Below are 57671 nucleotides of genomic sequence, written 5' to 3' on the forward strand. Positions count from 1 at the left end.
ACCGACCCGTGTCCTCGATGACCGGCGCGGTCAATGCATGCAGGACGACACGGATTTCGACCCTTTGTCCTCGGTCCTTGAGCTTTAGGATGCCTAGGATTGTCTCGTCGAACGCACCCTTGGCCTGCACCACGTGATCATGGATGTGATCGACGGCGGCATAGACCGGAATGGCCGCCATCAAGCTCGGGTGGCCGATCTCTTTCCAGGCGTCGACGATCCGCGAGTCGGCGAACGCCCGGCCGTTGGTCAACACCTGTATGGCCGTTCCCGGCAGCTGATCGCGGCACTCCTTCAGGACGGCGATGAAGTCTTCCCAATCCGACAGGGTCTCTCCGCCGGTGAACGTCAACGCGCGGGTCGCCCGGTCGACGAGAGGCAGGCTTTCTTTAATTTCGTTGAGGATCCACCGGTCATCGACATCTTTCGGTGGTTGCGAGCACATCAGGCAATAATTGTTGCACCGTTCGGTGACCAGAAACGAGTTGTGTGCCGAATTCCGGCGATACAGCGTACGGAATCTCCTCGACAAATGATCGAACCCGATGATGTCCCCGTCGGCAAGATAGTCGTATTTCGGGGGAACCGTGACGAGCCGCCCTTTGAATGTGCCGGTTAGATCGATCGGGCTGTCGGAGATGACAAGGATGGATGGCCAATCGGCTTCTATCGCGCGCTGGACTTCGTCCGGCGTTCTGGCGAGCGCGAAATCAGCCACGTGACGTTCGGCGTTGCTGTTGATCGACCGGAGTCTGAGCGCTGATCGGGCCTTGTTCGATGAAAATCCATCACTCCGCGAGGCTGTGCCATAGAGAGGGAGGGTCATGCAGTGGCCCATCGTCGCAAGATGGCAGCATCTTCCGGACAGTTCTCCATAATGTCCAAGAGCAGCCCCATGATGCCTTTTTGTCGAGCGCAAAATGCCGACAGCGGCTTGATCCCCAGGGCGTCACCCTGGGTCGCGTGATGATAGACGGGGTCCGCCCCGCAGTGGCTCTCATACACGCAGGTCGAGCATTCAGGCGCGCACTGAGTAAGCGACGACGAAATCGCGCCAATCAGCTTGTCCGACAGGATGAGAGAACTGTAACTGTCGCGTTCGACGTGACCGAGCCGGAAAGCGTCGTCACCAGTCTCGGCCAGCATCCGGCCTTCATCCGAAGCGAAAACACTGCCGTCATAGTTGTAGACCAGCGCCCCAAGGCCGGCACCCGCGGGGCTGCGCAAATCAACATAGCCGATGGGTCGATCCGAGAGCATCCGTGTGAGAAGCAGTGCCGCATAGAACTCCCGGAACGGGGTGCCCTGTCGGTTGATTTCCAGAGTGCGGCGTAATCCTCGCTCATAGAACGCAAGCCACTTCTGCGCGTCGTACTTCGCGAACTGCTTCGTTTTGATCGCAAATCCGAACGGAGAAAGCGGGCGCAGGAAGATGCCATCCAGCCCCAGTTGGAGATATTCGTCGATGATTTCATCGACGCGGTCGAGGCTCGCCTCTGTGGTAGTCATCAAGGCCCCGATCATGTCGGGACCTAGAATCTCCCTGGCTCGCCGGATTCCAGCGACAGCTAGTTCATGACTGTTTGCACCGGGTCGGGGACGGTTCTTGTTGTGCAGGTCGGCGGGACCGTCGAGGGAAGTGGAGAGCAGGACGTTGTTCGCTTTGCAAAACTCGAGAACGGCGTCATCCAATAAGGCCAAGTTCGACGCGATCACGAAGTCGAGCTTCTTGCCGGGCCGTTGCTTCGCAGCGGCAACAATCTTCCTGATCAGCGGAAAATTGAGAAGTGGCTCCCCACCCTGGAACTCGATCTTGATCCGTGCCGTCGGGCTGGCGAACGCGATGTCGAGCGCCCGCATCGCGGTTTCTTCGCTCATATCGAAGCGTGAGCGGTCAGTACTTTGACGCGAGACCTGGCAATATGGACAAGAGTGTTCGCACCGCAGGGTCACGACGAAAATATGAAGCGGGGTCGTCTGCTGCAGGAACGACATCCGGCTTCTCAGCCGGGCGGCCAAAAGCTGCCGTTGCGCCTTCTGGTTCGCTCCGGTGACAAGATGAGCGGCATAGGCCTTTTCGTAGAGGCCGTCGCCGGGGCGGACCCGAAGGTCGACGAGCCTGCTCAGTTCATCCTCCGTCAGGCGGATGAAATCGCCGAGCATGTTGGCGACAAGATACTGGTTCGCGCCGGTGCGCTCAAAATTGAACGGCAACAACGATAGATCTTCGGTTGCCGCTCTGAAGGTCTCAGGAGATAAAAACCGCGCCATGGTTCTCCGGCAGGACTCTATCCGCCATTATTTTGGTTAGTGGCCAGGGCCCCGAAGGCAAGTGCGAGGATGACGTTCCGAACGCCTTCAGTTTTTTCAGCGACGCGAATCCGCAAGTTTTCGTCGGCGACAAGGTACAGAAACCGCTCCTTCAGTTCGTCTGAACTGAGCACGGCTCCTTTTTGCGGATTGCCAGAAGAAACTAAGCGGCAAATATAGCGGTTGCCTACCCGGTCAACCTGACAGGTCGCCGATCCGATCAGACGATAGGCTGCCGCATCCAAAGCGCTCAGGCTTTGAATGCTTGGATCGAAATCGACAGCTACCTCGACCTGAGACGCCGCAGGAAGCTTAGCGACTGGAGGCATGAGAGGCATGTGAAGCATGCGACGCGTGGGAGCTATGTCCCGCAACGATGGTCCCGTCGGCCTGCTTCGTCATGACGAACCCGAGAAGGTCTTCCCCCGCCTGATAGTAGGCATTTGCCTTTGGCTTAGTGCCGATGCTTTCGGCCGCTACCGCGGTCGTATCGTTGGCAGCTACGGCCTTGGCCTCAGCGCCCTGAACCGACATTCCAGTGAGCGATGCGAGCGCTGCGCCAAGCGAAAGCACAACTTTTGATTTCTGAGTCATGTAGCCCCCAAACTCTCGATTTGCCCAAAGAATGTGCTGTCTACAACTTCCAAGGGAGATACGTCCATAGTTCTATTGTTGAAGCGCCGGTATGTCGTTACCTTGCGAGGGCAAAACAAAGGGCGCCTGCCACCAGTGCCTTTGGGCGCCCCGGTTTGCTGGACAGCGGCCGTTCAATCAGGTGAACCCCAGAGGGGCGGCCTTCCTGACCACATCGGAGGCCGTTCCGGGCACATCCCAAGGTTGCTTAGGCTTATCTGACTTATCTGGCTGATCTGGCAGGATTCCTCGTCTGAGCCTGGGAAATAATGATTCCCAAACAGGTCATTCAAAGGCCCAGAAATTCCCGCTGGCAAACCACCGTTTTCGGGTCAGATAATTCTTGACGGTTTGCGGACAGATTATTCGACAAGTAGCTGTCGTAACTCCCGCATCGTTCAGGTGACGCGCAATCTCGGTGTAAGAACGCTGCGATACATCCGCATCCAATCTCGCCCTGAGTTGGGATGCAAACTCGTCAGCGGCCTTCCGAGATAGCCAGGACATGACCTCTTTCGTCCACCCGGAATATCCAGAGAAATTCATCCAGAAGGTCAGCGGAAGCTCCAGGGTTCGAGGCGGTTTCAGCTGATGGCACCGTGGTTCAGTTGCGTCCGATGAGCTGACCACACTGGTGACGGGAATGAAGATCCGGCCATTGGCAAAAACAAGGGAGCTCGTTGGTGCATGTGGCACCCTGACAGTTAGACCTTCGTTCTCTGGAGATCATTTGCGTAACTAATAGCGCGAACAAACCACAACTGTGAACTGGCTCGCACAAGCAAAGCGCCGTTTAGCGTAGCGTACGGATAGGAAGCTAGTGATGTAGCATCGCTATTCGTCGAAAAGGCCAATCTGCTGCATGGGTAGTGCTTTTCACCCTAAATGTTTCATTTGCAGGAGCATCCGCGATGCAAACGCTTGGACAGACCGCGCATTTTAACATCCAGTACGACGAAACCCTAGTCGGCTCCGACGGCAGTCCGAACGCGATCTCGCGCGCTCAGCGAGTCCTGGGAATCTGTGAAGCTGAGTTCGGTCTGCTGGCTAGCTGGTACAAAATCACCGATGGATTTGGACCCGACAATCGCGTCACCATTCAAATGGTTGCGGACTTTGCAGCGGGTGGGGCAAGCAACAACGGGTACAAGGGAAGCAACACGATCATCAAGATCGGAAACCAGACGACAAACGCGAACGCGATTGCTGCGGGTCAGAGCAGCTGCATGTCTTTTGTGGCTGAATTGGTCGAGGTTTTTGCCAGCTATCGCAACCAGCACGGAAACGCCGCCTGGAACGCGAGTAAGAGCGATGGCGAGGGCATGTCCTTGCTTTGCGCCCGCGAGCGCTTCGGTACAGGGTATTCACTGTTTTTCGCAACGCCATGGGTGAACAGGTGGTTGCAGTCCAGCCGCGACACACAGTGGATCAACGCCTCCGAGAACACCGACAAAAATCCACTCAGCTTCGGATTATCCCTGCTGTTTCTCTACTATCTCAAGAGCCAACTGAACCACTCCATTCCAGACATCATTGCGGCGGGAGGGGGCAGCCTTGCGCAAACCTATCAAAACCTCACAGGCAAGAACGACGCAGCCGCAGCCTTCTCGCAATTGATCAATAAATATTTCCGGCCGGGGAGCACGCCCCAGCTCGCCACTGAAAATCCATTTCCACTTCTGGAGGGATTGCGGCGGGAGGTAAAGCTCTCGCTCGACTCCGAGCCCGAGGGAAAGCCGTTCCAAGTGGACGAAGGCGTGGCGCTGACGTCACCCTTCTTCACCTGCCCAAAGGACCTCTATAAGTGGCATGTCGACAGCGCTCCGAAGAAAGTGACTTGCGTTGCCACTGTGCGTGGATTTGGGCTTCCCATATACCGCTGGCGAATCAATGGAGTTGACCTTAATCCACCGGCGCAGCTGGACCAGCCAAATGTGCAGGGTTCGATCACGGTCCAGGCGACAGTGGCGACCGACCATGCGGCCCTGCCATCTACGTCCGACCTGCAGGACGTCCTCATTAACTATGGCGTCGGAGAGGACGATTTCAGTTCGAACCTGGTCTTTGACTTACCGGGAGTAGTTGGCCACGTCGATTTGTCAATCGAGGCGAGCGCAAGCGAGCGCTTTGCGTCCACCGATGTTAGTTGGACGGCTCAAAGCATAACGGTTGATAACGAAAGTCTTCTCTGGGAGGCACGTTACTACGCAGACCGAGAGCGCTGCATGAAGCCCTTCCTTGATGTTGCGGCGCGGTACATTCGGTCGGATCCGTTCTTTAGCTTGGTCAAATCGCTGCCGGATCCTCCTCAGGAATATACTCGAGTGATTAGAGAGGTAACACAGGCCTCCGCTCAAATTGCTACTCTAGCGCAGCACGCGCCCGACCAGGCACGAGAGTTGCGCCACGCGATGTCGTCGGCCCTGGGCATAACTCCTGCCGTTTTGGACGAACTCGGCAAAGCGAACATCAAAGCGGTTAGGGCAGCCGACTGATGTAATTCTTGACCGTCTGCGGATAGAACTTCCGCCCAGTCACGGTTGTAACTCCCGCCTCGTTCAGGTGTCGCGCAATCTCGCTGTAAGAACGCCGCAATAGATCCGCATCCAATTTCGCCCTGAGTTGTGATGCGAATTCGTCAGCCGCCCTGCGGTTCTTCGCGGCCAATATTCTTTCCATTTGACCCAAGAATCTTGCCTCGGCGTTTCGCTTCGGCCAATGCGGCCTTCGTTCGTTCGGAGATCAGCCGGCGTTCCTCCTGGGCGAGTGCAGCAAAGATATGAAGCTGGAAGTCGGTTGCGTTAGGCATTTCTGCACAGACCAGACCGATCCCTTGCTCGAGAATGCTCGCGATAAAACTGACGCGGCGGGAGAAGCGGTCGAGGCGAGCGATCGCAATTTTGGCGTTCTCACGCTTCGCCAGCTGGATAGCTCGTTGCAGCTCGATGCGCGAATCATCTTTTCCAGACTGGATGTCGCAAAATTCCGCGATCAGTGTGCCGGCGCCTGCGATAAACTCAATTATCTTGCGATGCTGAGCAGCCAGTCCTAGGCCAGACCGGCCTTGACGCTCCGTCGACACGCGATAGTAAGCAACAAATCTCAACACCTTTTAACCTCCGCACCGGAGGCCATCATCGATCCTTGAATGTTAGACAACTGCTGTCTCAGGATGGCAAACGCAGGGCTGTGTCCGCCGCCGCGGGATCAGTGGGACATCACTACGACAATGGTAGTGCTGTGTCAGTCATGCAACCCCATTGCGGTTCTTCAAGTTGGATTCTAGAGTTCGGCGAGAGCTACTCTTGCTCCTTAGCGGGGCCAAAGGGAAGCAAGCATTTCAAGGTACCACAGACCGATTCCATAGCTACGATTCGCGCGAATGGTCGACCTGCGGATCTTGCGCAGCAACAAAGTGAACGTGCCAAAATGGATAAAGTCAAAGCAGAGACTTGGGCTGCCGAACTCAAGGATAAGGACGTTGCCGGGTACACAATCCATTCTCTTATAGACTTTGGTAAGTCAGCCGCCGTCTTTCGTGCGAGCCGGAGTGGCGCAACTGTCGCGCTCAAGATTTTCGATGACGAACTAATTGAACGCTATGGAGACAAAACACAGCTTGCCCGAATCGATCGTGAACTTACGCTTGTTGGCAAGCGCCATCCCAATATGGTGGCGATTCTCGATGGCGGCTTTGATAAGCGCACGGGTAACCACTTCATTGTTATGGAATATCTTGCCGGTAAAAGCTTAGAGAAATGTCTGAGCGCGATACCGGAAGCCAACGTGCCAATGCTCATCGAGCAGTTAGCGTCTTGCTGCGAATACTTGGAGACCCTCTCACTTGTTCATCGCGACATAAAGCCGGCAAACATTGCCATCCTCAACGACTATTCCCGCCTTGTCCTGCTCGATTTCGGCGTGATGAAGCCCGTAGGGGAAGTGGGAGTGACCGACGTTGGAGGAATTCAATCGTTCGTCGGGACTCTCCAATACAGCTCGCCAGAATTTTTGCTCCGCAAGGAAGAGGACACGATCCAGGGCTGGCGCGCCCTTTCGTTGTATCAAATCGGGGGGGTGCTTCACGATCTGGTTATGCGTAGACCCCTCTTTCACGAGTACGCAAACCCTTATGCGCGCCTAGTTATAGCGGTACAGAACGACCAGCCCACTGTCGCGAGCACTACGGTGCCGTCCTATTTGGTGGAAGCTTGTAAGTCAGCTCTAGTGAAGGATTGGCGTACAAGGCTCCAGTTAATCGGATGGAAGTCCTTCAGCCCTCCCGGAAAGACCGGAGTGGGTTTAGATGCGCGGGAGCGAGTCATCAGACGATCTATCCTCAACGACGCGATGGCCGTGCCTCAGGTCGTCATCGGAACCGGAGCAGGAGAGTTAGTGGAGGCGGTTATCAATTTGTTGAAGGTCGAGGTTAGGCGTGTGAGGAATAGTAACGCAGCGGTATTTCCTCCACTTTCCGTTACCAGAATCCCGGCGGACGGAAACATCCTAACCGTCACGCTCCGATCCGAACCTCAACAGGGTTTACCAGTCGGCCTCACTATGGAGGTTGGCGTTAACGTCTTAGACGAGACAGCACAAGCTGTAAGAATTGGCCTCTGCGCTTGGCTGGGCTCTCCTGCATCAAAGCCCGCGACCATGAAAATGACGAGAAGCATTCGAAGGAATTTTTACGCCAGCGACTCTCTCTGGGATGATCGAAGACGCGATGTATCTAGCGCTCGACCGCGCACAAATTGAATGTAGCGGCGATGAAGGTGTAGCAATCAGCCTTAGCGATTTGGAGGCAGGGGTCTAGGATGGAAGCGTCTTGGTGGACTGATCCGAGTGAATTGGATGCAGATCAGCGAAAAGTCTTGGCGCTTGCGACGGATGAAAATCATCTCGTCGTTGGCCCCCCTGGTTGTGGAAAGACAAATCTCCTCCTGCTTCGGGCAGCTTACCTCCATCGTCTAGGCGTCAAGAATATTGTAGTTCTAACATTCGGCAGAGTGCTGCGAGAGTTTCTAGCGAGCGGAACGCAGCATTACCCTTTCGCAAGTGACAAGATTCAAACATATGTCCGCTGGGGAGCAGAGCTACTGCGCACGAATGGTATGGCGTTCGAAGAAAGTGACAACTTTGAAATTACGAGATCCAGACTACACACTGCACTATTAGAACTGGCTGACCACGGCCGACGCGAAGACGTGCATGATGTCGTCTTGATAGATGAAACTCAGGACTACTCCGCCGAAGAGATCGAGCTGATTTGTCGATTTGGCGATCGCATGTTTGCGGTAGGTGACAACAACCAGCGAATTACGGAGAAGCACGGAGCCATTGAGCGGTTGGTTTCTCTCGGTGCTAGGCGATCAATTTTGACTTCGCACTATCGAAATGGACTCAAGATTTGCCGGGCCGCCGACGGGATCAAGAATTTGATCGACCGCCCGGAAGGAATGGAAGCTACGTCAAACTACGATGAAACCACGTTTCCCTCCACGGTCGACGTATTCTCAGATCTTCAAGTCAATGATCAGGTCGAGAGGGCCGTTTCGCGAATCCAGACTCAACTGCAAGCCTATCCCGGCGAGACGATAGGAATATTGTGTCCTCGCCTTGAAGATCTCGACGCCATTCGTGGCTACTTGGAAGGGTCGTCAATTGCGGACGAGGTCCACGTTCAGCGTGCTGGTGCATATTCATCGTTTTCTCCTGATCGGCCGGTGATTTTGACGACAACCATTGGTGCAAAAGGCCTTGAATTTCGGGCCGTGCACATTATCGCAGCAGATCGCCTCAAGCGGTTTCCAACTCAAAGAAATCTGACCTACACTGCAGTTACTCGAACTAAGACATCACTTTCCGTGTACCATGAGGGAAGTCTTGCCGGATACTTCGAGAAAGGGTTGGCAGCCTGTCAGTTCACAAAACCTGCAGCGCCTAACTTGGATGATCTGTTCCGATGACACGCTTTCTTGAAAAGAGCCTATCACGAGAAGAGTTTTTGGAGTGGATGGCACGCGATAGTGCCGAGCAGCTAAACTTGCCCACAGCAGAGTCATTTCGGGACCCGAACAGATATGACGTGACATTGGTCTGGGAGAGTGTCGAGGAGGGATCTCGGAATCACCCTCTGATCGTGGTTCCTGCAAATGCTATGGAAGACTTTTTCGCTTTTACAAGCACCTACATCACCACTCACCGCCCCTATTCAGCGTTCTATAGGGTAGTGCCTCGCGAGTTGCTCAACGAGATTAAGAATCGGCACGCACTTTCCGAAGCGGCAGATCGGTTTGCAAAGGTGGCGGCAGGAGCAGCTCTCAGCGAGCATTATCTTCGCTCCCGCGAGAGAGCGGGCAGTGTCCCCAGCTCGGTGCTTGTATCATTACGGTCTACTTTGTCGGTGATCCTTGGGAAGGGAATTGCTTCCGGCTATTCATCAGTCGTGGTCAATTGGATTGCAGATCAGTGGGACTCCGTTCATCCGTCAGCGCGGTTCGCAGGGCGACCGTCGCGAGACATAGTTGTTTCGATATGGATGCTCCTTCTCGGTGCCGCGAGAGGTGAGATGCATAGGAGTGATAGTTCGTATGTTCAAATCACGCAGTTCCTTTCGACCGCTTTACGCAACGAGGCCGTGAGCGTCGAGATGCTTGCTTCGCTCGGAGCTAAGCTGCCAATTCTGGTTGACCCAGTCCGAGCTTTACGTGCTCCGCGCGAAGAGCGGATCCTTTTGTTCAATAAGTTCGTGAGTGGTATTGACAGAAGCGGATCGGATGAACTGCTTAGCTCGTTCGTCGCGGGACTTTTGCTTGCGATTGCGGGCAATGGGTCATTCGACATGCTACGATCTGCCAGAGATTTGGCGGAGCGAGCTCCATCCGCAATCATTTGGTTTGGTGTTTGCGCAGCGCTATTCCAGGAAAGCAACGTATTAACCGTGGGCAGCAGCGTTGGCAGGCGACTGGTCCGGGACTTTCTGGCACCTCGAGCTATATCTGAAGGGCCTCGCGCTGATCTCAGCCTATTCGAGTACAAGATGTTGCTCAGAGACGCGACGAATTTAGAGCAATTGAACACGGAGAGTGTTGACGCATACTGTCTCGAGGTACTGCCTGACGTCGTCACTTATATTTCGCGCGACGTGAAAGGACCAAATGTACGATCGCGTGATGAACTGCAAAATGTAGCTCTAGGATTGCAAGAAATCCGACACATCATCGATCGAGTTCAGCATCGCCTGGGCTTGTCGGCCGAGCCTTCTCAACAGGAACTATTTCGGCCCGATCGTCGTCCTCGAAACAAACCTCGCTGACTCAGCGCAGCTTCGTTCGGGCTGCGCCGGCAAAAGATCAAGATAACGAGACCGAATTCACTCGAAAACGTCGATCAGCTTGAAAATTTCAAAAGTAAACCAGCGTTTATGTTTGACGGATCTCTTAATCGTCCCTGGACGACGCATCTCGGTAACGTCTGCTGTTCATCCGGCAACGGACTCTCGCGCGTCCGGCTCCGAGGTCGCCAATGGGCCAATAGCAGAAGTGGTCACCGGAATGATTCCATTGAACTTTATCCTGCTCGCGGCAGCGGCGGTCGCTCCCACTTGCCTTCCACCGCTGCTTCTTTCGGCCAATATAGGCGCATGATCATGGAGAACGGCCCCTTGGGGTCAGGCAGCCAGTTGGCTTCCTTTTCCTTGCCGGAGGATTCGTTCCTTGCCGGGGGATTCGTTCTGGATGATCAGCGTCAGCCAGCCGTCGGCATCGCGCTTGAGCTGCGGCGGGACCGATCCGATGCCCCTCGTCACCGGACGCCAACCATGGCCCCTAGAATGATCTTCTCATGGCTCTTCCCGGCAAGGGAAGCCCACGACCGGCAATTCTAGAGCATCACTGGAGGCGCGATTTCACCAGAGTGTCCGAGGGTCGTTCGCCGAACTGAACACGATAACTCCTCGCGAAATCACCTAAGTGCCAAAATCCGAAAGCCAGCGCACACGCCTTTACGCTATCCGCTCCGGCCAGCAGTCGTTGCCGCACGAGCCAAAGGCGCCTCAGGCGCAAGTATCGATGGAGGCTCATTCCTCGGTATCGCTTGACTGCCTCGTGCATGGTCCGCACCGAGGCGCCAACTTCTCGCGCAAGTTCATCGCTGTAGACCGGCCGCCCCAATGTTACCGGACAATACTTCCTGAATATCTCGGAAAATCCTGAAATACCTGAGGTAATTCGCATGAAACGCCCATCTTGCGTCAACAACGTCGGCGAATGCGGCATCAATTCCAGCCAGTAGGGACTCCCGGATTGCGGACGAGGCGTCGCCCACCTCGTAGGTATCGAACGTCGCGGAAGTTGACAGGATCTGCCTCACGAGCTCGCGCAGCGAATGCTGCGCAGCGGTGCTCGTTTCAAACGCTTTCCAGTTGGGACCGGCTTGGGGCCAGCCACGATCCTGTATCGCTGGCGTGAAAATAATTGATGTGAATTGCCGCTCGGCTCGTTCGACCGTGGAATATGCAGCACCGCTGCCGCCGATCGCGATAGCTGAGTGATCTCTTTCGACCCCGTTGAAGCGAATAGGAAAACCGTCATCCATCGAGAACCCGACAGCTGTGCAATTGTCGGCAAGCTGACCATCGGCGATGCGCGGGAAAGACTTGGCAAAATTGATGTCACATCCGGGGAGATTTAGGATGACTTGCTCAGCAGAGATTTTCCGTGCGAGAGGCGTAAATTCGACCTTCAGATTTCGCACGGCTGTTCGATACTGATCGAGATCAGTAAAGCGAAATACCTTTGGCGCCAGCACAGCGAGAACCGTTATTCTCCTATCGAGGACCAAGGCGGTCCTCTAACAATACTAAAGCCGAAAACGGGCTCTAGGGATTCCGGAAGACTACGGATTAAGCGTATAGCGAGCAACACGTCAGGGCTCAATAAGCCATCAGAAGGACGAGCCATTGAACTGCTGCACTGCAGTCTAGATCGCACCTGCTCTGGTGTATTTCTGCCCCCCGCGATAATTTAATGCTCGGCTGGGGGGCCCCACAATGTTCGATGTGTATTTGAACGGCAGGTGCGATCTGCTCGTCGTGCGCAACGGTTCGCCAATTCCACCTCCTGACGTGTCAGGCAAATGGCGTAAGAAGAAGAGAAGAGTAGCTTCCGTTAGCGAGGAAATTAGGCTCGCTGTTCAGGTGAAAGGCTACTACATGCGCAAGCTGCGCTAAGCTAAGCTCGCTTTAAGATATCTAGGCCCACCTTACTCAAGCGCATGCGAATGGTAGTGGGCACAGCCGTGATGATGGCTGTCTGTGGCTCGTCCTCTATCAGGTCGTTCGCGAGTAGCTTCCAGAGCATGCGCGGCGAGACACCATTGCGCTCGCACTTCCAGACGCTACCGTCCGGCCCGAAAACACGAAACACTTTCTGGTCATTGGTCGCGATCATCGCGCGACGTGCCGCAGGCGTAACGTTGAATCTCGTATGCTCTGGCGCGCTCATCAGGCAACAAAAGAGAAGATGCCAAGTGGGCTCTGTTGATCTAAATCAAAGCGTGCGCCTTGGGTCAAAAGCGTCGGTCTCGCGCTCCACTGCAAACTTCCGGTCCACCCCTCTGAGCCGAAATGTAACGGCACCGCCCCACCGGTAGCGATGGGTCAAACGCGTCGCTTTGGCCCTCGGCTGCAAACTTCCGGTTTGCCCCTCTGAACCGACATGTAGCTACACCGCGTCAACGGAAGCGATGGGCCACAAGCGGTCAACGCACCCGTCAGTCATGCTGGCCGGAGGAGTTCGTACCATCACCTATCGGTTCGCTTGGCGGGCTGATGTCCTTTGATCCCGTGTCGCTTAAAGGCTCGGATGGTCGCGACGGTCGAGCCTTCTTCAAGCATTTCAACGCAGCCCGAGCGTGGCGAGCGGCTTCTTCGTTACCTGATTTTTCAATCTCTTCGACAGCCCAAGCCAAATACTGAATGGCGGTGTCATGGTGAGCAGTATTCCGGTCCGACATTGACTGACCTTGTAGGCGTGGTCTTTCAAAACTCCTCTAACGCTCAGTCGCGGCAATCGGATCACATTCGTATCAAACCGTTCAGCGCGGGCACGTCACAAGACGATGCGATACTTGGAACGAGGGTTCGCCGCGTACCAAAAAGCACAAGGAGAGTGCCAGCGCCGCTGTGGGTCAAAAACGGCCGCCCGCACCGGAGACAACGACTTCTGCTCTGCCCTCAACTCCAGACCTGCCGATGCAGTGCGCCAAGCGGCGCGATGGGCCAAAGGCGGAAGTGGCCCACTCTATTCGATCACTTCGTCCGCGGTGGCAACAAGCGAGGCCGGGATTTCGAGACCAAGCGATTTTGCGGTCTTGAGATTAATCACGGTCAGGAATTTGGTGGGTTGCTCGACAGGAAGCTCGCCCGCTTTAGCGCCTTTCAGAATTTGATCGACATAGTGCGCCCCACGTCGAGCCATGTGGAAAAAGTCCGGCCCGTAAGCCAACAATCCGCCCGCCTTAGCAAAGCTGATCTCCAGGCTCATCGACGCCAAGCCCGCTCGCGCCGCGAGATCGGGTACCCGGTTCGGCGGGAAGGAAAAGATCGTGTCAGCGAATAGGTACAAAGCCTCGGCACCCCGAGCTTTGGCGGCGGCAACCGCTGCGGCAACTCCATCGGCTTCGCGCACTTCGAAAAGGTCTATCTCAAAGCCGAGCTTGGCGGCAGGAGCTACTGTCTCCGGGTATAGCCGCCGATGGTTTGGGTTTGCAGGATTGATGATAATGGCGACGCGCCTCACCTGTGGCAAAGCCCCTCGAAGAATTTCAAGCTGCTTTCCAGCGAAATCGCCGGGAACCAGTGCGGTGACACCCGTCATGTTTCCGCCAGGCTTGGCGAGGCTGGCGGCAAAACCCAAACCGACGGGATCGCCGACGAACAGCATGACGACCGGTACGTCCGAAGTGGCGTTCTTTGCTGCCAGCGCAGCCTGAGCAGCGACGACAACGATGAGATCGGGTTTCGATTGCACGAGGTCGGCAGCGAACGCCGAAAGCTGGTCGAGGCGATTATCCGGGTCCTTGCGCTCGACGACTAGGTTAGCCCCCTCGATCCAGCCGAGCTTTCGAAGCTCGTCGAAAAAGGCGGTGTTGTAGACGGTGTCGCACTTGGGGGCACAGAGCATTCCGATCCGCGCCACTTTCGGCACCGCTTGGGTTGCGGCTGCTGACGCGAATACAAGCAGCACAACCAGAAGGACAGGCATGGTAGGGGTAAATCGCTTCATTCGATCACCATGTCGGCGCGCCGAGGAGGATTTCGCAGTGCGGCCGATTTCGGCCTTGGCCCCGAGAGGGCTGAGTTCCTAACAGCTTATAGGCCGACAGGTGGATCACAATGTGACGCGGTGGGTCAAACCTAGAAGTCTGAGTTTGCGCAGTTAGAAGTCCGCTTTAGCAAGAATCGACATCGTCAGCCGCTCTGTCAGGTCCGAAAAGCCAGCAGCCGACATTCGGACTGAAAGAGGACGCCAACTGAGAAGCCTTACCGGATGATCGAAAGGTCGGTGAGGTCCTTCTAGTCGCGGCGACATCTTTGATCTGCATCAATGGAAGGATCGAAGCATGAGCATCTGCTCAATCGCAGTTACGAACTAGGTGTCGGTTTTGCCGTGACCTTGTTTTGCCTACGCGCTTTTGCGAAAGGTTTAGAGCATGCACGAGAACTTTGGCGAGGCCCGCACCGCTGTTCTAGTAGGCCCTGGTAAACGTGACCTGCGGCTTGATCTATTGCGAGGCATCGGCCAGTGGATGGTCTTCCTGGACCATATTCCGTACAACTTCCTGAACTGGTTCACCCTTCGCAACTACGGCTTCAGTGACGCAGCCGAAATATTTGTGTTCATCTCCGGATATTCGATCGGATTTGCCTACGGACCCGCGGTCAAAGCCGGCCAGTTTCTAGCTGGGGCCAAGCGCCTTTGGACGCGCGCATCGCAACTCTATGTCGCCCATATTTTCTTATGCTTGCTTCTCATAGCTCAAATTGCTCGCACCGCAGCTCGGTTTGACAACCCGATGTACAAGGACGAGTTCAATGTCGCGCAGTTTCTTGACCGTACCGATATAATGATCGGGCAGGCCCTATTGCTCAAGTATAAGCCAGTCAACCTAGATGTCCTGCCCCTCTACATCGTGCTGGTGCTTGCGGCGCCTGCAATTCTGTGGGGCCTGTTGCGTCGACCGAACTGGACGCTGCTCTGCTCTGCGGCTCTCTACGTTGCAGCGCGACATTTCGATTGGAATTTGCCTTCGTTTCCCGGCGGCAAATGGTATTTCAATCCTTTCGCATGGCAGTTCTTGTTCGTCCTCGGCATTTGGTGTGGCTTTGGTGGCGGTCTAACAATAAGGACAGCCATATTGTCCCGCCCGGCCGTCACTTTTGTCGCAGGGGCATGGCTCTCCTTTGCGTTCCTGATCGTGATGACGTGGCACGTGCCAAGTTTGGAGCGATTTGTGCCGCAGGCGCTAATTCACGCGATTTATCCGATCGACAAAACCAATCTCGATCCCCTGCGTCTCACGCATTTCGTCGCACTGATGGTCGTACTGCTGCATGTTCTCCCGCCGGATGTGCCGGGGCTAAACTCGAAATGGCTGCGCCCGTTGATCCTGTGTGGTCAACGTTCGCTCCCCGTGTTCTGTTTTGGCGTTTTGCTGTCATTCGCTGCTCACTGGATCCTGGTGCAGGTTGCAGGTGGCATCGTCGCCCAGATGCTCGTGAGCGTCTTGGGCATTGTTCTCCTGGTGGGCATTGCTTGGATCGCTACATTGTACCGCAGCCTTCCGACCTTGTTTGGGACCGAAACGCGTGTGATCCGGATCGGAAAAGACGTTCCGATGATCGAGGGAGAATACCCAGATGCCGACGACCCTTCGGGTCCGAAGCCGAAGTGGGACAAGAGCACGTATCACGTCGGATGTGGGCCAACGCGTGACATTTAAGGGTCAGCTACGGACATGATGCCGCGGTTGTGGCCATTAAGCGGGGCCGTTTTTATATAGCCGCCGCTCGGTCCGTATGTCTAGACTGGGTGGGCGCGGTCCCTCAAAGATCGCGACATCGCGATTGTGCTGCAGGGCTGCGTGATGACGTTCGAGAAAATCTGACCGCTGTCGGGGCCGAACAGAATCTTGGTTTGATTTCCGCCCCCCGCACGATGGAGGACGGCCTGCGCCATGGGGCTGGGGTCATCGATACTGATGAAGAGCCTAGGATAGCCAGTGTACCATGCGCAGGAGACCCATCCCGCTCCTCCAGCAAAAGGAGTTAGACATGTCACAGTCAAAGATCCAACAGGGTAGCTCGGATTCCGCGCAAGAGCTTGGAGACGAGACCTTCATGTCGGCTACCGAGTTGCGCAATTACATGAACCAAACCGAGATGGCCAAGGCGTCGAAAAACGTCGGTTCAGATCAAGCCCACAAGGCGCGCGAGCACCTCATCAAGTCATTGTTGCAACCAGTCGCAGTCACGCCTGAAAAAATTGCCGAGGTAAAGAGGCGGGTGTTCGGCCAACTTAGGTCGGCTGCAGGAAAAGGCGACAAAGAACTTTTGGTCATGCGTTTCCCGAATGCGTTGTGCACGGATAAAGGGCGCGCTCTCAATAATTCTGAAAAAGAATGGCCGAGCACCCTGACTGGGAGGCCTCTTCAGGCCTTCGAATTCTGGCGCGACCACCTGCGGGCCCAAGGCTATGGCCTGAAAGCGATGATCGTGGATTGGCCGGAGGGCCTTCCGGGAGATATCGGCTTTTTCCTTACTTGGGACGACGCGAAGGGCTGACAACTGGTGAGGGAGACTGAATATGGACCAGATAGCCAACAAGGATCGCAAGAGCGACGAAACCAACGTTCCGGGGCTCAAACGCAAGGAATACGAGCAGAAGTTGCGCGAGCTGCACGTTGAACTAGTCAAGCTTCAGGAATGGGTGAAGCGCGAGGGCAAGAAGGTATGCATTATCTTCGAGGGACGAGATGGCGCCGGCAAAGGTGGTGTCATCAAGGCCATGACCGAAAGGGTCAGCCCGCGCGTTTTTCGCGTGGTTGCCATGGCCGCCCCGACGGAACGCGAAAAGTCGCAAATGTATGTTCAGCGATACTTGCCGCATCTTCCTTCGGGCGGAGAGATCGTGATCTTCGACCGCAGTTGGTATAATCGCGCCGGGGTCGAACGGGTCATGGGCTTTTGCACGGTGGATCAGGCCAAGCATTTCCTAGAACTGGTCCCTCCCGTCGAAAAGGGCATAGTCGACTCGGGAGTTATACTTCTCAAGTACTGGCTTGAGGTGAGTCCAGAAGAGCAAACTAATCGGCTGACCGCGCGGATCGACGACAGGCGAAAGATCTGGAAGCTCTCCCAGATGGACCTCGATTCCTATACGCGATGGGATGATTACACGCGAGCACGTGACGACATGTTCCAGGCGACTGATACCGCGTGGGCGCCATGGTTTATCGCTCGATCCGACAACAAGAGGCAGGCACGACTCAATATCATTGCGCACCTACTCTCGAGTATTCCCTACAAGAAAGTACCCCGCGCGAGTGTCAAGTTGCCAAAGCGCAAGGTTGCTCGCGGCAAGCCGCTTCGCGATTCTCTGAGAATCGTTCCGGAGGCGGACTTATGAACGCGCGTCCGGCGGCACGACACCATGACCGCTTTGGGTCACAAGCCGAAGTGAAGCATCGAACCAAACGACGTCCGCTTTACTGCCTGGTGCAGACCGTCATCGCCAGAAGGAACAATCACTTTGCTTTGAGCAGGGATGCTATTTCACCGACTTTTTTTTCGAGATAAGAGCCATGACATGGTGAGTAGCCGCCTGGGTCAACACCCACCCATTCCGCCGGGAGCAAGCACGTCAGCGGTCCTGATCCCGTCCCATACTGTCCGACAGATTCGATCTCGGCCTGAAGCTCCTGGACTTGATAGTTCTCCAGGCCAGTCTTGATTGCTAACTGAACGAGACCTTGGTCAGTCATGTCGTCTACTTTGGATGCAGCGGCCTCCTTCAGCTTGATGCCATTGTTAAGCAGCCTTCCATTGAGGGCGCCCAACTGATCGGCGTAGAATCCGCTTGATGCATTTGCGATCCCTAACGAGGCAACGAACTGCTTAATGCAGGCGACCGTTGCGGCAGTGCCCCTTTTGGACCCAAGGTCATCTTTGGCAGTGCGGATGCGGACCTGATCGCTCTTCGATGTCGCTCCAGCTTCGGCAGCCTGCAACCGGCTTAGTACCTTGTCCTGGTAGAGGCCCACGACGTCGCGACACTGTGCGAATGCCTTGGCGAAGGCCGGCTTGGTCAAGATGGTGACGTTCATCCACTCGGCAAACTCGACAACCGACCTGTCAGGACCACCGAAAGAGGGGCGGGTGACGGAAGCCTCCCCTGCGGGGCTATTGCAAAATTCCCTTATCGTCACAAGCCTTGGATCCGAAGGGCGAACTCCGCCGGCTATGAGCGCTTCGAGGTTTGTACCCTGGTCCTGCTTGAGTTGATTATCTACACAGGTCCGCAATCCGGCCGGCAGCGTGGCCCAGTCGCGAGATGCGAGGCTCTGCTGTTGAGCCTGAGTAGGCGTGGCGCAAAGCAGCAGCGAGGCAAGCGCCAGGACTGAGCATTCTACTTTCATGATATCCTCCAGCTTCCGGCATTTTGTCGATTTAAAGCGGTGGGTCAATAAGCGACAGCCTGATCATTTCGGCCCATGGATTGGCGCCAGGTTGTTGCGGCTAACTTGCGGAGGATCAGGCGGGAACGAGGATTCTCGCAGGAGACGCTTGCCTATGAAGCTGACGTCAACCGCACCTACATCAGCAAGCTGGAGAAGGGGGCCACCTGGGTCGGCTTGGAGGTTCTGGTGAAGATCTCCAAGGTGCTTCAGGCCGAGCCTGCCGATTTCCTCCAGCGTCCCACCCGAAAGGCGGCCAAGAAAGCCTGAGCAGTCTGTCGAGGTCAGTCAGCCTCGTTCTTCGTCCGAACAGCGTCGAGCAGCTCGTTCGTGACGATTGTGTACATTCGCCAAAATTCGAGGTCTTGAGGTCCCTTGCGGCCGAGGCGCCTATCGACCTCAGCAGTCACCCATTCGCAGACGCGGAGATCGTCGAGGACAAGCGAAAGAGCGTGAGCAACAAGTTCATCATCCATAGAAAAACCCTCCGAGGCGTCAAGCCAACGGAGGGTCCAACCAAACCCTGTTGATAAGCAACAGCAATGGTTACCCCTTGCCAGCCTTCTTGTCTTTCGCGGTCTTGAAGTTCGAGCGCACTGCATTGGCGCATGCCGACAGTGCATCATCCAAGCCACCCGCGACGGCCAGAGTTTTGATCTGCTCCAACTGTTCGACCAGATCGTCCCACGCTGCATTGCCCGTGCCGACAGCCTTTAGCGTGCTCTTTCCCTTCTCTAGCTCCAGCGGCTGCTTCCCATAACGCAGCTGAAAGAAAATTCCGCCATTCGCGTCCACCCAGAACTGCTCCCGTGAGATACGCTTTCCCTCACGGAACAGCCCGATCTTCGTAATCTGCTGATCGATGCTCGACGTAAATTTGTTGCGCCGCTGAAGGACCGGAGTGTTGGCGGTCGGCTTCTGTACGGAAACCAGAGAGATAGTCGCTCGTGCCATGAGGGGCTCCTGTTGTTAATGGAGCCGCGGTCTTCTGAATTTGGCACTTCGGCAACAGCAGCTTGGGAGCGGATACCCGAAGTTGGCTATCCGCTTGGTCATGCGCGATTTTTTTCTAGGGTGGGTTATGTTCGAACGGGCGGGCAGCCGTTTTAGAGTCCGCTTTAGGCGGTCAACCGGAAATTTCTATGATGCGGCGCTTACAGCAGCTTTTGACCGAAGCGGACAATCGATGGCACCGACAACAGCCTACGGCGGCGCTACTGTTCGGGAGACAGGGTGAGCTCGTCGCGCTCAAAACGATCCATTCCCGGTCGGATTCTAAGCCGACGTGTCAACGTAGGCCTCGCATTTGCCCAAATAGCCAAGTAGAGAAATCACCTCTTGCAAGAGACCCGTAGCGTTTTGAACACGTCATAACGGCTTTCGACATTCACCGGTGTTCCCCGACAAACGGGCGCCACGAAAAAGCCAGTACACTTCTTTTGAATCAACTCCTGTCTCGTCGCAACCATTGTCGCGGCCATCGTGCAGTAGGTCTTGCCTTTGCACCTCTTTACAGCAAGATCGTAGAAGCCCCGAACGCCGTCTATAGAGCAATAAATCCCAGCGTCTTCAATGTCCTCCATAACTGTCCCTCTGCCGACGGACGGAGAAACGTAAACGAATGAAGCGAGCAACAGAGCGATCGATATCCTAAACATCGGTGCCTCCAACGAAGCCAAGATTGCTACAACATTTTCGCGTAGATGCGGCCCCACGCGCATTCAATCCAACTACCCAATCTTCCCTGATTAATCGCGAAATCGGCTGCGATTGCCTGATCCTTCGAGGCAAATATCTGGCCACATTCCAAGACTTCAAATTCTCACCCGCGATCAAACACATCCGATCGTAAGGAGGCCGCCTTCCTCGTTCTACTGACGACATTGCAGCGTCTACTATGTTTGCACCAAAATCATCGGTGTATAATCCAAGTTAATTGAAGGCCGGCTTTTGACATTGAGGCAAAACCGATCGCATCCAGCGCGTCGGTTACGCATGGAAAACTTACACGCGTGGCCTGATGAGGAATGCTCATTCCCCCTCGCGCGGACCTTGCAAATGGTTGAGCTCCGGCTCTCGTTACTAATTTTTGCAGCACGCGAGCAAACATTGCGCGATCATACGGTTGGCAGAATTCTATGACGGCAGCCAAAGTGGTCGATGGGGTATAACGGGCGTTAGTCTCAACAGTGTTCGCGTTCAACCCGCTGGCAATCAAAATATCTACAGCGCTCTCAAGTTGGGCTGCCTTACTTGGTTCACGTGATTTGGCAACGAGAGACAGCAAAATTGTTTGTTGGCTTGCGTCGTAAATGTTGGGGTCGCCGCCGGCAGCGCTAATGGCTGGGAACGCTTCAACTGCGCCGTAGAATAAAGCGCAGCCGAAGTAGCTTTGTTTTCGGCAATTCGACGATACCATCAACCGCTTCGGATTTGCATACGGCAAATTGCGATAACGCTGAAGGGTCGCTAAATCACGGCGCTGCAGCGACTCTGCTATTAGGCAGTCCGTCTGCACTTCTAAATCGACGAAGTTGCACCCTGTTCGGTTTGAGTTTCCTTTTGATCTCGCCTCTACTGAGACGGCGCCTACTGCAACGCAAGAAATGGCGATACAGAGAAATCTGAAAAACCGCACCATAGGTGCCTCCTTTCGATCCACGCGCGCTAAACCAAAGCTGGAGTGAGCCCCTTGAGCCGGACAGGGATCAGGCCCGCTGATTTGACCATGGGCCGGACGTGTTGCTCCTCGAACTGCGTGGGATCAAACTTGAGAGCCGATTGACAATCCTGCCCCTTCTGCTGCATGCGGGTTTCGGACTTGTAGTTGCGCTTCCGCGAGCACTGCAGGGCCTACCGCGACTATATTGACTTCCCGCTTTTCTTTTTTTTCCGACGATATCGAGCCCACTTCCAGGACGGCTTATCTTCTGCAATGTACATAGCCAGCTCGTGCACCTTCGGGTCACTTATCGCAATGTAATTTCCGCTTTCGTCGAAAAATCGAAGTACCCCATCAACTGTAAGCGTGCGGCTTCCAACCTGAGCCTCATAAGGAACCACTCGGGCCCCGCCGAGATGTTGCCAGTGTCGACCCAGACGGGTGCCCGACCAATGTACCGCAGATAATGCGATGCCGGCCGCCCTCAACTCAGAAGCCAATTCGCTCATTAACTTTCTCGACTGGCCGGCAAGTCGTACGACTTGATCAGTCTCCACGGAGCCAGGCACGATAAACCTCCATACTGGGATCTATGATGCTTCCGCTATCAGGGCGAGGAGCCCAACTCATAGGGCCAGATCGTTTGCGATCGCAAATATTCTTGACAAGAGCGGTATGCGTTTTCGAGTACGACAGACGATGGAGCGAGCTATCTCTCACAAATAGAGACGACTTACTCAATCTTGTCCGGGGCACATTCCTGCATCGCGACGTTCTAAAGTTCTACTTGGCACCATTCACACGGCTACATGAGCGCCAACTTGTACGAAAAACGCAGCTTCTAGAGGAGCAAGCGAATCCTCCGTTTTTTTTTCAAACTGCGTCGATGCTGCGGCCGCTTCGTAGGACTTACCACTGACGCTTAAGAGCAGGTTTGGCTTGTCGAGCAAATTGAGGCTCAAAATGGTAATTAATACGCGCGGCCTTGGGGCCTCCTACCGGCGGTCATCACTAGCATTTAGATCAGCTTCCATTGGCTTGCGCTGCTGCCATCGAACAGTGACGTCTTCGGGCTCACCTGTACGCAGGCCTTGGTACCATTCACCATTGAACACGTATTTGATTGCTCTTGGCCCTGGAATGTCTTCCGTAGGCCCGACTTCGTGCAATAGACCATAGTAGCCATTGAAGTAGTCAGACTTAGAAATGAACAGGGCCTGATTATCTTCAGGATGTCCGACGGACCATCCTCCATACATGTAAGTGCCATCTTCTAGTGTCAACGCCAGTTCGTGGTAGGTCCTAGGTGGGCGGTCTCCTCCTCGAGACTGTATCTTGAATATAACGTCGGGCTGACTGAAGATCTCCAACTTGGAGAGATACTGTGCGCTCACTCTAAGAGACCGGATTTCGTCTTCATCGTAATTGATCACTTTCAATACGGCCTCCAATGCGTACCGTTCAAAGTCTCGCATCTCTCCGTATTTTCGGCGGAATGCGATTGGTGTTCGAGTATCCGCGATCATTTTGACACGAATGTCCGAAGGCGACACTGGAAGCTCGCGACCAGGAATGTTGACGAGATACTCTCCGTGCCCGTTGTAGATGTATCCATACCACACGTCATCCGACACACTCGACAGCACGCGTGCTTCATTCACTACCCAATTCGTGTGTAGATAAAGAAGTCGCGCTGGAATAAAGTTTTCTCCAATTACCTGCGCGTTATCTGAGCCTTCTTGATAGATGATGTAAAAATGCAGCAAGCCGAGGCCGACCAACTGGTCCGGAATAATGACTAGGAACTGAAGCGAGCTGTCTCCAGCAAACAGGTATTGCCTGCTGAATGAGGCCCGTAACTCATCACCAGGTTCGTGGAATTGTGGATACAGCGAGACGATCCATTCACCCACCTCCCTTTCGATTTGACTTGCCCGATCATACGAGCGCCATTTGACCCGAGTGACTTCAGCAGTGGGTTTTGAAATATTCATTTTTCAATGCCCCTTACACATGTTGGTGCTATCGCTCCGATATTTCTCCGAGTTCACTTGAAAAATGGGCGTAAGTCGTGTTGTGCTCGTCGAATGCGACGAACGGACACACGGCCTTCGCGTGGAGTCGCAATATCAAAATCGGCTTGATGTCGATCTGTCTGGATATCACACTTTGAGATCATCATCTTCGTATAGCTCAATACATAAGGCGTAGACGGCTCTTCGGCCTAAGTGCCGAACAACCGCGAAGTGCTACAAGGAAAATACGATGGGTCTAAATCCTTTCCTTGATTAACGTAGATACTGGCGCAAACGCGCAGATGAACTGCACGTCTTTACACGTGACCACCTTCGAGCCCATTCGAGCAAACCAAGGACGCAATTAAAGTCTGCGTCGAGCAAATCGATGTAGAACTCGATATTCGCGCAAGCGATGGCGCTCGAAGTCTCGCGCGTCTTGCACGCTTCGACGAGATGGAATCGCTTTGAGATCTGATGTTGTAAGAACAAGCATCCTAAACTCCTCATAGCGGATCGGATGCACGTGCTAATGCTACTTCTGCGTGCGGATCGCGCCAAGAGGTTATATATATAGACAAGTGAGCTAAAGTGTCGCACTTGGCGGAAGGCCTTTCGCTGAGTGCATCAAGTACGGATCGCCATCCGTCTAGCTTGACAGACTTAGCCCGCCGGAACTTCCTTTGACCTCAGGAGCGAGATAGAATCTCGTAGGCATCGCGCAGCCTTACGGCCGGTCTTGCATTCGGCCAAATTTGAGCACGCTGTGGAGTTGTCGGTTTACCGACGGCATTTCCAATCAGCGAATTGTATAGGCTATGAACCTCTGGTTTACCCGACGGCGCAAGCGGAAATTTCGGCTTATCAAAACTCATGGTGTCCGCAAAGTCACGCTACAGCCTCAAATCAATCCTCGACAATATCGCTCCCAACCTGGAAGGCCCCCGGGAGATGGATCCTAAATATCTCCGTATGCGGCTCAAAGCTGCATCCCATTCGCAACGAACGGAGATATCATGGCGCACAAGCCAACACGCTGGCACGATCCAGCATCGAGCCTTCCAAATTCCACAAACATCGAAGAGCGCCTTATTGGCAACTATCCCTCGCACCTTCGGGGGATGGCAACTAACCGGTATGGCGGCAATAAACTGCAACATGAGTGCGGCTTAGGAGGCGGGACGTACGGAGCGGCAGGACCAGCCCGCGTCTACACCGAAGAGCAACGGAAGCAATACGAGAACGACCTCCGTGATCGTGGAGAACTCTCGTGACCTGCAGCAGTTCAATGCCTCCAGAAGAGAGCCGGAAGATCAAGTCCAGATCGCTTTGGGATGAGTTGGAACGCTCGCCCTCTCCACCGCTGACCGCACAACCAGCCCCGCCAGAACGCCGCAAGTCGTATCGCCAGCGCTATCCCGACTCGCTGCCGACTGACGTTCTCGAATGGCTGCAACTCAATAAGCCCCAGAGTTATGAAGAGCTGATGGACCTGAGGAGAGCCCTGTATGCTCGCCGCACGACAGGAAAGTATCGAATCCGACTTGGTGGCCTGACATCACTCGGCGAGCAAAAAATCCGCCTGACAGGCCCAGCCAGTGCAGTTCTCATTCTCAGCGACAAGGCCCGCCACTTTCTCCTACGCACGTTGTGCAGATTACGTAAGTCTGAACGTTGGCCGCCGATTCGATACTGATGGGCATAGCCGAACAGGCCTGTCGAGCAGAGATGGCTCGCCTAATAGGTTCGATGCCCTGTCCGGGCACCGGCCGCCGTGACACTTACGATGAAGAAGCGCTCCGGTGGGCGTTCGACTGATGACATAATCGCGTCCGAGAACTTCAGGCACTTCCGGAACAGACTTGAGCACTGCCTCCTGGGTAGTGCAGCCAAGCGCCACGGCAAGCACCTGCTGATGATCGTGGTGCTCGAAACAAGCGCGGACGATCGGTTGCACTATCACTGCATCATTGACCGCCCATACCATTGCACCTTCGGCCAATTCGAGGTCGTGGTGCGTGAGGAATGGACGAAGACAGAGTTCGGGTATCGGCAGACCGATATCCAAGACCAGCCAGACGAAGGCTGGACAGATTACCTCCTCAAACGGCGCCAGAAGCGTTCGCTGTTCGACTCTATAGATTGGGCAAATTGCCAACTGATTGCTGAGTGAAGTCTCCTCTCAGGCAACCGATCGTTCGATTAACGTCTAGAAGGCGTCTCGCGTGGAGGCGCTTTAATAGCTAACTGCGATCCAAGAACAGCTAATAGATCCAGCGCCATCAATTGATGGGAGCAGCCTGTTTAGCTCGAGTTCCGTCCACGCAGTGAAGGTGCTGTTTGAAAAATCCTGTCGCTCCAGCACTGCGTTTCTCGTCGCCGAGCCAGATCAATGGCTTACGATAGTCATTACCTAACAGCGAATTCGCTGACCTAAAACGGGCCGGAGCTTCGGGTGGATGGGTAGGGAACTACGCATTTCGCGGACCGAGAGGTAAATCCTACTGCGAGTGACTTTGCTGATGCCAATCACCGTCGAACGTGGTACGTTCTCAGCGAGCGAAGAACCGCTCTCTCTATAGGCGTTGAACTCATTGAGAGTTTTTTCGCGATGGGAGGGGCACATGCTTCGGTATCTCGAAGCCGCGCTTATCGTCGTACTAGCGACTTTACAATCTCTCGCCATCGCACGTGCCGCCGAACCACCGGGAGACCGGACGTTCACACCGCTAGGCGGTGGCACTTTTGGTGCTTCGGCATCAGTTGGACCTCGGGGAAATCTGGCAGTTTCATTGCCGCTCGTATTTCCTTCCCCGCGGGGCGGGCTGCCTTTGCCATTTGCGGTCTCATATACCGGATCGAACCGTGTCGGCGCTGCTGGACTGGGGTGGGATGTTCCGATCGCAGGAGTGACTTGGCAACGCAATCTATCCCGCCGAAAGCCTCTGCACCGCTTCCAGGGCCAAACTGATCCAGCGACGGCCGAGCGCGTATTTGTTGATATCGGCAATGGTCCGATGCTGATGTCGTCTACCAATACGCCTGGCGTATATCAGACTTTCGGCCGCGGCTACTTCGAGCTCACATTTGCCACATCAGCTTTTCACGGTCGCGACGCGAGCGGACGAGTGTGGGTCTTCCGGAAATTGCCGGCACTCTATGATGATGATTTCTTCCCCTTGGTACGCATCGAAGATGCAAGCGGAAATAACCGCGTGGATTTCCGTTACGAGGTCTATGACAAATTCTCTCCGGACCCGGTGAAGTATCCATATAGTCAGAGTCAACTCTCGATGCGAGAACTGGTGCTGCGGGAGATCAGTTTTTCGCACGATGCATCCAAGGCATGTCCCAAGTATCGCATCGAGCTCGACTACACAAAATGGCAGTCGCTGAATTATCCAGTTACCTACCCCGGCCTGATCGGTCTGGATATCCAGGCGGGACGTCCACGTCCCCGCACTCAAATTTTGCGCGATGTCAAGATTCGCTCGAATGCCGACTGGCTTTGCGCAGCATCAGCACCGTTGGGGCTCCCCCATGAAATCACCGAACGCACGTATCGAATCGCTTATGCACCCGACGAGCTTACCGGACAGCCGCGCCTCGCTAAGGTCGATATGTTCGGCGCCAACGATCCCGGCGCTGATCTCGCAACAGCGGTTCCGGTCGTTGCTTACCGATACGGAAGTCCGTTGGCCCCGAGCCAGCCACAGAATGCGCCGCCTGCTGCTAGAATAATTCGCCCCCCCTGGGACAATCCTCTAGTTTCAAGCGAGCTGCATTATGCAGCAACGGAGCAATTAGTCCTTCCTGCTGCGCCTGCAGGACCTAACGACGGCTTCACCGCGAGCTACGGAGCCGGCGGAGGCACTCTCTACGGCCTCGTGCGCGTTTTTCAGGACTTCAATGGCGACGGCCGGTCCGATTTTCTAACTCTCAATGCGAGCGGCAACAACCCGGTCCTGGCAATCAATCGCCCATCACCTGCGGGAAATGACTACAGCACGCTGCAATCACCCGTCAACCTTCCAAATGCTCCGGCCGCTCCTTATAACATCGGCACCCCTGATCTCGGTTTCAACCTGCCGGTTGTCCCCACGCTCAACAATACATATCAGCAGGTCATCGACTTCAACGGCGACGGTCGACCCGACATCGTCATCACTACCGAGGGTCGCAATTCTTCCGGCGACCGCGATCCGGATTACTGGAAGATCCTGATCAATACGCCGGGCCCAAGTGGTCAGCCATCCGACATCGTGTGGCTCGAGCGCCAGGTCGATATCTCGGCCTTGCGCGCTGTGATCCAGCAGAACTTCTCGCTGTCGCTCATCGCGAGTACGGACGAGCGTTCCAAGCCATTGCCCCTAGCGCGAACACACCAGGTAGGGGTTTTCGACAGCACCACCATGATCGAGAGCGCAGTCATCACTCAATGGAAGCTGCTGGACGTAAACGGGGATGGATTCCCAGATTTCGTGTTTGACCGGTTGGGCGTGACTGCCTGGGACGAACGGCGGTGCGATGCGGCGGGCAACTGCAATGATGTGATCAGGCAAGACCGTCCTGCTGGAAACAGCCTGATGGTGATTTATCACACCGGTCCCATGATGGCCGGAAGCGGAGCCGATACGCAGAATCTTTGGAACGGGCCGGCCGTCACACTACGCGCGGACGGTGCGTGCGGGGTAGAGCGTTTGGATTGGATCGGCGGCGGGCTAAGGCAGTTAAAATGCGGGTTCATGGAAGCAAACGGCGATGGTCTCATCGACTACGTGATTGATGACGGGGTCGGTATTCGGGCGATCGTATCGTCAGGGTTGGCCCAAGCTCATGATATTCGCCTGCCCGAGAACCAAATGCCTGCGGATTACGCGCAACACGAGGCCAAGCGAGCGATTGCGTTGCCCGGCCCTGTCGGATTGATCAGAGATCCGGTAACCGCTGTCTGCACCAATGTAGTTGGCGACCGAGGCTATCAGATCGAGAAGTTATCTGCTCTCCTCGATATTACCGGAGATGGCATTGCCGACTACATTTACTTTGGCACTCGTGGTGCACTGGTGAATGGGACGGTATTGTCACATCCGGCCTTGACGGCGGCGGACCGCGACGGGCAACAGCGATGGTGGTTCATGGCCGGCACGAGCGTCGGCTTCGCGGCGCCCAGAGCGATTCGAGCACCCACCGACGTGCCTTTTGCGTTGCATGTCTCCCGCGAAAGGTGTGATGGCACTTCTTCGAGCGTAGTTGCGAGTCTTCTCGACATCGATGGCGATGGCCGCCTAGAGCTTATCCGCGCAGTCCGGCCAATGAACGTGCACATCGCCAAGATAGTTGACGCAGCGGGACAACTGGGAGCCCACGCCGCCGGCCAGGTGATCGGGATCGATAATCGATTCGGCAGCGTGACGCGCATCACCTACGGCTCGGCCAAGTCAGACTCGGTCACGCCACAGAACGTTCCTTTCCCGCAAATAGTCGTAGCGCAGGTCGAACAAACAACGGAGCGCGGCCTAGGCAATCCATTAGCACCAGTGCGCTACGCCTACGGCTCGCCCGAACTCATGTATCATCCACTGCTCGGGCGCTGGGTCTTTAATGGATATCGTCGGCGCGTAGAGCTGATCGGGCAACCGGCTGCCAGTCCAGGCTATGTAACAGGGACTGCACGCATTTTCGACGGACTGGCTACGACCCAGCTCGCTGCGGATGTCGACCGGCTGGCATTGGCCGGCCGTGTTCAGGACGTCAGCATCGTCACCGGATTCTTGTCAAACGATCCCAGGGTTCTCCTCGTCGACATTGCGCTTTCCTCCGCCGTCGGCAATCAGCACGTCACCTGGCGCACCCAGCCGCTACCAGGAAGCGTACCCATTCTCGTTCCGCTCGAAGAGGAGTGCTATCAAACACCACCCCTGCAAACGCCGGGAACATTTGGTGACTTGTCGCTTTGTCGCCGATCAGTAACTCCTTATGTGGCCGAACGAACTACTTGGGAGGGAGATCAACCCTATCCATCCGCCCAGTCGTTGGCCACTCGCACGCAAATCAGCGCTGTGGATGGATACGCCCGTCCGACCAAGATTAAGATGGAAGGCGACCGCGCGCGAACAGATGACGATTATTGCATCGACATCAGCTACGCCACCCCGGCGGCAGGGGCGCCGCTCATCTTGGACGCTCAGCACACGGTACGTGCTTATGATTGCGCTAACAGGGCGCAGATTCTGGCGGGATACCGCTTCTCCTATGACGGACTATCGGAAGGGTTGATTGCAAGCGGCCTGCCAAGCGCCAAAATAGTGGAACGGCACGATGCCGACACAGCCGAACTTCTTGGGCAGATACCATCTGGCACGCTTGAACGCGATGTATTCGGCAACCCAGTGCGAATGACGCGCACACGTCCTGACGGCGCGACGTCGACCACGACTCTCACTTACGACTTCTTTGGCATCAAACCGGTGCGCACGGAGACGACTGCAAGTGGTTTGGCTCAGCCACTTGTCGCGCAAACAATTCGCGATCCCAACACGCTGCTGCCACTGACGACGGTCGACCCGAACGGAAGGGCGACGCATAACACTTTCGATCGCTTCGGCCGGTTGACTCGGGTGAGTTTAAGTCTGCCGGGCGATAACAAGAATTATGTGCTGCTTGAGACGGCATTTCTTCGCTTCGATGGCGCACCGGGCGGGCGGGAAGTCCGCCATCGCTTCTATAACAGCTGGACTGACGAACTATCCGGAGGCACGGCCGATCCGGCGACCGTCACCACGTACACCGAGGTGCTGGACGAGCTGGGCCGTCGAATGCATGGCATTGTCGACCTAGGGCCGGACTACAACGGGCAGTCACTGATCGTCAATTCCGTGACTTACGACGACTTGGGACGCCCCTCCTTCGCGGCGAATCCATTCCAAAGCACGATCTTTGGTCCGCGCTATGGAACAACGTTCATGTATCGTGCAGATGGTCGTCCCAATTGCTTCATCGATGGCCTTGGCCTGCAGACCGCGACGACCACAGACGAAACGCTCGATCGCTATCCGACCTGCATGGCATATTCATATCAGAATGGACAACTGATCGTACGCACGCAGGGACCGAACGAGCTTGGACCTGGTAAGCCGCAATCCGGTGCTTATGACGAAGAAGCTGTTTCCGCTACGGGGAACGTCCTACATAGGTCTCGGTCGCACAATGGGTCGCTCCTTGAATTGTTGGAGTACAATTACAACCGCTTGGGCGCCGTCTCGTCGATCAGGCGTTGGGCCGATCCACAGGGTGGTACTGGAGCGGCAACTTGGTCCTTCAGGCGTGATTCGGCAGGGGCAGTGATTGCCAGGACTGAACCCGCTGGCCTAGTTCGCGCGTACACCTATGACGCCTGGGGCAGAGTCGCAGCAGTGGACTGGACCGACAGTACAGGCATCGTGGCCGTACAACGCGGAGTGAGCTTCCACTATGACGGGCTAGCGCGCCTTCTGGGCAGCGTGGAGACGACGAACGGCGAGCCACAACCGACCACTGCTAAGGAGTATTTCTACGACATTAGCTCGGGGCGACCGCAGCACCTGGATACAAATTACCTCCTGGGACAACTCTCTTACGCGCGAACCTCGGGAATTTCCGTTTTTCTGGGATACGACCCACTTGGAAGGCTTACGACGATCAGCCGCTCTGATGGTGAAGAAGCAGCCTATCATGCGCAACGGGCGAATATTGGGCCTTCAGGACAAACCGAGAGTCTCGATTTGCTGCTGCCGGACACCGGTCATTCGCCTGAACGGATTGGTTATGAGTACGACAGCGCTCGGCGTTTGAGGGCGGTCGATTTCGACGATGGCACTGGCGCGACGGAAATCTGGCGCGCGCTAGGGACCGACGTGTTCGGGCGGGTCTTAAAGGCTAAACTTGGCAATGGTTCGGTAGAACAGCACGTATACCGGCCTGACCATCGGCGCGAGTTACAATCGACGCGCATCGAGGTTGGAACACGCAGCCGAGAAGTCCTCTTTGATGGCTATGACGGTGCGATGCTGCTGAAAAAAAAGACGGAAATGGATTCACTGACGAACTCACTGCCCCTCACCACCACCTACCAATACGACGCGCGCAACGCCCTTGCGCGGGCCGTTGCGCAGAGCTCCTCCGGGCCCGTTGCCGATACCGGCTACACCTACGACGGGCTCGGGAATCTTCGCACCGTGGTCGATAATATTGCTTCAGCAACTATTGAGATCAGACCTGATGCCGTCGACCCCGATCGCATTTGTACCGTTGGGCCACCGAGCGGACCGGCGACGCCGTGCCAGTACCGCTACGACGCGAGCGGTAACGTTTGGCAGATTCACGATGTGGCGGCGCTCTTCAACTATGACTCCGCTGGGCGCTTGCGATCGGCTCAACAAAGCGGTCGGTCAATTCAACTACGCTACGACCCCTTTGGTGCAATCTCATCAGTGAGTACGGTAAGCAGCAGTGTCGAGCGACGCGAGCGGATCTACGGCGGCGCGAGTGCGCTGGTCAGCTTCTTCGATGATGCTGGGAACCCAGTCGAAATTGGTGATCCAGGTGTGACGTTTCAAAATTTCATCGAGCGGCGAATCGTATCCCCGATCGGTACGCTTGCCGTGGTGCGACGTCCAAACAGGGGGACGCCTGCCATACTTTATCCGATTGAGGATTATCAGGGCACCCGGGCTGTCATCGATTCCGACGCGAAACTCACTGAAACCATCTCATATTCCCCGTACGGCAGCGTCATCACAGATTCGGGCGCTCCAAACTCGCTAACGCGCTGGTCATACCAATGGAATGGCGGGCACGTCCTGGACGGCTTTAGTCTTGTTGCACTTGGCCAGCGCGTACTCGACCCCCGCATCGGCAGGTTCCTCCAGCGTGATCCGCTTATGCAGACAAGAACCGCGGCCAGTGCCAACCCGTACGCTTTTGCCGCGAATAACCCCGTGAAGTTCATCGACCAGAGCGGAGCCCAACCAGTTGCCGACCAGGGCGGAACGGTTGCTAGCGGGTTGGCGGCAGTTGGCGCCCTGGCCAAGTCAGTTCTATCCCCGGTGCCGAGCGAAAACGTCGAGCCTTACATTGAGATGAAGTGGGCTTGCAATGCCGATCACGACTGCACAAAGGCCGTTGAGACGGCTTATCCACTCACGGAATTTGAACAGCAGCTGCGCAAGCAATTTCACTCGGGCAGGCCGCCGGAACGGGGCTATCGTTGGGGACCATACTATCGCGTCGTCCTCGATAAATTCTCGGGCGCTCTTCTCGGATATGCGATGTTCCAGTCGAATATCTACGATATTTACGATCGCCAAGGAAAATCGATTTCGCTAATCGGAAGGAGCGAAGGAAATGCGGCAACTTGGTTCCAGCCGGGGGATTTTCTTGCGGGGCCGATTGCATCATGGGTAGGGATAGGGAAAGGCGCGGCTGCGCGTGGTCTCCAGACTGCCGTGGAATCCGGGGTCGCGGACGAGGCGGCTGCGGGAGGTGTAGCCGACGCACTTGTTGGCGTCGGCACCCGGCAACAATTCAGACGTCAGGTTCTCGCTGGCATACAAAGTGATGCAAATAATCCGCTCCGGTTCCTTCTCGATGAGAGTGGCCAGTTTAAAACGCTTAGCAGCAGGGCTCATGCCAATCTCATCGAGCACCCCGACATTTGGGAAGCAGGGCACATTATGAGCGACAAACTAGGAGGGGTCCGACTCATGATTCAGAGCGCTTATGAGAACCAGGTGCAGAATCTGACGATTGAGCGCTTCGTCGGCGCTGGAGTACTGGATAACCCCGCAATCGCCATTGGAGGGTACGCTGTCGCTAGATCAACTGCTGTTTGGTGGGAATCATTAGGTTGGCTCTTGCCTGGGACGGTAGAGCGCGCACCAGGAATTCCGTGATGGAGGATCTCCACTGCTGATACTGTGTCGCACTCCGCTATCTGGAACACGGATTCCTATGGCGCTGGCTTGCTTTGGTTTTCGTTAGCAGGATAGTCGCCTTTGCGTTGCGATGGCCAGCGCGCCGCAGCCGACCATTTTCCGAGAAACGCGTGGAAAAAGCCAGCTAAGCCGCACCGGCAATTCAGCTCACTGCTCTGTGCCAGCAGCCGGAGCTACGTACGAAACCCGATTGGGAATAGCATCGTCCGCCAGCGATGCCTGCCACGCCTTTTTCAACAAGTACCACGGCATCCGCGAGGAAAAACGTCATGCCAGTCAACTTCACCGTCATCCTTTTCTCACGACAACGATTTGGCAGAAATATAAGCAGTTTAACGCAAGTCGAACCCCAGGCTGCATTCGTGGGACAAGCAAAGGACTACTCGTTCGATTGTCCGAACGTCGATACAAGTCAAACTGCCTTCATGGAGTTTCAAGCAATGGGCGTGTCCTACCCGCGGAACGTCTTCGAAATCAATGGAGTCGGCGTGTTTGGTGGGTTACCGATCGGTCCTACCCGAACGGAAGGGAACATAACGACACCCGCTTGGACCAGCCATACGCTGCTTGTCGAATCCCATCACCAACTAAGAGCGACAGGGAACGTACTGCATATCGAATCACGCGATCACCCGGGTCCTCCGCCTAGCCTCATTCCCGATGACTTCATCCTTGATAACATAATCATTGTTTATAAAACCAGATAAGGAGCCCGTCTTGATCTCGAGAGTTCGAGTACTGGCAGAAAGCGGAACGCAGCTAAGACCTCGCATTGCAAGCAACGGACGCAAAAGAAGTTGAACGTAGCGAATGCACTTCAAAATGCTTTTGCAATATGGGGTAACTCTTGGATCGAGCGACAAAGGCAAGGGAATCAGCTCTCCAGGAACGTATACGGCCAGCCTCATTTTGCCTTGCAACGATGGAGAGCGACAATGGAATACTATGTCAGATTGGACGTGTCGTTGAAGCAGACATCAATCTGCATTGTGGGTCAGGCAGGATTGGTCGTGCGAGCGGGCCGATTCCGATCCTGAGGCAATTTCAGTTTATGTGAGGTCGAACGCACCGGAGGCAGTACGCATCGGCCTCGAGACCGGACCGACGTCCATGTGGCTATGGATAACTGCAGGACCATCGTCCCGATGTCGAACACCAGCTCGCCACCACTCGTATTGACCGTTAGTGGTCCTTCCGCCAACGACAGCCGGACCATCCTCGCGATCTAAAACACAGAAGCGATACCATCGGCGATGTCGTTCTGGGCCGTCATAATCGGCGTAGACTTGATCCGATTTCGGATGGACGACTGACTACCTTCTCAAGCCACGCCAGAAGCGTTCGCTACGTTGCTTGCCCACAACCGCCAATCTGGTCGAAGTTTGACGATCATGGTCGCTTGCGAGAGTGCGAGAGGGCTCCTGAGGACGGACAACCGGTCACTTATGATCGCCCCGTGCTGGGTAACCTCGACACGTCAAAGAAAGCGTTCGTGGCATATCTGTTGCTGCCTCCCACTCACGTAACCAGAATAGTGAGTGTCGTAGCGTCAAACAGACGATTTGAAACCCGTCTCACGACTACGCAGATTTACCGCAACAAGGCATTGGTGCGCAGCTTTAACGTCTTCACGAGACAGGCTGACGTCTTGCCATCGCGGTGAACATCGGCTCTTGGCAGAGCCGGCCTCGCAGGTAGCGAGGTCAGCTATGGTCTGAGCTGAACGCCACGAAAAGTTAATCTTGTCGTTCCGAGCGTAGAGCACCATCGCATGCCTCGGCGGGCCGTCGGAATAGTATGAACACACGGCCTTCGCCGCACCCACGCGCAACTGCGAGGCAGCTTCACCGATTGCAGGAGGAAGCCAGACGGAGCTTGCGCAAAAGAGACCCAACGCTACCGGCTCGACAGTCCTGTGACTCAGCTACCTTGGCGGTGGTGCTGTTACGAGAGGTGTTTCTCGATAGCTCGGATTTCAGCTTCTTCACACTGGCTCGGGTGTCAGTTGGATCGTGCCAGTGGCGAGGGATGAATTCCGGAGCCTTCGGCTTGGCTACCTCCTTTGGCTGAGGCTGAGCCGATGCCGGAGGTTCGGAAGGTGTCGTGTAGGCGAGGGCAACCTGCTCCACCGCCGGCTGGATGTCCTGCATGTTGACCAACGACAGCCGATCAGCCTTATTGCCGGCCACAGCAGGATAGACGACCGAAGGTGTCGGCACCGGAGCAGACTTGGAGGTGGCAGCAATAACTCCGACACCGCCTACACAAACCAAACCAAGTATGGCGAACCTGATCACAGCGATGTCCCCACACCGAGGCGCCGAGCCTAGACCACATTTGGCCTGGATTAAGGCGACTTGACTATTTGGTTAATGGCGCCGATGCCGTCTTGCTCCGATGTAGGAGAGAGATCACTTCTTGCTCCTGTTGAGTACCATCCGAGCCATCTCTAGGCGCTGCCTCGCTTCTCGCACCTCCTCCGGGCTGAAGATCTTACCGGCCTCGCCGAAATCGATCACAGCTTGCTCCACTGAGAGGTGCAGCAGGCCGGCTCGAGCGAGGACCCGCATGCCAACTGGAAATCTTCCGATGTTGCTTGCAGTGGGTGCGATTAAACCGCGTGCAGCAGCCACTCCGCCAACCGCCTTGATAAGCTCGATCAACCGGGAAAATGAATGCCCGGTGAGCTGCGTGGCTATACGAGTCCGTTCAAGCAGTGCACGCTCAAACTCTTTCTCTTGTGTCATGGTAAGGATCCTGACTACCCGTGCGCGACTGCAAGCGTGATCCGAGCCGATCGTCCGCTCCTCTGCTCCACGATGATCAGGCCAGCCGTGCTTAGAGCCCTAATGGCGCGCGACTTTCCATCCTTGTTGATCCCCAATTGACGAAGAAGCGGTGCCGGCAGCGTCACTGCGGCAGAACGCGAAATGTCGCATCGATGGCGAACGGCCAAATAAAGCGCAAGCGCCTGGCCGGGAAGCCGTGCCGCCTTCGAGAGGTCGTCCATAGGGATCGGGCCTTTCAGAAAACGAGCTTGCATACGGCGCTCTCTCTGGCGGCTGATCTCGGTTTGAACCTCAACCTCGTGGATCATTGATGAAGGCATTAGTAGACTCAGATTAGAGGTGACGGGGTCGCTCTTCTGCGAAGCTGGTTTCGCTTCTATGCGACGGACGGGAGTGCGTAGACTGCATCGGGTCGATCAATCAGCCGAACCACTCGATTCCACATATCGGCGCCGCGCTCATCCATGTACCGGTGCGGATATCGGACGACCTTCGCATCAGTACGAATGTTGATACCCCCTGTTACGACGCGTCCGGCCATAGCCATCAGTTGGCGCATCCGTTCGACGTCGTGATCGAGCTGCTCAATCGGCGCTGCAATCAGGAATGCGTCATGGACAGGAGCGCAAACCGCGATTCCAGCCTCTGTGGCGGCTATGGCGGCAGTCCGCATCATCTCGGCCCCATTCGCTTGCATCGGGAAGTTCATCAGCGAGGTCGGGCGATCGAGAGCGCCAATCGTGCGACGCCATCCGAAAAGTGACGTCATCTCGTTGGTGAGCAGTGCGGACGTAACAATATCTTCGCTCCAGCGCCAATAGCGAGGGTACGCAATGCGGTGACGTTGAATAAGCTCAGTTGCATGGACAGGAGCAATGCCCGCCTGGTAGGCCATCCTTTCCGCTCCAAGCCCATAGTTAAGCCCAAGCACGACGGTCTTGCAGACGTCGCGAAGTCGGGCATGAGACTCACGGGTGGCCCCAGCCGGCACAAAACCCCGCCTGCTTGCCGAATGCGAGATAAGGGTCGCCGCTCTCGTAGGCATCGATCAAACCGACGTCGCCAGACAAACCTGCCGCAATGCCGATTTCTTGGGAAGAAAAGTCGACATAGGCCAACGCCCAACCTTCGGGCGGTCGGATAATGCCGCGTTGCCATGCGGCTAGCCCAAACGCGAAGCGTTTGGCCGAAGGTTGATTGCGGCCGGTCTTGGAGGCAAACGGAGCCAAGAGAGTACGATTGCGGCCGTCTGGACCGACCGGAAGGTCGGGCAAGTGCATGCTGGTCAGAGCCTGCCTGAGCTCGCGCAGCTGCTTCAGTACGGGCCAGACCGAGGCCTGCTCCTTGAAGGTTTCGTCGTCGAGTCTCAGAAAGCCAGCATCGGTGCGCGGCCAGGGGATACCGTGAGCGCGCAGCCACTCATCGAACCGACCGCGCTTAAACCTTAGGCCATCATAAACGCCGTAGTCAGCATCGACGGTCTTGACCAGCTCCGCGCGAGCGCGTCGCCAACCTTCGACAAAACTCTGACGGAGTTCAGTATCGATCGGGATACCTGTGCGCTCCATTTTCGCTATCGCGGCCATGTATCGGCCCCGAAGCAGGGCACGAGGCAGGTCCAAGTTCGGTGACACTGCATTGAGCAGGCTTGCGAGGGCATCCACATCCGACTCGCAATAGGCAAGGATCTCGGCCTGCTCAATTTCCGACCATGACGATTGGTATAGAACTTTGTCTCGCATTGCGTCTTTCGCGGCGACGTCGATGCGCGCTAGACCTCGCCAGGCAAGGGCGCCCAGCAGACCGTTTCCCGCCGGCAGCTGCAGACCGTTGGTCTGGACACGATGCTCAGCAAACAGGTCAATTACGGAAGAAGGCAGTCGCCAACCAAGTTCGAGCATGCAGCCCAACTCGGCGGAGGCGTAGAAAGCTACCATGGCGTCTGTCGGACCAACCGGGAACGGGCACCCGCGGAGATTTGCAATCTCGTCACGCCAGTACCGCCGCACTTCGCCAGAGCGGTAATCCCGGACAACCATGCACACCACGTCGGGACGGCTGCCGTTCAGCGCACGAAATTCAAAATCGACGAGCGACACGCGAGCGAACGCGTCCAGCTGCCCAGCCAAGATGGACATGATCGGTATCACCAATTTATCGAGTAGGGAGAGGACGGCGGGTTTGGCCGCCGCCCTTTAGTGTTCTAGATCCGGCCGAGGATCTTGTTGAACATCGGGTGGTCCTGGCTCGAGATCACACGGTCCTTAAACGCAAGGTCCAGAAGCTCATTGAACGGCTCCGCCGGCCACTTGGGGTCCCCAAGCTGCCCCTCTGCCTCATAGATTCTGTATCCTGACAAAGCCATGTCGGCCTGAATGCGGATCCATTTGGTTTTTGCCAAGTGGGCCGCCGTCATAGCCGTGGTCTGCCAACCGCCTTGCGCGGTGGCATCGCTCGCGAGCTTGAGCGGGAAGATGCCAACCATCTTTTGCTTCGTGATGAACGGGACCAGCGTTGCGACTGAAACGTCGGTCACCGCACGCAGGAGCGGGAGCATCTTCGGCGCCACGAAATAATGCTCTCGCGTTTCGCGATCCTCGTAGAGCACTGCCGTGAAGCAGTTCTCGTCGCCGGGACGAACGCGAAAATATTCGTGCTTTTGCGGCTTCCGGACCGGAATGCGCGTGAGAATCTCGTTCGCACCTTGAATCCCCATCTCCTCTTGCGAGAGCTTGAGCGCTTCAAGATCGTCGAAGAAGCCAGTTGCTCCTGAGCTGAGCTCAGGCTGTTCGATCCTGGCGGCAGTTTCGGTCGGTTTGTCCGTCGTCGACATGTGACGCCCCCTTCACTTCACGGGATAAAGACGAAAGCGCCTGGCGACTTCCATCTTCGCATCGGTGCACTGGAGGCGAATGATCTCGACAATGTTGGGCGCAGGCTGCGCAATCTGGAGCGCACATTTCCTAGGCCTCCGCTCGTCTAAATTGATCACGTTGGATTGGGTCACGTCGTCCGCCAGTTGCCCAGCTTGCGCGCCGTTCGAATGCGTTTTGCGTTTCAAGTAAACCTCCTGTCACCCGGCAGAATTGCGAGGCGTGGAGGAGGAGCTATCAAGCTGAGATGGAACCTAATACGCTATGCAATACTATTGTACCTATGTTCAACCCAGAGAGTTTAGATAACCGGCCATCATCGAAATCTCGGCGTAAACATGAAGAATGAATTCGTAGTCCCGCCTAGTGTCAGGCAAATCCTTGTTTTGCTCCCAAAATGAGAGAGCAGCATGCAGTCGATTCTGCAGGGTTTTCGGATGTAAAGATCCCTGAGGATCTCGATATTGCGCTGGGACGCGATAATTTTTAGGACCATCGACGAGATTGTCGCAAATGCTCGCCAGTGAAACTTGCTGCCCTAGTGACTCTGCCTCTCGCGCTACACAATAGGCGTCACGTATAAGGTCGATTTTGTCAGCTTCGCTCAGTTTCGGCGGTCGGCCTTTCTTTGCGTAATAGTAGTGCGCAAAGGTCTCCAGCAATCATCGCCAATGCTCAGGCCTACCAGGAGACAGCCCAGCCTCCTTGAAAAGGTTGACAAGGCTTGCGTCTTCTAAATCGCTCTCATCTAACTCCAACCGCACGCGCTCGACACGGACTACTCCACCGCTACACGCTGCAAGGGATTTGAAATCGGCGAGAGTCCTCGCAACTCCTTCGACTAGCGAGTTAGAGCTCCCCGGAGTGGGTTCATCGCCGGCATCCATCTTCCAACCTATCCAATTTTGTGTGTGCTGATTTAGCTTACCTGTCCAATTCGAAGCTTACTGGACTTCACATCAAGAAGAGGTGGCCAATTGATCAATAATCAAAAGGACATCACTTAAGCAGGTGATGCCCGCCGGCGGCCGCGATCTCCAGCGCCCGCTTGGCGCTCTCCTGGCCCTTGATGTCGCGCAGGTCGAGCAGCGAGGCGGCGGCTTCGTGCACCTTCGGCACCGGCCGCGACAGCACCTGCGTCCCTTTGAAGTGGTTGGCGATCTGAATGAGTGAACTTGCGGCGATGATCTGGATGTCCGGGCTCGCCCACGCCGCTTCGGAGCCGCAAGCCGCCGGACAGATCAGTCCCTCCTCGCGCACATTGGCGCCGATCGCGGCGGGAAGAACACCGGCCACCGGCGCGATCGATCCGTCGAGGCCGAGCTCGCCCAGAACGGTGAAGCCGGTCAGCGCATCAGGGGGGATCGCGCCGATCGCCCCCATCAGCCCGAGCGCGATCGGCAGGTCGTAATGGCTGCCCTCCTTGGGCAGATCGGCGGGCGCGAGATTGACGGTGATCCGCCGCGCCGGCAGCGCCAGGCCCGAGGCGATCAGCGCCGAGCGGACCCGCTCGCGGGCCTCCGACACCGCCTTGTCCGGGAGACCTACGATCGCGAAGGCCGGCAGACCCGGCGCGACCTGCACCTGCACGTCGACCGCGCGGGCCTCGATCCCCTCAAAGGCGACGGTAGAAACCCGCTGAACCATGCCCGAACCAGCCTGCCCTCTTGCACAATTAGGGGTAGCAGAGCGGGGCGGGTCTTGCAAGAACAATACGGGAACAGGTTGAGGGGAGCTCGAAGGCCCTAACCAACCGTAAACACGACCAGGACACTACGCCTCGAATGCGCGCGGCTCTCCTCAGCACATTCCAACGAATGTCCGCTACTCCTAAGGCTACGGGATGGGCCGTGGTCTAACGGGTGAACAATTCAAATGCTTGCAAATCGCCGGAGAAGCGAACGTCGGGGTTGCACTCGGCTCGCCAAGATTCACTTTGGCTCGGGCTCGCTGCCGAGGGATTGCACGATCACGGATATTTCGGATGGCGGCGTGAAAGTGGTGGCCGAGTTTCTGGAAGTGCCGCCGCAATTCACCATCATCTTCGCGCCCGACTATTCCCGCCAGTGCCGCCTGCGCTGGCGCATCGGCTGCGAGTTCGGCGCTGAATTCACGGACTAGGCGAGCATGATCCGGAAAAGTGTGAAGCGGTTTTCCGAAAAGATCATGCTCAAACAATAGACAGAAGCGCGCTTCCTTAACGGGACTTTAGCGTTAATCGGTAAGCATCTCTGATCAGTCGCCGAGTGATCAGAGTATGTCCAAGCGTTTGTCCGTTGCCTCTCCTCCGGCGAGATTTCTGTTTTCCGCGCTTCTGATCCTAGCCCTCGGCGGCTGTCAGACCACAGGCATCGAGGACATCACCGGCGCCCTCGGCGGAAAGTCGGAAACGGCCGGCAGGCTCGACGCCAAGCCGGACGTGAAGCCGGACATGGACGCGCTGCGTGAGCGCTATCGCGCCAAGCCTGGCGATCCCAACGTCGCACTCGAATACGGCAAGGCGCTGCGCCAGACCGGCCAGCGCGCGCAGGCGCTTGCGGTGCTGGAGCAGGCCGTGCTCGCGCATTCCACCAACAAGGCGGTGCTCGCCGGCTATGGCCGCGCGCTCGCCGACAGCGGCAATTTCCAGCAGGCGTTCGACGTCCTCGGTCGCGCGCATTCGCCTGAAGATCCAGACTGGCGCATCCTGTCGGCGCAGGGCGCCGCGCTCGATCAGCTCGGCCGCAGCGAGGAGGCGCAGCAATATTACGCCACCGCCTTGAAGATCGTGCCCGAAGAGCCGTCGGTGCTGTCCAATCTCGGACTGTCCTACATGCTCCAGAACAACCTGCCGAGGGCCGAGGAGACGCTGCGCCGCGCGAATTCGCGCAACCCCGCCGATTCCCGCGTGCGCGCCAACCTCGCGCTGGTGGTGGGGCTGGAAGGAAAGCAGGCCGAAGCCGAAACCATCGTGAAGGCCGATCTGCCGCCGGATCAGGCGGCGGAAAAGGTCACGGCGCTGCGGCAGTTGCTGGCGAAGAAGCAGCAGCGGGCGGACAAGTAACCCGCCGACTGCCTGGTCTTGCCGCGTTTGCTTGACGCGAACCGGTATCCACTTCGCGCGAAAGCGCGCCTGCGCTTACGATGCCTTGCGATGCGGGGCCGACCCGCGCCCCGACCTGCCCTTCAGCTTCTTCAGGAGCGGTCCGAGCAGCGAGCGCTTCGGCTTCTTCACCTCGCCGCGCCCGGCGAGGCGGTTCGCCATGTTCTGGAACAGCTCGGTGGTGCGGTGGCTTTTGGAGACCTCCGCAATCATCTGGCCGTTGTTGGCCGCGGTGGAGAACAGCTTCGAATCGAACGGGATCACCGCGATCGGCTGGCTCTCCATGGTCTTGGCGAATGCCTTGACCTCGATCTCCGCCCGCTTCGGCATGCCGACCTGGTTGATGCAGTAGAGCGGCGGCCGGTCGTTCGGCCGCGCCGCCTTCAACACGTTCAGCATGTTCTTGGTGTTGCGCAGGTTCGCAAGATCGGGCTCGGCCACGATCACGATGTCGTCCGCGTTGACCAGCGCACGCCGCGTCCAGCCCGACCATTGATGGGGAACGTCGAGCACGATGCACGGCGTGGTCATGCGCAGCGTGTCGAACACCGCGTCGAAAGCCTCCGCGCCGAAATCGTAGACGCGGTCGAGCGTTACGGGCGCGGCGAGCAGGCTAAGCCGCTCGGTGCATTTGGCGAGCAGGCGCTCCATCAGCGCCGTGTCCGGCCGGTCCTGCGACAGCACCGCGTTGGCGATGCCCTGCATCGGGTCCTGGTTGTAGTCGAGACCCGCGGTGCCGAAGGCAAGGTCGAGATCGATCACGACGGAGTCGAGCGCGAGATCGCGGGCGATGGTCCAGGCCACATTGTGCGCGACGGTGGAGGCGCCGACGCCACCCTTGGCGCCGACCACCGCGATGACGCGGCCGGTGATGATGGTTTCGGACGCCGAGAACAGGCTGCAGATCGAGCGAACGACGTCGAGCGTTTCGACCGGTCCCACCACATAGTCGTTGACGCCGCGGCGCACCAGCTCGCGATAGGGCGCGGTGTCGTTGGGATTGCCGATCACGACCACACGGGTGCCGGGATCGCAGACGCCGGCGAGGTCGTCGAGCCCTTCGAGGATGTCACGCGTGCCGTCGGATTCGATCACGATGACGTTCGGCGTCGGCATCGTTTCATAGACTTCGATGGCCGCGGCGAGGCCACCGTCCTTGGCGGTGAGATGTGCCTTGGCAAGACGGCGATCCTGCCCCGCCGCGGTCATCGCGGCGAGCGTCTGCGCGGTCTCGCAAAAGGCCTGCACGGAGATGCGAGGAACCGGCGCAATGTGTTCCTCGGGGTGCTGCGGATCGTCCGCTTCTTCGTCGTGGACGCTTGTCATCTGCCTGTGTCGCTGAGTTTGGCCTTGTCGGCCTCTGGATTGGCGGTTGCGATCGGCGTGCCCTTGCGATAGCGCTCGAAGGCGATGTCGCGCCGTGCGGTATAGACCGGCGTCTCGGACCGCGGCTGCTCGAGGTCGGCCGGATTGTCGATCATCGCCGCGAGATTGCGCTGGGTGGCGCAGCCCAGATTGAAGTAGGGCCGGTTCTCGTTGTAGCCGGGATCGAGGATGTTGGGGCCAACGTCTTCGGGCCACAGCCCGCAGGGGCCGGCGACCGCGGCGATCCGCGAATAGCTCAGGCGGATGGTGGGCAGCAGTCCGGGATCCTCGGGCCGATAAGGATGCTGGACGATCGCACGGGAGGGTACGCCGCCGGATGCGAGCACGGAACGAATTTCGTGATAGGTCGCTGCCGCCGCGCGCGAATTCGCGGCGTCGACGGGGACATCGACGACTACCGAGCCCGTGCCTTCGCGGCCCCAGTCCCGGGCAACGCCGGTGACGTCCGAGCGCTGTGCGGCCGAGAGGCCGCCGCGAGCCTTGCCGACGAAGATCACGATCGACTTCTTGGCTTCCTGCACCGCGATCGGGTGACGCTGGCGATAGTCGGTCGGCACCGTCTGGGTGACGATCTCGCCGGTGGTGTTGCAGGCGCCCAGCATGACGGAGAGTCCCGTCAGTGCCAGCGCGACGCTCAACTTGCGACGTCGATCGGCCATGGTTTTCGTCATCGCTTCATCCCCTCTTGCCCTCTTGCCCGTCCCTCGCCTCGTTCCCCAAGCCGTCCGTTCGTCATCAGTCGATGATGAAACCGAAATCGTCGGGCGTGCCCGCGATCGGATCGACGCGGCGCGCGATGCCATAGAGACGGTTCATGCGGCCGAGCAGCGCCGTCTGGGCGTCAGACGCCGGCGCGAAGCCGTCGTCGGGCCGCGACAATTCCTTCTGGGCCACCGCGCGCACCACATAGGGCGTCACGATCACCATCAGCTCGGTCTCGTTGTTGACGAAGTCCTGGCTGCGGAACAGCGCGCCGAGGATCGGCACCTGGTCGACGCCGGGCAGGCCGTTGATCGCCTGTTTGGTCTGCTGCTGGATCAGGCCGGCCATCGCCATCGAGCCGCCCGAGGGAATTTCCAGCGTCGTTTCGGCGCGTCGGGTCTGGATCGAGGGGATGGTGATCGAGTTGGTCGAGGACGAGGACAGCGCCTGGGTGACCGTGATGGCGCTCTGGCTCGACAGCTCGGACACCTCAGTCATCACGCGCAGGCTGATTCGGCCCTCGCTGAGCACGACCGGGGTGAAGTTCAGGGAGATGCCGAACTTCTTGTAGGTGATCTGGGTGGTACAGACGTGGGTGACCGGATCGCAGGCATAGCCTGACGGAATCGGGAATTCGCCGCCGGCGATGAAGGTGGCGGATTCGCCGGAGATCGCGGTCAGGCTCGGTTCGGCGAGCGTGCGCATGACACCGGCGCTTTCCATCGCGCGCATCGTGGCGCTGACGGTCGCGACGCCCTTGGTGAGGCCGGCAACGCCTAATCCGTTGTTGCTGACGATCGGTCCGCCGCTGACCGAGAACGGGTTGGAATTGTTGAAGTTCACGACCGCGGTGCCGGCGTTCAGGCTGGCGCTGAGATCGACGCCCAGCTGCTTGACGATATCGCGGCGCACTTCGCCGACGACGACCTTGAGCATCACCTGGTCGCGGCCCGCGCACGACGATGTTGTTGACGACCTTCTCAGAGTTGCCGACCAGCTTCGCGGCGACGTCGCCGGCCTGCTGGGCCTCGACCGGGCTCGACACCGAGCCGGTCAGCATCACGCTGTCGCCGACGCCTTCGATCTGCACGCCCGGCAGCGACTGACGCAGCGCCGCACGCATGCCGTTGAGGTCGCGCTTCACCGCGATGTCATAGGCGGCGACCTGCTGGCCGTCGGCGCCGAAGAACACGACGTTGGTCTGGCCGACCTGTGCGCCGATGATATAGGCGCGTTGGGCCGAGCGGATCACCGCATTGGCAATCTTGGGATCGGCCACCAGCACGTCCTTGACCTCGCGCGGCAGGTCGATGACGGCGGATTTGCCGACGCCGAGCGACAGGAAGCGCGTCCTCGCCGGCGCGATCGTCGCGACCGATGCCACATCGAGATCCGGTGCCTGCATCGGCGCCTGGTCGCCGACCGGCGCATCTGCGGCGCTGACGACCTCGGGGGCTGCGAAGAGCCCCAGGATCAGCATCGTCCCCGTCCAGAACGAGCGCGCGCGATTCCCCCGAATGCGCATGCCGGTCCGATCATCCCCGTAGTTCATCATGTCCCCATCACTTCTGTGACGTCAGTTGCCGCGCCTGCACGCCGTAGCGAATGACGTTGATCCCGCCGGGACGCTTGATCGCCTGGTCCTCGGGCGTGCCGTCGACCGAGTTGGCATCGACGATGCTGCGCAGCGCGAGCGACAGCGTGCCGCTCTGACGCGCGGCCGATAGCGTGGCGACCTGGTCGGGCCTGAGCTCGAGCGTGACGGTCTTGCCGACGACGGCGTTCTGGCCGTCCTTTTCCTTCGGCGCCTGGTCGATCGCGAGCACGCGGATATTGGTCAGGATGACCTCGGACAGGACGAGGTCGTTACCGCCGGTCGGGCCGTTGCTGTTGTTCGCGCCGTCGGGATTCTTCAGGCGGCGGGTCAGCACGACATCGACGCGGTCATTCGGCAGGATGAAGCCGCCGGCGCCGGTCTCGGCTGAGAGTTCGGTGGAGACGGCGCGCATGCCCGACGGCAGGATCGCGGCCATGAAGCCGGAGCCTTCCGCCTTGACCAGCTTCTGCTCGCGGATCGGCTCGCCTTGCATCAACGGCACGCGCGCGATCGAACCTGCGATCTGGGTCTGCGCCTCGGGCCTGTTGTCGCGGCGGATGAAGGCGCTGCTCGCGGTCGCCGCCGGCCAGACCTGCCATTGCAGGTCATCGGGCTTCACGGCCTGGCCGAGCTGGATGTCGTTCTTGGCGACCAGCACCTCGACCGTCGGCAGCTTCTCGGCGACGGGGAGAGCGGGCGCGGGCCTGTTCTCATAGCCGCTCGCCAGATACGCAGCGACGCCGCCGGCGCCCAGCGCGATGACGAGAACGACAATGCGTGCGGTGTTCATACGCTTCTACTCTTACGCGGGGCACTCGAACCGCACCTAGCGGGTTCCCCGACGTCGATGAGTAGGCAGTAAAAGTATAAGGGGTGTTGCGAGGCCGAATGTGAGCGCGGGCGGCGCTGCGGTCTTTCGGCAGATGGTGAACGTCGCGTTAGCCGGTCGGCCACCGGCTCCGTAGTTTCACGCAGCGGCCCACGCGTTCGAATGATGCGCGCGGCGTCATGGTGAATGGGTGGTTAGTGATGTGCGCGCGGAGCAGCGTGCGCGGTGCGTAGCCCGGATTTTTCTTCACTCCGGGCTACGCACCGGTGCCTACTTCGCCCGCTTCTGCTCGATGACGTCCCAGAGTTTTGCCGCAACGTCAGGGCCGCCGAGATTTGCAATCGCGCGAATGCCGGTTGGCGAGGTCACGTTGATCTCGGTGAGGTTGCCGTTGATGACGTCGATGCCGACGAACAACAGCCCGCGCTCGCGCAGCGCCGGGCCGACGGTGGCGCAGATCTCGCGCTCGCGCGGCGTGAGCTCGGTCTCCTGCGCTGCGCCGCCGCGCACCATGTTGGAGCGGAGGTCGTCTGCGGCCGGGACGCGGTTCACCGCGCCGGCGAACTCGCCGTTGATCAGGATGATGCGCTTGTCGCCGTGCTTCACCTCGGGGATGAACTGCTGGATCACCCAGGGCTCCATGAAGGTCACCGAGAACATGTCGAACAGCGACCCGAAATTCATGTCCTGGGGCATCACGCGGAATACCGCCGCGCCGCCGTGGCCGTGCAGCGGCTTCATGACGACGGCGCCGTTCTTGTCGCGAAAAGCGTTGATCTCGTCCAGGTCGCGCGAGATCAGCGTCGGCGGCATCAGCTGCGGAAAGTTCATCACGAGCAGCTTTTCCGGCGCATTGCGCACCGAGGCGGGATCGTTGACGACGAGTGTCTTCGGATGGATGCGTTCGAGGAGGTGGGTCGAGGTGATGTAGGCGAGGTCGAATGGCGGGTCCTGGCGCAGCAGCACCACGTCAAAGCCGTTGAGCGCCTCGCGCCGGGGCTCGCCCAGGGTGAAGTGATTGCCGGGCTCGTCGCGTACGGTGAGCAGCTGGACGGGAGCGACGATCTCCTCGCCGACCATCGAGAGCTTGTCGGGCGTGTAATAGGACAGGCCGTGGCCGCGCTTCTGCGCCTCCAGCAGCAGCGCAAAGGTGGAATCGCCCTTGATGTTGATGCGGGCGATGGGGTCCATCTGGACGGCGACGTTCAGTTTCATGGTCTGCCTTTCAGGTCGAGGCGTCGAATGCCGCCAACACATGGCGTGGAAGTGACCGCGGCGCAATCAGCATGGCATCGAATCGCATTTCAAATTCCGCATGCTCGGGATGCGCGACGAGCCAGCCTTGCGCGGCATTGATGATGCGCTGCTGCTGGCGCGGCGTCACGGCGAAGGCGGCGTCGTCCAGCGTCGCGCGCGCCTTGACCTCGACGAAGGCGATCAAATCGCGGCGGCGCGCCACGATGTCGATCTCGCCATGCGGTGTGCGGTAGCGTTTGGCGAGGATGCGGTAGCCCTTGGCCATGAGATAGGCTGCGGCGCGGCTTTCCGCGGAGATGCCGGTGCGGAACGCGGCGACGCGCTCGGGCGAGGCGACCTTCGGTTCCGCCGGGACCTCATTCTTCGCCATCGCCGCCCCGCAGGTCTTTGGCAAGCGCGAGCGCGCGGGCATAAACCTCGCGGCGCGGCCGGCCCGAGAGCGCGACCGCGTGCGCCACCGCGTCCTTGACGCTGTGCGCGGCAAGCTGCTCGCGCAGGACGTCGTCGAGCGCATCCGATGTCAGCATCTCGGCATCCGGCGCAGGCGGAGCGATCACCAGCACGAATTCGCCGCGCGTCTCCAGCGTGTCGGCGTCGCGCGCCAGCTCCTGCAGCGTCGCGCGCGAAATCTCCTCGTGCAGTTTGGTCAGCTCGCGGCAGATCGCGGCTTCGCGGGTCCCCATGATCTCGGCGAGCTCCGCGAGCGTGTCCTGCACGCGGTTGCCGGAGTCGAACATCACCAGCGTCGCATCGATGCGCGCGAGTTCGGCCAGGCGCGATCGTCGCGCGGCCGATTTCGACGGCAAGAACCCCTCGAAGAAGAAGCGGTCGGTCGGCAGCGCGGCGACCGACAGCGCCGCCAGCACCGAGGACGGGCCGGGCAGCGCGTAGACCGCGTGGCCGGCGGCGCAGACCTCGCGCACCAGCTTGAAGCCGGGATCCGAGATCAGCGGCGTGCCGGCGTCCGACACCAGCGCGATGGAGCCGCCCTGCCCCAGCGCCTCCAGGATTTTTGGACGGGCCGCTTCGGCGTTGTGCTCGTGATATTGCTTGAGCTGCGCCGCAATGGCGTAGCGCTCGGTCAGACGCCGCGTGATGCGGGTGTCCTCGCAGGCGATGACATCGACCCCGGCGAGGGTCTGCAGCGCCCGCAGCGTGATGTCGCCGAGATTGCCGATGGGAGTCGCGACCAGATGCAGGCCCGGCGCGGCCTTCGGCGCCGCAAGACGATGGGCGTCGATGGAGAAACCGCGCGAGGCGGGTTCCGTAGTCTCAGGTGTATTTATCGGGGATGGCTTTGCGCGCATGATGAATCGAACTTAGGCATGATCCCCGGGGCTGGGAACCGGTCCTCGGAAAAAGATCGCTTGGGTGAGGAGCGAGGAAGGACGGGAATGTGATCCATCGGGCATCACATTCCAGAGGGAATGAAGCGTCAGCGCCATATTCACGGCGGAAACGCCGCCTTGATGCTGGGTGGCGGCGGTGGACAGCCAGCCAGGACTTTAAGGTTGAGCCGCGTTAAGCGGTCATTATCCTTTTGTTTGAGTTAACTATTTGCCGACAATATGCCTGAATTCACGGCTTGTGTCGTGGAAACAATGTCGTGACCGGCTGGCGACGGTCGGTCAGAAGAGAAGCTGCTATGACGGGCCCGCGTGATCCCAGATCTTCCTTTTCGGAGGAGTCTCCCGTTCGGGGGCCCCTGATATCAGGGGCGACCCGGCGGAGCGCGCTGGGCCTGTTGCTCGGCACGCCGCTGCTGTCGGCCTGCGCCGGCGTCCAGCAGAGCCTGAGCCAGTTCAGCAGTTCCTCCCCGCCTCCTGCCCAGCCGGCAGGCCCGCCGCAACAGGCAACGACCGCCGGCAACGGCGGGGTGAAGGTCGCCGTGATCCTGCCGCTCTCGGCGGCCGGCAATGCGGGTCTTGCCGCGCAGTCGATGCGCAACGCCGCCGAGATGGCGCTGGCCGAGTTCCAGAATCCCAACATCCAGCTCCTGATCAAGGACGACAATGGCAGCCCGCAGGGCGCGCAGGCGAGCGCCCAGCAGGCGGTCGACGAGGGCGCCGAGATCATCCTGGGTCCGCTGTTCGCGCAGTCGGTGCCTGCGGTGGCCCAGATCGCGCGCACGCGCGGCATCTCGGTGATCGCGTTCTCGACCGACTCCAGCATCGCCGGCCGCGGCGTTTATCTGCTGAGTTTCCTGCCGGAATCCGACGTCAACCGCATCGTCGAATATTCTGCCGGCATCGGAAAGCGCGCCGTCGCCGTACTCGTGCCAGACAATGCCTATGGCAATGTGGTCGAGGCCGCGGTGAAGGCGGCAGTGCCGCGCCGCGGCGGGCGCATCGTCGCGTTCGAGAAATACGGCGCCGATCGCGCGACGCCGGCCCGGACCGTGGCGCAGCAACTCGGCAGCGCCGATGCGTTGTTCATCGCCGATGACGGCGACGCCGTCGTCGCAGTCGCCGATGCGATGACCGCGGCGGGTGCAAATCTGCGCAATATCCAGCTGCTCGGCACCGGCCTGTGGGACGGTCCGCGCGTCTATGCCAGCCCAAGCTTGCAAGGCGGCCTCTACGCCGCGCCGGACCCGGCTGGCTTCCGCGCCTTCTCCGGCCGCTATCGCACCAAATACGGCGCCGAGCCGGTGCGTACCGCAACGCTCGCCTATGACGCGGTCGCCCTCGTCGCCGCGCTGGCGCGCACACAAGGCACGACGCGCTTCTCGTCCGACGTGCTCACCAATCCCTCCGGCTTTGCCGGCATCGACGGCCTGTTCCGCTTCCGCGCCGATGGGACGAACGAGCGCGGGCTTGCGGTGATGAAGGTGACGACCGGCGGCGGCGTGGCCGTCGCGGGCTCGCCGAAGAGTTTTGGGGCGTAGTTGCTTTCGTAGAACTCGTTACGCCGCCAGATCCGCAACCACCGCGTCCAGCACCGGGAATCCGCTGCTGGTGACGCGCAGACGCCCCGTTGCATCCACCGTGATCGCGCCTTCTTCGCGCAGCAGCGTGATGCGCTTGGGATCGAGCGAGCGGCCGGAGAGAGCCCTGTAGCGCTCGGGGTCGATGCCTTCTGCAAGGCGCAATCCCATCAGCAGGAATTCGTCGGAGCGCTCTTCGCTGTTGAGGAGATCGTCGGTGACAATGCCGTGGCCGTTGGTCTCGACCCGCATCAGCCAGGCTTCGGGGCGCTTCTCGGTGGCGGTGGCATGCCTGATACCGTCGATGTCGAGCCGGCCATGAGCGCCGGGGCCGACGCCGGCCGGCATATTCCTCGCCGCGCCAGTAGACCAGATTGTGCCGGCACTCGGCGCCCGGCCGCGCATGATTTGAGATCTCGTAGGCGGGCAGGCCGAGCTTCTCGCAGGTCTCCTGCGTGACGTCGTAGAGCGCGCGTGCGATCGCTTCATCCGGCGTCTTCAGCTTGCCGGCCTGATGCAGGCCAAAGAACGGCGTGCCTTCTTCGATCGTCAATTGATAGAGCGACAGGTGCTCGGCCGCTTCATCGATCGCGAGACGCAGTTCATCGGCCCACATCGCCGGCGTCTGGTCGGGACGGGCATAGATCAGGTCGAACGAATAACGATCAAACGAGCGGCGCGCGATGGCGACGGCATCGAGTGCCTCGCGCGCGCTGTGCATGCGGCCCAGTGCTTTCAGTGAGGCATCGTCGAGCGCCTGCACGCCGAGCGAGACACGGTTGACGCCGGCGGCACGATAACCGGCAAAGCGCGTGGCTTCGACGCTGGTCGGGTTTGCCTCCAGCGTGACTTCGACGTCTTTCGCCACAGCCCAGTGCTTGCCGATGGCGTCGAGCACAGCGCCGACAGTCGCAGGCTGCATCAGCGATGGCGTGCCGCCGCCGAGAAAGATCGAGGTGACCTCGCGACCGGGCGAACGTTGCGCGGTCGTTTCGATCTCACGCGCGAATGCTGCCGCAAAACGCGCTTCGTCGATCGCAACGTGGCGGACATGGCTGTTGAAGTCGCAATAGGGGCACTTCGACAGGCAGAACGGCCAGTGCACGTAGACGCCGAAGGCTTCCTTAGCGCGGTCCAAGGCAGATCTCCGCCAGTTTCACGAAGGCGCGGGCACGATGCGACAGACCAAGACCGAGCGGCGGCAGGCCGTGCTTCTCGATGCTCTCCATCTCGCCGAAGGTGCGGCTGTGGCCGTCGGGCAAAAACATCGGGTCGTAGCCGAAGCCGGCGGTGCCGCGCGGCGGCCACACCAGCGTGCCGTCGACGCGCGCCTCGACCTCTTCGAGATGATCGTCGGGCCATGCGACGCAGAGCGCGGAAACGAAGTGCGCCTTGCGCTTGTCGGGCGTGGTCGCGCCGCGCTCCTGCAACAGCCGTTCGATCTGCGCCATCGCCGCGGCAAAATCCTTGCTCGGACCGGCCCAGCGCGCTGAATAGATGCCCGGCGCGCCATCGAGCGCGTCGACCACGATGCCGGAATCATCGGCGAAAGACGGAAGCTTCGTCGCTTGGGCTGCCGCGATCGCCTTGATCGCAGCATTGCTGCGGAAATCGTTGCCGGTTTCTTCCGGCTCGGGAAGGCCGAGCTCGCCGGCCGACACCGCCTCGACGCCGTAAGGCGCGAGCAGCTCCTTCATCTCGGCGAGCTTGCCGGGATTGTGGGTCGCGATGACGAGCTTTCCGGTGATTCGGCGATGCATCGGCTTATTGACTACGCTACCGCCAGTTTCTGCAAGTCCACGAGACGCGCGACGCCCTTGCGCGCCAGCGCCATCAGCGCCAGCAACTCGGCTTCCGTGAACGGCTCGCGTTCCGCAGTGCCCTGGACCTCGATGATGCGGCCATCGCCCGTCATGACGAAATTGGCGTCGGTGTCGGCTTCCGAATCCTCGGCATAGTCGAGGTCGAGCACGGGCGTGCCTTTGTAGATGCCGCAGGAGATCGCGGCGACGTTGTCGCGCAACACGTTGGCCTTGACCATGTTGCGCGCCTTCATCCAGTTGACGCAATCGGCGAGCGCGACCCAGGCACCGGTGATCGAGGCCGTGCGGGTGCCGCCATCGGCCTGGAGCACGTCGCAATCGACCGTGATCTGGCGCTCACCCATCGCTTCGAGATTGATGATGGTGCGAAGCGAACGGCCGATCAGGCGCTGAATTTCGACGGTGCGGCCGCTCTGCTTTCCAGCCGAGGCCTCGCGGCGGGTGCGTTCCGAGGTCGCGCGCGGCAGCATGCCGTATTCGGCGGTGACCCAGCCGCGGCCCTGGCCCTTCAGCCATGGTGGCAGGCGGTCTTCCAGTGTGGCGGTGACCAGCACGTGGGTGTCGCCGAATTTCACCAGGCACGAGCCTTCCGCATATTTGACCACGCCGCGCTCCAGCGTCACGGGGCGCAATTCGTCAGGCGCACGGCGGCTTGGCCGCATGGGAAATCCTCCAAAACTCTCGGAAAAGGGCTATTCGCGGTGCTTGTAGGTGGGGTGAGGGTGGGCGGCAAGGGGGAAGATCGAGACCTTATTCACCCCCGATTTTCGATCCGCGAACGCCACGCTTGTCAGAAGCGCCCGGGATAGACAAATTACGTGCATCCGAGAGGAGTTACCGTCTGTGGCCCATCACGATCCGATCCATCTGATCGCGCCGCGCGCGGGTCTCGCCCAGCTCAACGAGCGTTCCCGCGACATCTTTCGTCAAATTGTCGAAAGCTATCTCGCGACCGGGGAGCCCGTCGGCTCGCGCAATATTTCGCGCCTGATCGCCATGCCGCTGTCGCCGGCCTCGGTCCGCAACGTCATGGCCGATCTGGAACAGCTCGGCCTGATCTATGCCCCGCATACCTCCGCCGGCCGGCTGCCGACGGAACTCGGCCTGCGCTTTTTCGTCGATGCCCTGATGCAGGTCGGCGACCTCACCGAGGCCGAGCGGCAGGCGATCCAGAGCCAGCTCACCTCCGTCGGGCAGGCGCAATCAGTCGAGGCCGCGCTGGAGGAGGCGCTGACGCGGCTCTCCGGCCTCACGCGCGCCGCCGCGGTGGTGCTGACGCCAAAATCCAATGCGCGGCTCAAACACATCGAATTCGTCCGCCTGGAACCGGAGAAGGCGCTGGTGATCCTGGTCGGCGAGGATGGCCAGGTTGAAAACCGCGTGCTGGTGCTGCCGCTGGGGGTTCCCTCCTCGGCACTCACCGAGGCCGGCAATTTCCTCAACGCGCGGATCCGCGGCCGGACCCTGGCCGAGGCGCGGCTCGAGCTCGAGACCGCACTCGGAGAGGCCCGCGCCGAGCTCGATCAGCTCACGCAAAAGGTGATTTCCGCCGGTATCGCCAGCTGGTCCGGCGGCGAGAGCGAGGACCGCCAGCTCATCGTCCGCGGCCACGCCAATTTGCTCGAAGATTTGCATGCGCTGGAGGATCTGGAGCGCGTTCGCCTGCTGTTCGACGATCTCGAAACCAAGCGCGGCGTGATCGACCTGCTCGGCCGGGCCGAGACCGCGGAAGGCGTGCGGATCTTCATCGGCAGTGAGAACAAGCTGTTCTCGCTGTCGGGCTCTTCCACCATCATCTCGCCCTATCGGGATGCCGCCGGCCATATTGTCGGCGTTCTGGGCGTAATCGGGCCGACACGGCTGAATTATGCCCGTGTGATCCCGACCGTGGACTACGCCGCCCGCATCGTCAGCCGCCTCCTGGGGGGCTGACCGGCGCCTTGGGCCGATCACGGGCGCTTGATTTTCGCCGTCCGAAGCACGATATCCGGGCGAGAAAATCCCTGAGACGTTTGAGAAGAGAGCCGATGACCGATCGAGACCGGCAACCCGAAGACGCGGCCGCTGTGACGCCCGAGCCCGTGGTGTCAAAACCCTACATCATGCCGGACGATCCCGAGCCCGGCTCGGTCGAGCTTTTGCAGAAGGAAGCCGCCGAGGCGCGCGACCGCATGCTGCGGACGCTGGCCGAGATGGAAAATTTGCGCAAGCGCACCGCCAAGGAGGTCGCTGACTCCAAGCTCTACGGCGTCACCGGCTTTGCCCGTGACGTGCTCGATATCGCCGACAACCTCCAGCGCGCGCTCGATGCCGTTCCGGCCGATGCCCGTGCGGCGGCCGATCCCGGCCTGGCTTCGCTGATCGAGGGCGTCGAGCTGACCGAGCGCTCGCTGCTCAACGCGCTGGAAAAACACGGCGTGAAGAAGTTCGACCCCTCGGGGCAGAAGTTCGATCCGAACTTCCAGCAGGCGATGTTTGAGGTTCCCGATGCGTCGGTGCCCGCGGGCACCGTCGTGCAGGTGATGCAGGCCGGCTATACCATCGGCGAGCGCGTGCTGCGCCCCGCTTTGGTCGGTGTCGCCAAGGGCGGCGCGAAGGCCGCGCCCGCCGCCAACAGCAACGAGCCGGTTTAGCTCTCAATCCCCATGTTGAGGAGACGCGCGCGGAGAAGCGCGCTCCTCGGGATGAGGGTCTTGCAGCTCTCGGCGTCGCCTACGCGCTCGGCGCGATATCCGCAGACTGAATCCGCTTCACGCCGGCCTTGGCCATGTCGGCCCAGGCTTTTGCGAGCGAACCCTGATTGTCGATGCCGCGGCAGGCGTCTTCCACCACATAGACCTCGAAGCCCGCCTTGCGGGCGTCGAGCGCGGTCCAGGCGACGCAGAAATCCGTCGCCAGCCCCGCGACGAAGACGCGCTTGATCTTGCGCGCCTTCAGATAGCCGGCAAGGCCGGTCGAGGTCTTGCCGTCGGCTTCGAGGAAGGCCGAATAGCTGTCGACGTCCTTGTGAAAACCCTTGCGGATAATGAGTTCGGCGTGCGGGATCGCAAGGTCCTTCGACAGCGCGGCGCCGTCGGTGCCCTGCACGCAATGGTCGGGCCACAGCACCTGCTTGCCGTAGGGAAGGTCGACGGTCTCGAACGGCTTCTTGCCGGAGTGTGCCGACGCAAACGAAACATGGCCTTGCGTGTGCCAGTCCTGTGTCATCACCACGTTCGAAAACGCTTTGGCCGTCTTGTTGATGACCGGCACCACCTGCTCGCCTTCCTTTACGGCGAGGCTGCCGCCGGGCAGGAAGCAGTTCTGCACGTCGATCACGAGCAGCGCGGATGCATCGTCCGGCTTGATCGATGCCGCTGCTAAGAGCGCGCTTGGCACGAGGGTCGCGAGCGCCGTCGTTGCAAGCGCCGTCAAGATGTGTCGCCGATCCAGCATGGTCCGCCTCCCTCCAGATTGAACGGAGGAGCGCCTAGTTCCGCTCGTGTACGAACAGAAGCCCGAAAATGCAGCCGGATGTGGTCAGCGCATGGGCCTTTCAGCCCTTCGGCTGGATGCCGTCGCGTACCGCGCGGAAGCGGGTGAAGGCGGCCGGCCACTGGTCGCGCGGGGCGCTGGCGATGATGCGCAGCGAAGCGCCAGCGCTGCTGAAGCGGATCCACTGCACCACGGTCACCGCCGTCTTGTCCTTGCCGCTGATACCGTCGATCCGGGTCTCGAAACCCTGCTGGCCGTTGATGCGAAGCGGCTCGGACATGGTGACGCGCGACTCGCGCACGCCAGGAATCTGCAGCGCCGCCTCCTGGGCGAAGCGGGCGCGGTCGTCGGCCTGCTGCGGGGTGGCGCCGATCACGCCGAGGATCATGAAGGGCTTCGATTCATAGCCTGTGCTCTCGTCGCCGTCGGCCAGGATGATGCTTGAGCCCGGCGCCAGCATGCGGACGTCCTTGAATTCGGCGAGATCGGTGATCTTGAACGGCATCAGCGCGAGCTGCTCGTCGGCCGAGACCTGCTTGCGGGTGGCGACGCTCGCAAACATCTGCCGCACCGCCTCGTCGGTGTAGATCTTGATCGCATTCTCCGGAATCTGCACCGCGACATAGCCGGAGAAGCCGGCGCCCGGCACGATCATCGAATAGCGCCTCACGGGGGTTTCGCCGGCCTTGCCGCTCTCGGTGGTGAAATAGGCCAGGCCCGCAGGCGTCTCGATCTTGTCCTGCTTGACGCCGTTGGTTCCGGCCGGATTGGAATTGAAGGCGCTCACGACCTCGCCATAAGCCGCCGGCGGCAGCTCGGTGATCAGCACCTTGACGTTGCCGTCCTCGCTCTGGAAGCCCGGAAACGTCTTGGCCGTGCTGAGGCCGACCAACGGCACCATGCCGAGGCGCAAGCCAGGCGGGAAAACGGCGTCGGCAGCCAGAGCCGGAAGTGCGGAGGCGACGAGGAGGGCGAGCGCAGCGAGGGGGCGGGTCAGCTTCATGGGCACTCTGATTGGTTCACATTGAGGCCGTTCGATGGTCGGCCACCGGGCCGCTTTGTCGCGCGGCGCAGCCTCGATGGCGGCTCTCCGGCGACCGCCTTTTAGCGGGTTTGCCTCGCCGGTAACAGGGCGCGCGGTTCATGGTGGCGGGGGCTGGCTGATATCTGAACCTGTTAATAATTCCTCACCCGTAAGGGCGGTTCAGCCCGGATATGATGCTCCCAAACCCGATGTTTTCACGGCCGAAACTTGCGTTCTCTCCTTGCGGGCCCCTCCCCCCCTCCTATATGAGCGTCAACCATCGCAATATCGCGAATGTTTGATCTTAGGGGGTTTCGGTTCGGGTGCCTTCTGGGCCCAGCCAGCCTGCCGCAAAAACAAGGATATCAGGACCATGGGAAAGGTCATCGGGATCGACCTCGGTACCACGAATTCGTGCGTCGCCGTAATGGATGGCAAGAACGCCAAAGTCATCGAGAATTCCGAAGGCATGCGCACGACGCCTTCGATCGTCGCCGTGACCGACGACGGTGAGCGCCTCGTCGGCCAGCCTGCCAAGCGCCAGGCCGTCACCAATCCCGAGCGCACCTTCTTCGCA

The 57671-nt window shown here is 58.8% G+C and carries 49 protein-coding genes and 3 pseudogenes (2 of these 52 only partly in view); 18 read left to right on the forward strand and 34 right to left on the reverse strand.

What is annotated here, in order from left to right:
* From hxsC to hxsA2, 4 genes are all read right to left on the reverse strand, one after another.
* On the reverse strand, positions 1-718 hold the 5' portion of the coding sequence (gene hxsC / locus ACVWYI_RS02975; protein ID WP_456661178.1) for a His-Xaa-Ser system radical SAM maturase HxsC. 374 nt of this gene lie to the left of the window's left edge; the window shows 718 of its 1092 coding nt (coding positions 1-718); the start codon lies at positions 716-718; its stop codon lies beyond the left edge, outside the window.
* A 104-nt stretch (positions 719-822) separates the two neighbouring features.
* Positions 823-2271: a His-Xaa-Ser system radical SAM maturase HxsB gene (gene hxsB / locus ACVWYI_RS02980; protein WP_456661179.1), complete on the reverse strand. Its 1449-nt coding sequence runs from the start codon at positions 2269-2271 to the stop codon at positions 823-825.
* A 17-nt stretch (positions 2272-2288) separates the two neighbouring features.
* Positions 2289-2639 carry a hypothetical protein gene (locus ACVWYI_RS02985; RefSeq protein ID WP_456661180.1) on the reverse strand — a complete coding sequence of 117 codons (351 nt, stop codon included), beginning with the start codon at positions 2637-2639 and terminating at the stop codon, positions 2289-2291.
* Positions 2623-2904 carry a His-Xaa-Ser repeat protein HxsA2 gene (gene hxsA2, locus ACVWYI_RS02990; protein WP_456661181.1) on the reverse strand — a complete coding sequence of 94 codons (282 nt, stop codon included), beginning with the start codon at positions 2902-2904 and terminating at the stop codon, positions 2623-2625. Before hxsA2 ends, ACVWYI_RS02985 begins: the two co-directional genes overlap by 17 nt.
* 950 nt (positions 2905-3854) lie before the next feature.
* Between hxsA2 and ACVWYI_RS02995 the strand changes: the two genes are divergently transcribed.
* A complete protein-coding gene (locus tag ACVWYI_RS02995) occupies positions 3855-5438 on the forward strand; it encodes a hypothetical protein (protein WP_456661182.1) in 1584 nt (527 codons plus the stop codon).
* 143 nt (positions 5439-5581) lie between these two features.
* Here ACVWYI_RS02995 and ACVWYI_RS03000 read toward each other — a convergent pair whose 3' ends face one another.
* On the reverse strand, positions 5582-6052 hold the full coding sequence (locus ACVWYI_RS03000) for a recombinase family protein (protein WP_456661183.1): 471 nt from the start codon (positions 6050-6052) through the stop codon (positions 5582-5584).
* 320 nt (positions 6053-6372) lie between these two features.
* Between ACVWYI_RS03000 and ACVWYI_RS03005 the strand changes: the two genes are divergently transcribed.
* Genes ACVWYI_RS03005 through ACVWYI_RS03015 form a run of 3 tightly spaced genes read left to right on the forward strand, consistent with a single transcriptional unit; the run spans position 6373 to position 10261 of the window.
* Positions 6373-7701, forward strand: a complete 1329-nt coding sequence (locus ACVWYI_RS03005; RefSeq protein WP_456661184.1) for a protein kinase domain-containing protein — start codon at positions 6373-6375, stop codon at positions 7699-7701.
* Between the two features lie 59 nt (positions 7702-7760).
* Complete coding sequence (locus tag ACVWYI_RS03010) at positions 7761-8912, forward strand: AAA family ATPase (RefSeq protein ID WP_456661185.1); 1152 nt, start codon at positions 7761-7763, stop codon at positions 8910-8912.
* Positions 8909-10261 (forward strand): hypothetical protein, encoded by a 1353-nt coding sequence (locus ACVWYI_RS03015; RefSeq protein ID WP_456661186.1) that lies wholly within the window; start codon positions 8909-8911, stop codon positions 10259-10261. Before ACVWYI_RS03010 ends, ACVWYI_RS03015 begins: the two co-directional genes overlap by 4 nt.
* 254 nt (positions 10262-10515) lie before the next feature.
* Here the strand turns inward: ACVWYI_RS03015 and ACVWYI_RS03020 are convergent, their stop codons facing one another.
* From ACVWYI_RS03020 to ACVWYI_RS03035, 4 genes are all read right to left on the reverse strand, one after another.
* Positions 10516-10623 (reverse strand): hypothetical protein, encoded by a 108-nt coding sequence (locus ACVWYI_RS03020; protein ID WP_456664477.1) that lies wholly within the window; start codon positions 10621-10623, stop codon positions 10516-10518.
* Entirely contained in the window at positions 10616-10753 is a 138-nt protein-coding gene (locus tag ACVWYI_RS03025; protein ID WP_456661187.1) for a hypothetical protein, read from the reverse strand. Before ACVWYI_RS03025 ends, ACVWYI_RS03020 begins: the two co-directional genes overlap by 8 nt.
* Before the next feature lie 82 nt (positions 10754-10835).
* Positions 10836-11180 carry a helix-turn-helix domain-containing protein gene (locus tag ACVWYI_RS03030; RefSeq protein WP_456661188.1) on the reverse strand — a complete coding sequence of 115 codons (345 nt, stop codon included), beginning with the start codon at positions 11178-11180 and terminating at the stop codon, positions 10836-10838.
* On the reverse strand, positions 11092-11787 hold the full coding sequence (locus ACVWYI_RS03035; protein WP_456661189.1) for a hypothetical protein: 696 nt from the start codon (positions 11785-11787) through the stop codon (positions 11092-11094). Before ACVWYI_RS03035 ends, ACVWYI_RS03030 begins: the two co-directional genes overlap by 89 nt.
* Positions 11788-11995: 208 nt before the next feature.
* Between ACVWYI_RS03035 and ACVWYI_RS03040 the strand changes: the two genes are divergently transcribed.
* Positions 11996-12175, forward strand: coding sequence for a hypothetical protein (locus ACVWYI_RS03040; RefSeq protein ID WP_456661190.1), 180 nt, complete (start codon positions 11996-11998; stop codon positions 12173-12175).
* Between the two features lie 1072 nt (positions 12176-13247).
* Here the strand turns inward: ACVWYI_RS03040 and ACVWYI_RS03045 are convergent.
* On the reverse strand, positions 13248-14231 hold the full coding sequence (locus ACVWYI_RS03045; RefSeq protein ID WP_456661191.1) for an ABC transporter substrate-binding protein: 984 nt from the start codon (positions 14229-14231) through the stop codon (positions 13248-13250).
* Positions 14232-14658: 427 nt separating this feature from the next.
* On the opposite strand from ACVWYI_RS03045, the gene ACVWYI_RS03050 reads away from it, so the two are divergent.
* The 3 genes from ACVWYI_RS03050 to ppk2 all read left to right on the forward strand — a co-directional run bounded on the left by ACVWYI_RS03050 (position 14659) and on the right by ppk2 (position 17633).
* A complete protein-coding gene (locus ACVWYI_RS03050) occupies positions 14659-15948 on the forward strand; it encodes an OpgC domain-containing protein (protein ID WP_456661192.1) in 1290 nt (429 codons plus the stop codon).
* Positions 15949-16279: 331 nt separating this feature from the next.
* The gene (locus ACVWYI_RS03055; RefSeq protein WP_456661193.1) at positions 16280-16789 is read left to right on the forward strand and encodes a hypothetical protein; all 510 of its coding nucleotides are present in this window, start codon (positions 16280-16282) and stop codon (positions 16787-16789) included.
* Between the two features lie 22 nt (positions 16790-16811).
* Entirely contained in the window at positions 16812-17633 is an 822-nt protein-coding gene (gene ppk2, locus ACVWYI_RS03060) for a polyphosphate kinase 2 (RefSeq protein ID WP_456661194.1), read from the forward strand.
* Positions 17634-17751: 118 nt separating this feature from the next.
* On the opposite strand, the gene ACVWYI_RS03065 is transcribed toward ppk2, so the two are convergent.
* Positions 17752-18642: a hypothetical protein gene (locus ACVWYI_RS03065; protein ID WP_456661195.1), complete on the reverse strand. Its 891-nt coding sequence runs from the start codon at positions 18640-18642 to the stop codon at positions 17752-17754.
* A gap of 105 nt (positions 18643-18747) precedes the next feature.
* Here ACVWYI_RS03065 and ACVWYI_RS03070 point away from each other — a divergent pair, with 105 nt between their 5' ends.
* On the forward strand, positions 18748-18951 hold the full coding sequence (locus ACVWYI_RS03070; RefSeq protein WP_456661196.1) for a helix-turn-helix domain-containing protein: 204 nt from the start codon (positions 18748-18750) through the stop codon (positions 18949-18951).
* Positions 18952-19227: 276 nt separating this feature from the next.
* On the opposite strand, the gene ACVWYI_RS03075 is transcribed toward ACVWYI_RS03070, so the two are convergent.
* From ACVWYI_RS03075 to ACVWYI_RS03085, 3 genes are all read right to left on the reverse strand, one after another.
* Complete coding sequence (locus ACVWYI_RS03075) at positions 19228-19635, reverse strand: hypothetical protein (protein WP_256807507.1); 408 nt, start codon at positions 19633-19635, stop codon at positions 19228-19230.
* 958 nt (positions 19636-20593) lie between these two features.
* The gene (locus ACVWYI_RS03080; protein ID WP_456661197.1) at positions 20594-21322 is read right to left on the reverse strand and encodes a hypothetical protein; all 729 of its coding nucleotides are present in this window, start codon (positions 21320-21322) and stop codon (positions 20594-20596) included.
* Positions 21323-22338: 1016 nt separating this feature from the next.
* Positions 22339-23337, reverse strand: a complete 999-nt coding sequence (locus tag ACVWYI_RS03085; RefSeq protein ID WP_456661198.1) for a hypothetical protein — start codon at positions 23335-23337, stop codon at positions 22339-22341.
* Positions 23338-24628: 1291 nt separating this feature from the next.
* Here ACVWYI_RS03085 and ACVWYI_RS03090 point away from each other — a divergent pair.
* The 3 genes from ACVWYI_RS03090 to ACVWYI_RS03100 all read left to right on the forward strand — a co-directional run bounded on the left by ACVWYI_RS03090 (position 24629) and on the right by ACVWYI_RS03100 (position 33290).
* A complete protein-coding gene (locus tag ACVWYI_RS03090; RefSeq protein WP_456661199.1) occupies positions 24629-25054 on the forward strand; it encodes a hypothetical protein in 426 nt (141 codons plus the stop codon).
* A 78-nt stretch (positions 25055-25132) separates the two neighbouring features.
* On the forward strand, positions 25133-25531 hold the full coding sequence (locus ACVWYI_RS03095) for a rolling circle replication-associated protein (protein ID WP_456661200.1): 399 nt from the start codon (positions 25133-25135) through the stop codon (positions 25529-25531).
* A 451-nt stretch (positions 25532-25982) separates the two neighbouring features.
* Entirely contained in the window at positions 25983-33290 is a 7308-nt protein-coding gene (locus ACVWYI_RS03100; protein ID WP_456661201.1) for a polymorphic toxin type 5 domain-containing protein, read from the forward strand.
* Between the two features lie 1886 nt (positions 33291-35176).
* Here the strand turns inward: ACVWYI_RS03100 and ACVWYI_RS03105 are convergent.
* The 8 genes and pseudogenes from ACVWYI_RS03105 to ACVWYI_RS03140 all read right to left on the reverse strand — a co-directional run.
* Positions 35177-35629: a hypothetical protein gene (locus tag ACVWYI_RS03105; RefSeq protein WP_456661202.1), complete on the reverse strand. Its 453-nt coding sequence runs from the start codon at positions 35627-35629 to the stop codon at positions 35177-35179.
* 114 nt (positions 35630-35743) lie between these two features.
* On the reverse strand, positions 35744-36079 hold the full coding sequence (locus ACVWYI_RS03110) for a hypothetical protein (RefSeq protein ID WP_456661203.1): 336 nt from the start codon (positions 36077-36079) through the stop codon (positions 35744-35746).
* A 14-nt stretch (positions 36080-36093) separates the two neighbouring features.
* Positions 36094-36429 carry a hypothetical protein gene (locus ACVWYI_RS03115; protein WP_456661204.1) on the reverse strand — a complete coding sequence of 112 codons (336 nt, stop codon included), beginning with the start codon at positions 36427-36429 and terminating at the stop codon, positions 36094-36096.
* 68 nt (positions 36430-36497) lie between these two features.
* On the reverse strand, positions 36498-37166 hold the full coding sequence (locus tag ACVWYI_RS03120; protein WP_456661205.1) for a DNA polymerase: 669 nt from the start codon (positions 37164-37166) through the stop codon (positions 36498-36500).
* Positions 37090-38259 carry a hypothetical protein gene (locus ACVWYI_RS03125; protein ID WP_456661206.1) on the reverse strand — a complete coding sequence of 390 codons (1170 nt, stop codon included), beginning with the start codon at positions 38257-38259 and terminating at the stop codon, positions 37090-37092. Before ACVWYI_RS03125 ends, ACVWYI_RS03120 begins: the two co-directional genes overlap by 77 nt.
* Before the next feature lie 65 nt (positions 38260-38324).
* Positions 38325-38954: a hypothetical protein gene (locus ACVWYI_RS03130; protein ID WP_456661207.1), complete on the reverse strand. Its 630-nt coding sequence runs from the start codon at positions 38952-38954 to the stop codon at positions 38325-38327.
* Between the two features lie 12 nt (positions 38955-38966).
* A complete protein-coding gene (locus ACVWYI_RS03135; protein ID WP_456661208.1) occupies positions 38967-39182 on the reverse strand; it encodes a hypothetical protein in 216 nt (71 codons plus the stop codon).
* A gap of 817 nt (positions 39183-39999) precedes the next feature.
* A pseudogene (locus ACVWYI_RS03140) lies at positions 40000-40641 on the reverse strand (magnesium chelatase domain-containing protein); the annotation flags it as partial.
* A gap of 228 nt (positions 40642-40869) precedes the next feature.
* Here ACVWYI_RS03140 and ACVWYI_RS03145 point away from each other — a divergent pair.
* Together ACVWYI_RS03145 and ACVWYI_RS03150 are read left to right on the forward strand one after the other, a co-directional pair.
* A complete protein-coding gene (locus tag ACVWYI_RS03145; RefSeq protein ID WP_247352615.1) occupies positions 40870-41115 on the forward strand; it encodes a PilZ domain-containing protein in 246 nt (81 codons plus the stop codon).
* Between the two features lie 136 nt (positions 41116-41251).
* Complete coding sequence (locus ACVWYI_RS03150; RefSeq protein ID WP_354048489.1) at positions 41252-42037, forward strand: tetratricopeptide repeat protein; 786 nt, start codon at positions 41252-41254, stop codon at positions 42035-42037.
* Between the two features lie 75 nt (positions 42038-42112).
* Here the strand turns inward: ACVWYI_RS03150 and ACVWYI_RS03155 are convergent, their stop codons facing one another.
* The 7 genes and pseudogenes from ACVWYI_RS03155 to rsmI form a co-directional block, all read right to left on the reverse strand.
* Positions 42113-43402, reverse strand: a complete 1290-nt coding sequence (locus ACVWYI_RS03155) for an AAA family ATPase (protein WP_247352619.1) — start codon at positions 43400-43402, stop codon at positions 42113-42115.
* Positions 43399-44133: a CpaD family pilus assembly protein gene (locus ACVWYI_RS03160; protein WP_456661209.1), complete on the reverse strand. Its 735-nt coding sequence runs from the start codon at positions 44131-44133 to the stop codon at positions 43399-43401. The genes ACVWYI_RS03155 and ACVWYI_RS03160 overlap by 4 nt, the downstream gene beginning before the upstream one ends.
* Before the next feature lie 64 nt (positions 44134-44197).
* Positions 44198-45716: pseudogene (locus ACVWYI_RS03165) on the reverse strand (type II and III secretion system protein family protein).
* 10 nt (positions 45717-45726) lie between these two features.
* Positions 45727-46551: a Flp pilus assembly protein CpaB gene (cpaB, locus tag ACVWYI_RS03170; protein ID WP_354048493.1), complete on the reverse strand. Its 825-nt coding sequence runs from the start codon at positions 46549-46551 to the stop codon at positions 45727-45729.
* A 309-nt stretch (positions 46552-46860) separates the two neighbouring features.
* Positions 46861-47805, reverse strand: coding sequence for a glutathione synthase (gshB, locus tag ACVWYI_RS03175; protein ID WP_456661210.1), 945 nt, complete (start codon positions 47803-47805; stop codon positions 46861-46863).
* Between the two features lie 10 nt (positions 47806-47815).
* Entirely contained in the window at positions 47816-48217 is a 402-nt protein-coding gene (locus ACVWYI_RS03180; RefSeq protein ID WP_247352626.1) for a YraN family protein, read from the reverse strand.
* Positions 48204-49154 carry a 16S rRNA (cytidine(1402)-2'-O)-methyltransferase gene (gene rsmI, locus ACVWYI_RS03185; RefSeq protein WP_456661211.1) on the reverse strand — a complete coding sequence of 317 codons (951 nt, stop codon included), beginning with the start codon at positions 49152-49154 and terminating at the stop codon, positions 48204-48206. The genes ACVWYI_RS03180 and rsmI overlap by 14 nt, the downstream gene beginning before the upstream one ends.
* Before the next feature lie 338 nt (positions 49155-49492).
* Between rsmI and ACVWYI_RS03190 the strand changes: the two genes are divergently transcribed.
* A complete protein-coding gene (locus ACVWYI_RS03190) occupies positions 49493-50734 on the forward strand; it encodes a penicillin-binding protein activator (RefSeq protein WP_354048498.1) in 1242 nt (413 codons plus the stop codon).
* 18 nt (positions 50735-50752) lie between these two features.
* Here ACVWYI_RS03190 and hemW read toward each other — a convergent pair.
* From hemW to rph, 3 genes and pseudogenes are all read right to left on the reverse strand, one after another.
* Positions 50753-51911 (reverse strand): annotated as a pseudogene (gene hemW / locus ACVWYI_RS03195) (radical SAM family heme chaperone HemW).
* The gene (gene rdgB, locus ACVWYI_RS03200) at positions 51898-52533 is read right to left on the reverse strand and encodes an RdgB/HAM1 family non-canonical purine NTP pyrophosphatase (protein ID WP_456661212.1); all 636 of its coding nucleotides are present in this window, start codon (positions 52531-52533) and stop codon (positions 51898-51900) included. Before rdgB ends, hemW begins: the two are co-directional and overlap by 14 nt.
* Before the next feature lie 11 nt (positions 52534-52544).
* A complete protein-coding gene (gene rph / locus ACVWYI_RS03205; RefSeq protein WP_354048504.1) occupies positions 52545-53258 on the reverse strand; it encodes a ribonuclease PH in 714 nt (237 codons plus the stop codon).
* Between the two features lie 181 nt (positions 53259-53439).
* Here rph and hrcA point away from each other — a divergent pair, with 181 nt between their 5' ends.
* Entirely contained in the window at positions 53440-54528 is a 1089-nt protein-coding gene (gene hrcA / locus ACVWYI_RS03210) for a heat-inducible transcriptional repressor HrcA (RefSeq protein WP_247352636.1), read from the forward strand.
* A gap of 95 nt (positions 54529-54623) precedes the next feature.
* Positions 54624-55229 (forward strand): nucleotide exchange factor GrpE, encoded by a 606-nt coding sequence (gene grpE, locus ACVWYI_RS03215; RefSeq protein WP_456661213.1) that lies wholly within the window; start codon positions 54624-54626, stop codon positions 55227-55229.
* A gap of 79 nt (positions 55230-55308) precedes the next feature.
* Here grpE and pncA read toward each other — a convergent pair whose 3' ends face one another.
* Positions 55309-56031, reverse strand: coding sequence for a bifunctional nicotinamidase/pyrazinamidase (pncA, locus tag ACVWYI_RS03220; RefSeq protein WP_456661214.1), 723 nt, complete (start codon positions 56029-56031; stop codon positions 55309-55311).
* 100 nt (positions 56032-56131) lie between these two features.
* Complete coding sequence (locus ACVWYI_RS03225) at positions 56132-57073, reverse strand: hypothetical protein (protein ID WP_456661215.1); 942 nt, start codon at positions 57071-57073, stop codon at positions 56132-56134.
* A 394-nt stretch (positions 57074-57467) separates the two neighbouring features.
* On the opposite strand from ACVWYI_RS03225, the gene dnaK reads away from it, so the two are divergent.
* Positions 57468-57671 carry the 5' portion of a molecular chaperone DnaK gene (gene dnaK, locus ACVWYI_RS03230; protein WP_247352644.1) on the forward strand. The gene runs 1698 nt beyond the window's last position, so 204 of the gene's 1902 nt are visible here — the first part of the coding sequence; its start codon is at positions 57468-57470; the stop codon falls past the right edge of the window.

The organism is Bradyrhizobium sp. LB13.1 (assembly GCF_054056815.1).

Bases quoted from the DNA above. Each gene is read 5' to 3' on its own strand.
- ACVWYI_RS03115 (WP_456661204.1), bottom strand. From the start codon at position 36,429: ATGATCCACGAGGTTGAGGTTCAAACCGAGATCAGCCGCCAGAGAGAG.
- ACVWYI_RS03015 (WP_456661186.1), top strand. From the start codon at position 8,909: ATGACACGCTTTCTTGAAAAGAGCCTATCACGAGAAGAGTTTTTGGAG.
- hxsB (WP_456661179.1), bottom strand. From the start codon at position 2,271: ATGGCGCGGTTTTTATCTCCTGAGACCTTCAGAGCGGCAACCGAAGAT.
- ACVWYI_RS03040 (WP_456661190.1), top strand. From the start codon at position 11,996: ATGTTCGATGTGTATTTGAACGGCAGGTGCGATCTGCTCGTCGTGCGC.
- ACVWYI_RS03050 (WP_456661192.1), top strand. From the start codon at position 14,659: ATGCACGAGAACTTTGGCGAGGCCCGCACCGCTGTTCTAGTAGGCCCT.
- ACVWYI_RS03145 (WP_247352615.1), top strand. From the start codon at position 40,870: ATGCTTGCAAATCGCCGGAGAAGCGAACGTCGGGGTTGCACTCGGCTC.
- ACVWYI_RS03180 (WP_247352626.1), bottom strand. From the start codon at position 48,217: ATGGCGAAGAATGAGGTCCCGGCGGAACCGAAGGTCGCCTCGCCCGAG.
- ACVWYI_RS03225 (WP_456661215.1), bottom strand. From the start codon at position 57,073: ATGAAGCTGACCCGCCCCCTCGCTGCGCTCGCCCTCCTCGTCGCCTCC.
- ACVWYI_RS02985 (WP_456661180.1), bottom strand. From the start codon at position 2,639: ATGCCTCCAGTCGCTAAGCTTCCTGCGGCGTCTCAGGTCGAGGTAGCT.
- ACVWYI_RS03160 (WP_456661209.1), bottom strand. From the start codon at position 44,133: ATGACGAAAACCATGGCCGATCGACGTCGCAAGTTGAGCGTCGCGCTG.
- ACVWYI_RS03055 (WP_456661193.1), top strand. From the start codon at position 16,280: ATGTCACAGTCAAAGATCCAACAGGGTAGCTCGGATTCCGCGCAAGAG.
- ACVWYI_RS03075 (WP_256807507.1), bottom strand. From the start codon at position 19,635: ATGGCACGAGCGACTATCTCTCTGGTTTCCGTACAGAAGCCGACCGCC.
- ACVWYI_RS02995 (WP_456661182.1), top strand. From the start codon at position 3,855: ATGCAAACGCTTGGACAGACCGCGCATTTTAACATCCAGTACGACGAA.
- ACVWYI_RS03030 (WP_456661188.1), bottom strand. From the start codon at position 11,180: ATGCGAATTACCTCAGGTATTTCAGGATTTTCCGAGATATTCAGGAAG.
- ppk2 (WP_456661194.1), top strand. From the start codon at position 16,812: ATGGACCAGATAGCCAACAAGGATCGCAAGAGCGACGAAACCAACGTT.
- ACVWYI_RS03100 (WP_456661201.1), top strand. From the start codon at position 25,983: ATGCTTCGGTATCTCGAAGCCGCGCTTATCGTCGTACTAGCGACTTTA.
- rsmI (WP_456661211.1), bottom strand. From the start codon at position 49,154: ATGCGCGCAAAGCCATCCCCGATAAATACACCTGAGACTACGGAACCC.
- grpE (WP_456661213.1), top strand. From the start codon at position 54,624: ATGACCGATCGAGACCGGCAACCCGAAGACGCGGCCGCTGTGACGCCC.
- ACVWYI_RS03045 (WP_456661191.1), bottom strand. From the start codon at position 14,231: ATGAAGCGATTTACCCCTACCATGCCTGTCCTTCTGGTTGTGCTGCTT.
- ACVWYI_RS03130 (WP_456661207.1), bottom strand. From the start codon at position 38,954: ATGTCGACGACGGACAAACCGACCGAAACTGCCGCCAGGATCGAACAG.
- ACVWYI_RS03155 (WP_247352619.1), bottom strand. From the start codon at position 43,402: ATGACAAGCGTCCACGACGAAGAAGCGGACGATCCGCAGCACCCCGAG.
- ACVWYI_RS03085 (WP_456661198.1), bottom strand. From the start codon at position 23,337: ATGAATATTTCAAAACCCACTGCTGAAGTCACTCGGGTCAAATGGCGC.
- ACVWYI_RS03005 (WP_456661184.1), top strand. From the start codon at position 6,373: ATGGATAAAGTCAAAGCAGAGACTTGGGCTGCCGAACTCAAGGATAAG.
- ACVWYI_RS03010 (WP_456661185.1), top strand. From the start codon at position 7,761: ATGGAAGCGTCTTGGTGGACTGATCCGAGTGAATTGGATGCAGATCAG.
- hxsA2 (WP_456661181.1), bottom strand. From the start codon at position 2,904: ATGACTCAGAAATCAAAAGTTGTGCTTTCGCTTGGCGCAGCGCTCGCA.
- ACVWYI_RS03110 (WP_456661203.1), bottom strand. From the start codon at position 36,079: ATGACACAAGAGAAAGAGTTTGAGCGTGCACTGCTTGAACGGACTCGT.
- rdgB (WP_456661212.1), bottom strand. From the start codon at position 52,533: ATGCATCGCCGAATCACCGGAAAGCTCGTCATCGCGACCCACAATCCC.
- ACVWYI_RS03080 (WP_456661197.1), bottom strand. From the start codon at position 21,322: ATGGTGCGGTTTTTCAGATTTCTCTGTATCGCCATTTCTTGCGTTGCA.
- gshB (WP_456661210.1), bottom strand. From the start codon at position 47,805: ATGAAACTGAACGTCGCCGTCCAGATGGACCCCATCGCCCGCATCAAC.
- pncA (WP_456661214.1), bottom strand. From the start codon at position 56,031: ATGCTGGATCGGCGACACATCTTGACGGCGCTTGCAACGACGGCGCTC.
- ACVWYI_RS03125 (WP_456661206.1), bottom strand. From the start codon at position 38,259: ATGTCCATCTTGGCTGGGCAGCTGGACGCGTTCGCTCGCGTGTCGCTC.
- rph (WP_354048504.1), bottom strand. From the start codon at position 53,258: ATGCGGCCAAGCCGCCGTGCGCCTGACGAATTGCGCCCCGTGACGCTG.
- ACVWYI_RS03150 (WP_354048489.1), top strand. From the start codon at position 41,252: ATGTCCAAGCGTTTGTCCGTTGCCTCTCCTCCGGCGAGATTTCTGTTT.
- ACVWYI_RS03190 (WP_354048498.1), top strand. From the start codon at position 49,493: ATGACGGGCCCGCGTGATCCCAGATCTTCCTTTTCGGAGGAGTCTCCC.
- ACVWYI_RS03065 (WP_456661195.1), bottom strand. From the start codon at position 18,642: ATGAAAGTAGAATGCTCAGTCCTGGCGCTTGCCTCGCTGCTGCTTTGC.
- ACVWYI_RS03120 (WP_456661205.1), bottom strand. From the start codon at position 37,166: ATGCCTACGAGAGCGGCGACCCTTATCTCGCATTCGGCAAGCAGGCGG.
- cpaB (WP_354048493.1), bottom strand. From the start codon at position 46,551: ATGAACACCGCACGCATTGTCGTTCTCGTCATCGCGCTGGGCGCCGGC.